A 57247-nucleotide genomic window follows, 5' to 3' on the forward strand; every position below is an offset into this window, starting at 1 on the left:
CCCCCACACCTCGGACAAATGAGCGGCGTTGAACAGCGCGCCCCTCTCAGCCCCCCCTCCCCCGCTCCGCGTTCACCGCTCCGGATCCTGCGCCGGCGGCTGCGGCGCCACCGGGGGCCGCTGCGGCCGCCCGCGCCGCGCCATCGCCGCCACCGCGCCGACCAGCCCCGCCACGCCGAGCACGATGAAGGTCACCGGGACGACGATCCGCCCGTCCACCGCGTCGTCGTTCAGCGAGGACACCAGGTAGACCACCGCGACCAGGGTGAACAGCGCCCCCGAGATCAGTGAGAACGGATCGAGCCGGTGCTTCCTCATCCCTGGACCACCTTCATGTCACCCACACCCAGGACCAGTTTCAAATCCAGCGTGCCCTTCGAGGCCTGACCGCCGACCGGGTGCAGCTCGAGCTCCCGGTCGTTGTCCCCGCCCGACAGGTGCTCGTCGTCCGGCAGCCGGACGTCGCCGACCAGATTGCTCACCCGCAGCCGGACGTCGACGTCCGGCGGCAGCAGCACGGTCAGGTGGCCCGCGCCGACCCGCACCGAGCTCTCCAGCGTCGCCCCGGCCGGGTCCAGACCGCGCAGGTCCAGCGCCGCGTCGCCGGCCCCGAGCGTGTACTGCGGCTGCAGCTCGGCCGCCGACACCGGCGCCCACTCCCGGTCCCCGAAGGACGTCCGCACCCGGGCGTCGGTGGAGCCGACCCCGGCCAGCGCCACCGTCAGCAGCAGTGCCGGGACCACCAGCCCCTTGGCCCGGCCGAACTTCGCGCCCACCAGCATGGTCAGCCCGAGCACCAGCAGCGCCGCCGCCAGGACCGCCGACACCCGCGCCCCGTCGCCGTGGTCCTGCCCGGCCGCCCACACCGCACCGCCCACCCCGACCGCCGCCACCAGGCCCAGCGGCCCGAGGACGGACCGCGGCCGCCGGTCGCGCACCGCGGGCGCCCCGGCCGAGGGCCGGTCCGCCGGTGCCTTGCGCAGCGGATCACCCTCCGGCAGGTCCGCCCGCTGCCACCAGGGCTGCGCCGCGGCGCCCGGCGGGCCGCCCTGGCCCGGGCCCTGCCCGTACGGATTGCGCTCCGGGTGCCGCGGGTCCCAGAGGTAGCCGCTCGGCCCCGGCGGCGGGGTGTCGGCGGGCACCGTCCCGGCCGCCCGGGCCCGGGCGTGCTCCTCCCGGGCGGCCCGCCAGTGCTCCTGCATCGCGCCGCGGCGCCCGGCCCACTGCGCCCTGAACTCCTCGGACCCCGGGCCGGCGCCGAACCGCTCCCGCCACCCCGCCGCGCCGAGCTGCCCGTCCGGGTCGTCCGGCCGGTCGTCCGGTCCGTCCAGCGGCCGGTCGTACGGTCCGCCGGGCCGCTCCGCCCGGCCCCGGCCCTGCGCCCGGCGACGGCGCTCCGGGTCGTAGCGCACCGCGAGGAACACCAGACCGCCGAGCAGCATCAGCGGGAAGAGCTGGTCGCCGTCGCCCATCGAGGAGAAGAACACCCCGATGCCGATCACCGTCAGCAACACCGCACCGACCGACTGCCCGTCGACCCGCCCGGTCAGCACCCGCTGCAGCTCGGTGCGCCCGCTCCCGTCGGCGTCCGCCTCGCGCGGCACGATCAGCCAGGCCAGGCCGTACAGGAACAGCCCGAGTCCGCCGGTCAGGCAGAGCACCGCGATCACCACCCGGAACACCACCGGGTCGATGTCCAGATGCCGGCCGAGCCCGCCGCACACCCCGGCCACCACCCGGTGCCGGTCGCTGCGCGTCAACGGGGGCCGCGGCGCGCCCTCCGGCGGGGCGTCGGCCGCCCCCGTGCTCTGCTCGTCCGTCATGGCCACCATCCTGCTGGCTCCGCCTCCCCGGCCCAAGCCCGGACGGCCCGGGCCCGACCCTGAACTCCCCCTGATACGGCACTCAGGGCCCTACCCTGATGCGCCCGCACCCGCGTACATGTGACCATTCGTGGCGTGGCAGCACCCGGCACCGAACCCCAGCCCCCCGCGACCCCGTCCGCCGTTCCTGACGACCGGTCGACGGCGGGCGCCGACCCGGCCGCGGCCGGCGCCGCGGCGCCGCCCTACCGCCGGCTGTACCGCAGCCCGCACGGGCGGATGCTCGGCGGCGTGGCGCACGGCCTCGCGGTCCACCTCGGCCTGCCGGTCACCTGGGTCCGGGTCGCCTTCGTCCTGCTGTTCTTCGCGCAGGGCATCGGGGTGCTGCTGTACGCCGCGTTCTGGTTCGTGGTGCCGATCGGCATCGGCGAACCCGCCCCCGGCAGCGCGACCCGCTGGATCTACCGGGACGGCGGTTTCGTCCGGGTCGGCGCCGACGAGCCGGGCGGCAGCGCCGAGTTGACCAAGGGCCGCCGGACCGGCCCGGGGCGGCTGCGCGACCTGCTCCAGCGCACCTTCCACGGCGAGCCCGCCGCCGGCGGCCCCGGCGGGGCGGTGGCGGGCGCGCCGGCCGACAACGGCGCCACCGGCCGCGGCGGCGTCGGCCAGCTGTTCGCGCTGCTGCTGCTGGTGGTCGGCATCATGGCGCTGCTCAGCGCCCTGCACATCCAGACCGCCAAGCCGTACGTCTGGCCGCTGCTGATCGTCGGCGTCGGCGTGGCACTGGTCTGGCGGCAGGCCGACGACTCGCGCTGGCAGCGCTGGTTCGGGCTGGAGGAGGCCACCCGGCGGCGCGGCGCCTACACCCGGGTGGTCGGCGGCGTGCTGCTGGTGGTGGCCGGCATCATCGCCTTCCTGGTCCTGCAGGACAGCAGCTCCACCGTGGGGTCGGTGATCGAGGCCTCGCTCGCGGTGCTGGCCGGCGTCCTGGTGCTGGTCGGCCCGTACGCGCTGCGGCTGTGGCAGGACCTCGGCGCCGAGCGCACCGCCCGGATCCGGGCCCAGGAGCGGGCCGAGATCGCCGCGCACGTGCACGACTCCGTGCTGCACACCCTCACCCTGATCCAGCGCAACGCCGAGGACGCCAAGGAGGTGCTGCGGCTCGCCCGCGCCCAGGAACGCGAACTGCGGCTGTGGCTCTACCGTCCGGAGGCCGCCGCCGAGGACGCCCCCGACACCCTGGCCGAGCGGATCCGCCAGGTCGTCGCCGAGGTCGAGGACCGGCACGGGGTACCGGTCGAGCTGGTCTGCGTCGGCGACTGCGCGATGGATGAGAAGATCTCCGCGCAGATGCAGGCCGCGAGGGAAGCGATGGTCAACGCGGCCAAGTACGGTGGCGGGGGACCGGTCCAGGTGTACGCGGAAGTCGAGGGGCGGACGGTGTCCGTGTTCGTCCGCGACCACGGCCCCGGCTTCGACCCCGACACCGTGCCCGAGGACCGGATGGGCGTACGGGAGTCGATCATCGGCCGGATGCGGCGCAACGGGGGCACCGCCAAGGTGCGACCGGCGCCGGACGGCGGCACCGAGGTCGAGCTGGAGATGGAGAGAGCAGATGTCTGAGGCCGAGGCCGTGGCAGCCGGACCGGAGCGGACCGCCCGGGTGGTTCTGGTGGACGACCACCGGATGTTCCGCACCGGGGTGCGGGCCGAGATCGGGCGTACCGAGCTCACCGGCATCGACGTGGTCGGCGAGGCCGACGACGTGGAGTCGGCCGTCCAGGTCGTCGCCGAGACCCGGCCGGACGTGGTCCTGCTCGACGTCCACCTGCCGGGCGGCGGCGGGGTCGAGGTGCTGCGGCGCTCGGCGCCGCTGATGGGGGACGCGGGCGGGGTGCGGTTCCTGGCGCTGTCGGTCTCCGACGCCGCCGACGACGTGATCGGCGTGATCCGCGGCGGCGCCCGCGGGTACGTCACCAAGACCATCACCGGCACCGACCTGGTCAACGCGATCTTCCGGATCGCCGACGGCGACGCGGTCTTCTCGCCCCGGCTGGCCGGCTTCGTCCTCGACGCCTTCGCCGCCACCGACACCCCGCCGGTCGACGAGGACCTCGACCGCCTCACCCAGCGCGAGCGCGAGGTGCTGCGGCTGATCGCCCGCGGCTACGCGTACAAGGAGATCGCCAAGCAGCTCTTCATCTCGGTGAAGACGGTGGAGAGCCACGTCTCGGCGGTCCTGCGCAAGCTCCAGCTCAGCAACCGCCACGAGCTGACCCGCTGGGCGGCGGCCCGCCGGCTGGTCTGAGGGCGGCCCGGGTCCCGACGTCCCGCCCCGGGGTGTCGGTGGCTGGTCATACACTCGGAGGGCCATGAGTAGCCTCTTTGACGACCTCCCGCTCCCCGGCTTCGAGGACCCAGCCGTCGGGTCGAGCCGCCCCGCCGCCGACGAGCCGCCGTACGACGGCCCGCCGTTCGAGGAGCCCCCGTACGAGGAGGCTCCGCACGACTACTCCCCGTACGAGGAGGCCATCCCCGACGGGCTGTTCCAGAGCGATCACGCCGCCGACGCCGAGCGGGACGCGTACTACCGCAACGGCGCCGCCCGTACCGTGATCGACCCGGCGCAGCTGTTGGAGGGGATGAACGACCCGCAGCGCGAGGCGGTGGTGCACCACGGTTCGCCGCTGCTGCTGGTGGCCGGCGCGGGGTCGGGCAAGACCCGGGTGCTGACGCACCGGATCGCGTACCTGCTGGGCGCCCGGCACGTGCAGCCGGGCGAGATCCTGGCGATCACCTTCACCAACAAGGCCGCCGGCGAGATGCGCGAGCGGGTCGAGCAGCTGGTCGGGCCGCGGGCCCGGGCGATGTGGGTGTCGACCTTCCACAGCGCGTGCGTGCGGATCCTGCGCCGGGAGTCCAAGGTGCTGGGCTTCACGTCCAGCTTCTCGATCTACGACTCGGCGGACTCGCAGCGCCTGATGGGCCTGGTCTGCCGCGATCTGGACCTGGACCCGAAGCAGTACCCGCCGAAGTCCTTCACCGCGAAGATCAGCAACCTCAAGAACGAGCTGATCGACGAGGAGACCTACGCCGACCAGGCCGCCAACCCGACGGAGAAGAAGCTCGCCGAGGCGTACTTCCTCTACCAGCGGCGCCTGCGCGAGGCCAACGCGCTGGACTTCGACGACATCATCATGACCACGGTCAACCTGCTGCAGGCCTTCCCGGACGTCGCCGAGCACTACCGCCGCCGCTTCCGGCACATCCTGGTCGACGAGTACCAGGACACCAACCACGCCCAGTACACCCTGGTGCGCGAGCTGAGCGGCGGCGCCGCCGCGCACGCGCCGAAGATGACCGTCGACGGCGAGTACGTGAACCCGGCGGACGCCCGGCTGGCGCAGATCGCCCCGGCCGAGCTGTGCGTGGTCGGTGACGCGGACCAGTCGATCTACGCCTTCCGCGGCGCGACCATCCGCAACATCCTCCAGTTCGAGGAGGACTACCCGAACGCGACCACGATCCTGCTGGAGCAGAACTACCGCTCCACCCAGACCATCCTCTCCGCCGCCAACTCGGTGATCGAGCGCAACACCAACCGCCGCAAGAAGAACCTGTGGACCGCCGGCGACCAGGGCGAGAAGGTGGTCGGCTACGTCGCCGACGACGAGCACGGCGAGGCCCAGTTCATCGCGGACGAGATCGACCGGCTGACCGACAAGGGCGACGCCCGCCCCGGCGACGTCGCGATCTTCTACCGGACCAACGCCCAGTCCCGCGTCTTCGAGGAGGTGTTCATCCGGGTCGGCCTGCCGTACAAGGTGGTCGGCGGGGTGCGCTTCTACGAGCGCAAGGAGGTCCGGGACGTCCTGGCGTACCTGCGGGTGCTGTCCAACCCCGAGGACACCGTGCCGCTGCGCCGGATCCTCAACGTGCCCAAGCGCGGCATCGGCGACCGCGCCGAGGCGATGATCGACGCGCTGGCCGCCCGGGAGCGGATCAGCTTCGCCCAGGCGCTGGTGCGGGTCGACGAGGCGTACGGGATGGCCGCGCGCTCGGCCAACGCGGTGAAGAAGTTCAACGCGCTGCTGGCCGGCCTGCGGCAGGTGGTCGAGTCCGGCGCGGGCCCGGCCGCGGTGCTGGAGGCGGTGCTGGAGGAGACCGGCTACCTCGCCGAGCTGCAGGCCTCCACCGACCCGCAGGACGAGACCCGGGTGGAGAACCTCCAGGAGCTCGCCGCGGTGGCCCTGGAGTACGAGAAGGACCCGGGCGAGCGCCCCGAGGCCGAGGAGGGCGACGGTACCCCGCCGGTCGGCTCGCTGGCCGACTTCCTGGAGCGGGTGGCGCTGGTAGCCGACTCCGACCAGATCCCGGACGACGAGGAGGGCGGCGGCGTCATCACCATGATGACCCTGCACACCGCCAAGGGCCTGGAGTTCCCGGTGGTCTTCCTGACCGGCATGGAGGACGGGATCTTCCCGCACATGCGGGCGCTCAACCAGGTCAAGGAGCTGGAGGAGGAGCGCCGGCTGGCGTACGTCGGCCTCACCCGGGCCCGCCAGCGGCTCTACCTGACCCGCTCGGTGCTGCGCAGCGCCTGGGGCCAGCCCTCGTACAACCCGGCCTCGCGCTTCCTGGAGGAGATCCCCGCCGGGCTGGTGGAGTGGAAGCGCACCGGCGCGGCCGCGGTGCCGCCGTCCCGGTCCTCGGGCGGCTCCTCGTACGGGTCCTCCTCGCGGCTGTCCTCGGGCAGTGGCGGCCGTGGCGGCGGTGGCGGCGGGACGGCCTCGCCGAAGGCGGGCTGGGGCAAGTCGGCCCGGCAGCTGGCCGAGCGCGACGTGCCGACCCTGGCGGTCGGCGACCGGGTCACCCACGACAGCTTCGGGCTGGGCACGGTCGTGGCGACCATGGGCGTCGGCGACAAGGCGCAGGCGACGGTCGACTTCGGGGCGAGCACCGGGCGCAAGCAGCTGCTGCTGCGCTACGCGCCGGTCGAGAAGCTCTGACGGGAGATCGACGGGTACGGCCCGGGTGTCCGCGCTGCTGCGGGGGCCCGGGCCGTACGCGTTCTGCGGTGCGGCCCGGGTCGGCCCGGGTCGGCTCAGCGCGGGTCGAGGCCGCGGGCCAGCAGCCAGGGCAGCGGGTCGACGGGGGCGCCGCCGTCCGGGCGGACCTCGAAGTGCAGGTGCGGGCCGGTGCTGTTGCCGCTGCTGCCGGAGTACGCGATCACGTCCCCGGCCCTGACCTGGCCCTTGCGGACCCGGAACGAGCGCAGGTGCCCGTACCAGGTGCTGGTGCCGTCCCGGTCGGTGACCACGGTGAGGTACCCGTAGGCGCTGCTCCACCGGGTGGTGACGGTGCCGTCGGTGGCGGCCCGTACCGGGGTGCCGGACGGGACCGGGAAGTCGATGCCGGTGTGCCGGACCGACCAGTGGGTGCCGGCCTGGCCGAACAGCGCGCTCAGGCCGCGCGCGGCGACCGGCAGCAGGTAGTGCGGGCGCTCCGGCGGCGTCGGCAGACCGGGCGGGTCGGGCAGGGCGCCGCGCGGCCCCGTGCGGTCGGCGCGGTCGGCCGCGGCGGCTGCCGGGCCCGGGGAGGGCGGCGCGGTGCGGGCGCCGTCGGGCCGGGCGTCCGCGGCGGACGGCGCCGACGGGTGGGTGTGGTCGTGCTGGACGGCGGCCGCGGCGGCGGTGAACACACCGAGCGTGGCCGCCGAGGGCAGGGCGACCGTCAGAACGGCCGTGCGGGTGCCGCGCCGGGCCAGCCGGCGTTGCTGGGCACGGGCGTCGGTACGGGAGTTGATGGTCACGCTGCCGCCTCGGGGAGCCCACTCGGGGAAAGGGGGAGAAACCAGCCGAGACTGTAGTCCCCTGTCCCGATACCGGACAAAGTGCGCATCTCAGGAGGCGTGTCGCTGCACCAGTCCGGCGCCTCCGTCCTCGGCCTCCAGTGCGTGCCGTACCGCCTCGACCGCCAACGGGTGGGCCGGCAAGCCGATATGACCGACCGACGGGATCAGCAGATTGTCCGCCTGCAGGTCGGGATGGTGCAGCCAGGCGCCGCGGCCCGGTCGGACCACCTCGTCCAACTCACCGCGCAGCGCCGTGAAGTGCGCCCGGCAGCTCGGCGCGGGCAGTGCCAGCTCGGTCAGCAGGTCACTGCCGGGCCGGAGCTGACGGGTGACCGGGAACGGGGTCGGCAGCAGCGCCGCCGTGGTTCCCTCGTGCGGCGTGCCGAGCGTGACCACCCGGGGTGCGAGCGTGTCCCCGCCCAGCCGCTGGACGTAGTACCGGCAGATCAGGCCGCCCAGGCTGTGCCCGACCAGGGTGACCGGCCGGCCCTGGTGGGCCTCGGCGGCCCACTCCACGTGGCGGGCCAGCAGCACCGCCGCGGCCCGGACGTCCCGGATCAGCGGCGAGTAGTTGAGCGCGTGCAGATGCGCCCAGCCGTGGCGCAGCAGCTCCCGGCGGAGCGGGCCGAACACCGCGCGGTTGTCGGCCAGGCCGTGCAGCAGCAGCACCGGGCCGCGCTGGGCCCGGTCGGCCGCCGGGCCTGGCGGGCAGTCGCGCGGCCGGGGCTCGGGCACCAGCCCGGCCGGGTAGCGAACCACGTGGTGCGCGAGGGCGGCGGCCTCGGCCCCGGCGCCCCGGACGGCGCGCCCGAACGGCAGGCGGGCGGCGGCCGCCGCGGTCGACGGGCCCCCGAACGCGGGGAGTCCGATCGAAGGGGGTCCGGTCGGCGCGGGACCGGACGGCGGGAGGTCGGAGGGGGGAGGATCGGTCGGAGCGGGGTGGGTCATACGGCTCTCCCCGGGCAGGGTGGCGCGGGGGCCCCGCGGCGGACGGCGCGGGGGTGACGGGTGGGCGGTGCTGTGATTTTCCCCTCCTCTCGACGGGCGAAACGGACGCCGGGCGCGGTTGGCGCTACCCTCCCCTCAGGTCTGTTAAGAGTGGTTAACACCACACCCGTCCCGGCCGGGCCGGTCGGGTGATGGACGATGAGGTCCAGGAGGCAGTCATGGGCGTGTCAGGCCCGATCCGTGTGGTGGTCGCCAAGCCGGGGCTGGACGGCCACGACCGGGGAGCCAAGGTGATCGCCCGGGCGCTGCGCGACGCCGGTATGGAGGTCATCTACACCGGCCTCCACCAGACGCCGGAGCAGATCGTCGACACCGCGATCCAGGAGGACGCCGACGGCATCGGCCTGTCGATCCTCTCCGGCGCCCACATGACGCTCTGCGCCAAGGTGCTGGAACTGCTCCGGGAGCGCGACGCCGAGGACATCAAGGTGTTCTGCGGCGGCATCGTGCCGCCCGAGGACATCGTCGAGCTGAAGGCGCTCGGCGTCGCCGACATCTTCACCCCGGGCACCCCGACCCAGGACGTGGTGGCCTGGGTCGAGGCCAACCTGCGCGCGGCGGGCTGACCCGCCGCGCACCCCCGCCGCCGTCCGCGGCGCGGTCACCCGTCGAGTTCCGCCAGCATCGCGGCCCGGAAGCGCAGCGTCCCGGCGAGCCGGGCGAAGGTCTCGGCCCAGGCGGTGTCGGGCGCGGCATCGGCCGCCAGTGCCTCCACGGCGGGGGCCGTCCCGGGGGACAGCGCCCGTTCCGTCATGCCCAGGACCCCGCTGTGGCTCCACGGGTACGCGCCGGAACGGGCGGCCCGCTCCAGGGCGGCGACCACGGCGGTCGACAGCGGCGGCGTCCACGGTGCGGCGCAGGCCCCCAGCAGCTGGAAGGCGTCGCCCAGGCCGTGGGTGCGGACGAAGGCGGCCGTCCAGGCGGCCCGCTCGGGGGCGGGGAGCACCGACAGCAACCGGGCCGGCGATCCCGCCGCCCGCCCGGGGCCGCCCGGACGCGGTACCGGACCGAGCAGGGCCCGGGCCCAGTCGGCGTCCTGCTGGCGGACGGCGGCCCTGGCCCAGGCCTCCCGCAGGTCGTCCGTCCAGTCCGTGCCGCCGTCGCCGACCGGCAGCCGCAGCAGCTGCTCCGGGCCGAGGCCGGTGTCGGCGGACCAGATCGACAGCGGCGCGGCCGCGACGATCTCGCCGAACCACCAGGCCCGCTCGCCCCGGCCGGTCGGTGACCTGAGGGGTATGCCGTCCCGCTGCATCCCGGCGTCGCACCCGGTGGGCGGACTGACGAGCAGTCGGCGCCCATCGAGGCGGACCGCAGCCCGCGCGCGCTCCGCCATCCGGGTGGCAAGTGCGGACCCGGGCAGGGTGGAGAGCAGCTCGGCTACGGTCGCCCGGACGTTCTTGCTGCGATCGGTCAGCGCGGCCTCCAGGAACTCCTCGTCCGCCGCCGAGAGCCCCTCCTGCAAGGCGTCCAGGAACAGCACCCGGTCCTCGGCGCGCTCGGTCGACCAGGTCGAGCCGAGCAGCTCCAGCGCCTCCCGGGGACGTTCCCGGCGCAGCCGGGAGAGGTGGGTGACCCGTTCCGCGAACAGGCCCTCCTGCCAGACCTGCGAGCCGGCGGGGGCACCGGCATCGCGGCCGGTCCGGCCGGCTTCGTCGGCCGGACCGGGCTCCGGTTCGGTCGTGCTCCCCGCCATCGCCGTGTCCGCGGCCGTGCGGTGGACGAACCGCCAGTCCTGGTTCCGCTCGGCGAGCCAGCGGCCCAGCGGACCGGCCAGCGCGACCGCCCCGGAGCGCAGCTCGCTCCGGGCCCGGGCGGCGTCCAGCAGCGGCGGGACCAGCGCCGGCGGCAGCCGGTAGCCGTGGGACTGCGCCGCCTCGATCCACTGCGGCAGCAGCTCGGCGAGGTTGGCCGGCGCGGCCCCGGCCGGACGCCCGCCGACCAGCACCGCCAGCCGGCGGGCGGCGGCCTCGGGCAGCTCGGGACGGGTGTCCGCCGGGGCGGCCGGCGGGAGTTCGGGCGCGGGCAGCGGCCGGCCGCCGGCCCGGCGGCGGACCACCGCGAGCGCCGCCAGGTCCAGCAGTGCCACCGCCGGGTCGTCGCGGTCCACCGCCCGCGCGGCGGCAAGCGCCGCGGGCGGTCCGGCCGGGTCGGGCAGCGGCCGGCGATCGGTGCCCAGCAGGGCCACGGTCTCCAGCGCGGCCCAGTCGTCGGCGGTCGGGCTGAGAGTGGGGATGGTCATGGCCGGCCTCCGGTCGGGATCGCGTGCGGATGCGGGGGAGCGCCCGGATGGGGCGGACGACCCGGGAACGAGGACGAGGACGAGGATCCGGCCGGGCGGGCACCGGGCAGTGGCCGCGCGGACCGGGGGCGCACGGCTCGCGGGCGCGCGGCCCGCGGCGGGACCGGGAGGACCGGGGGGACCGGGGGGACCGGGGGGACCGGCGGGGTCACTGGCCCACCCCGATCGGCCGGCCCTGCTGCGTCCAGGCCGTCACCGGGGCGAACCCGGCGTGCCCGTACTCACCGAACAGCGTGACCGGGTGGCCCGCCGAGACCGCCGCCAGCCGCCACAGCGCCGCCTCCGGAACCGAGCCGCGGCGCACCGCGACCGCTCCGCGCCCGTCCGTCAGCTGCCAGCCCTCGGGGCCGAGCACCGGCACCACCTCGCCCAGCACCACCGGCCAGGACTCCAGCCACGGGTCCGCCGCCACCGCCTCGCCGTACGCGGCCGTCGCCCCGGCCGGGGAGAGCCCGGCGGGAGGCCCGGCGGGCCCGGCCTCCGGGGCGCCGTACCGCGGGCCGAGCACCGCCCGAAGCGGCCGGGCACCCGGGTGGAAGGCCAGCTCGGCCTCCAGCACCTGCCCGGTGGGCAGAGCGAGTTCGGGTGCCTGGCCGGGGCGGCCGAAGGCGAGCAGCAGGGCGAGGCGGCCGGTCTTGGCGCCACGCAGCCACAGCCGGCGGGTGGTCAGCCGCTCGTCGGCGGTGTCCCGGCTGCCGAGCACCTGCCACCGGTCGCGGACCGTCGGACCGGCCAGCAGCTCGGCCGTGTCGGCGGTGAACCCGACCCGGGTCCGGACCGTGGCCGCCAGCTCGGCGGGCAGCTCCGCCACCCGGCCCCAGGCGCCGGCCAGCAGGTGCAGCAGCGCGTACTCGGCGAGCAGCCCCTGCTGCGGGGTGTGCGCCAGCTCCCGGGCCCGGGTGGCGAGCCCCGGTGCTTGCGCGTCGACCATCCGGGCCGCCACCTCCTCCCAGCCGGCCGCGGCGGCGGCATGGTCGGCCAGGCCCCGGCGGACCCCGTCCGCCAGCCGCAGCCGCAGCTCCTGGGCGCCCGCCGTGACCCTCGCCTCGCGTCGCTCGGCCCGCCGCCGGGCGGCGGCCGGATCGGCCTCGGCCTTGGCCTCCGCCTTGGCGCGGGCCTTCTCGGCCCGCTGCTCGGAGGCGTCCTGACGGCTCTTCACCCACTCGGTGACCCAGTCCGGCCGCTCGGCGCCCTCGGTGATCTCCGCCGCGCCGCCGCTCCACAGCAGCAGCAGCCCCAGCACGTGCTTGCACGGGAACTTCCGGCTCGGGCAACTGCACTTGTACGCGGGCCCGGCCAGCTCGACGGCCGCCCGGTACGGCGTGCTGCCGCTGCCCTTGCACAGCCCCCACAGCACGCCCTGCTCCCAGCCGGCCCCCGACCAGGGGCCCGGCCCGGACAGCTTGCCGGCGGCCTTCAGCGAGGCCGGGTCGGGTGCGAGGGAAAGGACGTGTTCGGTGCTCCAGCGTTCCTCCATGCCCACGACGCTAGGCGCGGGCACTGACAACGGACGCGGTGTCAGTCCTTGGCCGGGTACACCTTGAAGGAGGAGGTCTCCAGCGCGAACGCGAACGGTTCCGGCAGCTCGACGGCGCGCCCGAACTCGCCGTGCTCGACCACCCGGTAGTCCCCGCCGTCGGGCCGGGAGCGCAGCTCCCAGACGCCGAGGTTCGGGTCGATGATCAGGTACAGCGGCACCCCGCTGACGGCGTACCAGAGCCGCTTCTTCGCGTAGTCGCTGTCGCGGTCGGAGGAGACGATCTCGACGGTGACCGAGACCCGGCCGGCCGGGAAGGGGTTGGCGTTGTCGGCGGCGAGCTCGTGGCTGGTCACGCTGACGTCGGGCTTGGGCTCGAACCCCTGTACCGGTGACACCAGGGCCTGCGCGGTCATCGACCACCAGCCCCGCTGGATGAACTGGCTGGAGACGGCAACCTGGATGAAGTTGTGGAACGGCGCGGCGGACGGAAGCAACACGAGCCGTCCGTCGACGAGTTCGATCCGGAACCTGTCCAGCTCCGGCATGCGCTCGAGCAGGCGCACCACGTCGTGGTCGGTCCCGGGTGTGGTCGCGGACATCGCTCGCACCTCCTCCTCCCTGCAGGGTAGCGAGCCGGGGCCGGGTACCCGGTCGTTGTCAGTGGCCCGGTGCATGGTGGTTCCAACAGGCCGCGACGTGCCTGTCCGACCTCTGCGCCGATGGTCCCCGTACCCCTCTCTGAGCCGCCCCTGCCCTGCCACAGCTGTGCCCGGCGGCCCGTATGCCAGGAGCCGATGATGACCACCGAAACCCCCGCCACCGAACTGACTGCCGAGACGTCGGCCGAGGTCCTACGGCTGCACGCCGAGGACGCCTTCGCCGGCGAACTCGCCGCGCTCGCCGCCCAGGACGACCGGCCCCGCCCCGAGCGCTGGCGGCTGTCGCCCTGGGCCGTCGCCACCTACCTGCTGGGCGGCGAACTGCCCGACGGCACCGTGATCACGCCCAAGTACATCGGCCCGCGCCGGATCGTCGAGGTCGCCGTCACCACCCTGGCCACCGACCGGGCGCTGCTGCTGCTCGGTGTGCCCGGCACCGCCAAGACCTGGGTCTCCGAGCACCTGGCCGCCGCGATCAGCGGCGACTCCACCCTGCTCGTCCAGGGCACCGCGGGCACCCCCGAGGAGGCCGTCCGGTACGGGTGGAACTACGCGCAGCTGCTCGCCCACGGCCCCAGCCGGGACGCCCTGGTGCCGTCCCCGCTGATGCGGGCGATGGCCGACGGGAAGATCGCCCGGGTCGAGGAGCTCACCCGCATCCCGGCGGACGTCCAGGACAGCCTGATCACCATCCTGTCCGAGAAGACCCTGCCGATCCCGGAGCTGGGCGCCGAGACCCAGGCCGTCCGCGGCTTCAACCTGATCGCCACCGCCAACGACCGCGACCGCGGGGTCAACGAGCTGTCCAGCGCGCTGCGCCGCCGCTTCAACACCGTCGTGCTGCCGCTGCCGGCCACCCTGGACGAGGAGGTCGACATCGTCACCCGCCGGGTCGGCCAGCTCGGGCGCTCGCTCGACCTGCCGGAGCTGCCCGGCGGCGCCGACGAGATCCGACGCGTCGTCACCGTCTTCCGCGAGCTGCGGGCCGGGATCACCGCCGACGGCCGCACCAAGGTCAAGACGCCCAGCGGCACGCTCTCCACCGCCGAGGCGATCTCCGTCGTCACCAACGGCCTCGCGCTGGCCACCCATTTCGGTGACGGCGTGCTGCGCGCGGGCGACGTGGCCGGCGGCATCCTCGGCGCGGTGGTCCGGGACCCGGTCGCCGACCGGGCGGTCTGGCGGGAGTACGTCGAGGGCGTGGTCCGCGAGCGGGACGGCTGGAAGGACTTCTACCGCGCCGCCCGCGAGTACTCCAACTGACACCCCAGCACCCCGCAGGAGGGAGGCCCGACATGGCCCACGGACCGACGCCCGCCGCAGCCGCCGCACAGGCCGCAGTCGCCCCGGCCCCGGCCGCAGCCGCCGCGCCCGCCGCACCGCCCGGCGTCACGCTGCTCGGCATCCGGCACCACGGGCCCGGGTCGGCCCGCGCCGTGGCCGCCGCGCTGCGGCAGCTGCGGCCCGACGCGGTCCTGATCGAGGGCCCGCCCGAGGCCGACGCGCTCACCGCGCTGGCCGCCGAGAAGGACCTGGTGCCGCCGGTGGCGCTGCTGGCGCACGTGGTGGACGACCCGGCGCGGGCTGCGTTCTGGCCGTTCGCGGTCTTCTCGCCGGAGTGGGTCGCGCTGCGGTACGCGGTCGAGCAGCAGGTCCCGGTCCGCTTCATCGACCTGCCGGCCGCCCACAGCCTCGCCGCCGACCCGCCGTCACCGGACGGGCCGGACGGGTCGGGGGCGCCGGACGGGCCGGGAGTGCCGGGGGGCACGTCCGGGGCGGCGGAAGGGCCCGCCACGGACCCGATCGCCGCACTCGCCGCGGCCGCCGGCCACGACGACCCCGAGCGCTGGTGGGAGGACGTGGTCGAGCACCGGGCCCCCGGCGCCGACGCGCTCGCCCCGTTCGAGGCGGTCGCCGAGGCGATGGCGGTCCTGCGCGAGGACGCGCCGGCGCTCCGCCGCGACGAACTGCGCGAGGCGTACATGCGCCAGCAGCTGCGCGCCGCCCGCCGGGCCGGCCACCGCCGGATCGCGGTGGTCTGCGGCGCCTGGCACGTCCCCGCGCTGCAGGAACTGCCCACTGTGGCGCACGACAAGGCACTGCTGGCCGGCCTGCCGAAGAAGGTGCGCACCGAGATCACCTGGGTGCCCTGGACGCACCGCCGGCTCTCCCAGCACTCCGGGTACGGCGCGGGCGTCGACTCGCCCGGCTGGTACCACCACCTGTTCACCGCCGAGCGCGACACCGTGGCCCGCTGGCTGACCAGGGTCGCCGAGCTGCTGCGGGCCGAGGACCACCCGGTCTCCTCCGCGCACGTCATCGAGGCCGTCCGGCTGGCCGGGACGCTCGCGGCGATGCGGGGCCGCCCGCTGCCCGGGCTCACCGAGACGCTGGACGCCGTACGGGCCGTCATGTGCGACGGGTCGGACGTCGCGCTCGCCCTGGTGCACGACCGGCTGGTGGTCGGCGACGCGCTCGGCGAGGTACCCGACGCGGCCCCCGCCGTCCCGCTCCAGCGCGACCTCGCCCGGCTCCAGCGCGGCCTGCGGCTCAAGCCCGAGCCGGACGACCGCGAACTCGTGCTGGACCTGCGCAAGGAACTGGACGCCGCCCGCTCGACCCTGCTGCACCGGCTGCGGCTGCTCGGCATCGGCTGGGGCGTGCCCGGACGCTCCGCGGTCAACTCCACCGGCACCTTCCGGGAGACCTGGCGACTGCGCTGGGAGCCGGAGTTCGCGGTCCGGGTGGTCGAGGCCGCCCAGTGGGGCACCACCGTCGAGGGCGCGGCCGCCGGAAAGGCGGTCGGCGAGGCCGCCCGCGCCACCGAGCTGGCCGAGCTGACGGCGCTGGCCGAGCGCTGCCTGCTCGCCGACCTGCCGGCCGCGCTGCCCGCCGTGATGCGGCTGATCGCCGACCGCGCCGCCCTGGACACCGACATCGCCCAGCTGGCCGCCGCGCTGCCCGCGCTGGTCCGCACCCTGCGCTACGGCGACGTCCGCGGCACCGACGGCGCGGCCCTCGGCGAGGTCGCCCGCGGCCTCGCCGAGCGGATCTGCGTCGGCCTGCCGGCCGCCTGCACCGGCCTCGACGCGGACGGCGCCAACGCGATGCGCTCCCACCTGGACGCGGTGCACGCCGCCGTCGGCCTGCTGGCCGCCGAGGACACCGGGGAGGACCCGGTCGCCGACCGCTGGGCCGCCACCCTGCACGCGCTGGCCGCCCGCGAGCCGTCCGGCGGACCGGCCACCGGCGCGCCGGGCGTGCTGCGCGGCCGCGCGGTCCGGCTGCTGCTGGACGACGCCCGGCTCGGCACCGAGGAGGCGGGCCGCCGGCTCGGCCTGGTGCTCTCACCGGCCGGCACACCCGCGGACGCGGCCGGCTGGGTCGAGGGCTTCCTGTCCGGCGGCGGCGCCCTGCTGCTGCACGACACCCGGCTGCTCGCACTGCTGGACGACTGGCTGACCCGGGTCCGTCCGGAGGCGTTCACCGATCTGCTGCCGGTGCTCCGCCGTACCTTCTCCGCGCTGGAGGCGGGCGTACGGCGCACCGTCGGCGAGCGGGTCGCCGCCGGACGGCTCGGTGGCCCCGCCGCCCCGGCCGAGGTGGCCGCCGCGGACCTCGACCCCGACCGGGCCGACGCCGCGCTGCCCACCCTCGCCCTGCTGCTCGGTCTGCCCGCCGGGCGGCCGGTGATCCCGCGGCAGGCCGACCGCCGGGCGGGCTGAGCGGGCGCCGGGCCGGGCAGTGGAGGGGACCGCCCGGCCCGGCGCCATCCACCACGTCCACCGCACCCGCGCCCGCCACGTGCACCTCACCCGGCACACCCATCACCTGGCACACCCACCACCCGGCACACCCACCACCCGGCACACCCATCACCTGGCACACCCATCACCTGGCACACCCATCACCTGGCACACCCATCACCTGGCACACCCACCACCCGGCACACCCACCACCCGGCACACCCACCACCCGGCACACCCACCACCCGGCACACCCACCACCCGGCACACCCACCACCCGGCACACCCACCACCCGGCACACCCACCCCCTGGCACACCCACCGCACCCACCGCACCAACCACATCCGCCGCACCCGGCCGTCAGCCGCCCGTACCGAAGGAGTGCCCGATGACCACAGCCCAGGCCGCCACCGCGCAGGCCGCCGCCGACCCCGACGGCGAGCGGCTGCGCCGCTGGCGGCTGGTCCTCGGCGGTGACGCCGACGGCACCGGCTGCACGCTGTCCGGCCGGGATGCCGCGATGGACGGCGCGCTCGCCGCGCTCTACCGGGGCTCCGGCGCCGAGCCGGGCGGCCAGGGCCGGACCGGCGGCCGCAGCGCAGGCCTGGGCGGTTCGGCCCCGCAGGTGGCGCGCTGGCTCGGCGACATCCGGGAGTACTTCCCGACCACGGTGGTCCAGCTGATGCAGCAGGACGCGATCACCCGCCTCGGCCTGGACCGGCTGCTGCTGGAGCCGGAGATGCTGGCGGCGGTCGAGCCGGACGTCCACCTGGTCGGCACCCTGCTCTCGCTGAAGCACGCGCTGCCGGAGACCACCCGGGAGAGCGCCCGTGCGGTGGTCGGCAAGGTGGTGGCCGAGCTGGAGCGGCGGCTGGCCGACCGCACCCGTTCCACCCTCGGCGGCGCGCTCGACCGCAGCGCCAGGGTCAACCGCCCGCGCCACCGCGACATCGACTGGGGCCGCACGATCCGGGCCAACCTGAAGAACTACCTCCCCGATCACCGCACGGTCGTCCCCGAGCGGCTGGTGGGCTACGCCCGCGCCCAGCGCGCGGTGAAGAAGGACGTGATCCTCTGCATCGACCAGTCCGGTTCGATGGCCGCCTCGGTGGTCCACTCGGCGGTGTTCGGTGCGGTGCTCGCCTCGATGCACAGCCTCGACACCCGGCTGGTCGTCTTCGACACCTCGGTGGTCGACCTGACCGAGCAGCTCACCGACCCGGTCGACGTCCTGTTCGCCACCCAGCTCGGCGGCGGCACCGACATCAACCGCGCCCTCGCGTACTGCCAGTCGAAGATCTCCCGGCCGTCCGAGACCATCGTGGTGCTGATCAGCGACCTGTACGAGGGCGGCATCCGGGACGAGATGCTCAAGCGGGTCGCCGCGATGAAGGCCTCGGGCGTGCAGTTCATCGCCCTGCTGGCGCTCTCCGACGAGGGCGCCCCGGCCTACGACCACGCGCACGCCGCCGCGCTGGCCGCGCTCGGCGCGCCGGCCTTCGCCTGCACCCCGGACGCCTTCCCGGACATCATGGCCGCCGCCATCGAGAAGCGGCCGCTGCCGGTGCCGGCCGACCGGTGAACCCGCCCGTCCGACCGATCGACCCGCCCGTCCGCCGGTGTCCGCGGGACACGGATTCACCCGAAGGTGTGAGCCTGGCCCGGTGCCCGCACCCCGGCGCCGCGGCCCGGGAGGGGGGTGGGCGGCAGGCCCGGGTCCGCCGGTTGTGACGGTTCTCACCAAAGCCGAGCCGGTCCCGGGCGAAACACGCCCGTCGTACGGGGATAACCTGCCACACGGACGTGACGCGCGTGTTGATTGACGGTGCGCCCGGCGCTGTGTGGGCCGCAAGGCCGCAAATCTGCGTACCTGCGCAGCCCCGACGACCCGCAGCGAAGATCCTGCCGTGGCACGCTCGTAGAGACACAATCCGCGACCACGAACAAGGACAAACACGTGGACCTGTTCGAGTACCAGGCGAGGGACCTCTTCGCCAAGCACGGTGTACCCGTGCTTGACGGCGATGTCATCGAGACCGCCGCAGACGCTGCCGCCATCGCGGAGCGCTTCGGCGGCCGCGCCGTCGTCAAGGCTCAGGTGAAGGTCGGTGGCCGAGGCAAGGCAGGTGGCGTCAAGCTCGCCGCCGACCCGGCCGACGCCGTCGCCAAGGCCGAGGCGATCCTCGGGATGGACATCAAGGGTCACACCGTCCACAAGGTGATGCTGGCCCAGACCGCGGACATCAAGGACGAGTACTACGTCTCGTTCCTGCTGGACCGCACCAACCGCACCTTCCTGGCGATGGCCAGCGTCGAGGGCGGCGTGGAGATCGAGGTCGTCGCCGAGGAGAACCCCGACGCGCTGGCCAAGATCCCGGTCGACGCCAACGAGGGCTGCACCCCGGAGAAGGCCGCCGAGATCGTCGCCGCCGCGAAGTTCCCCGCGGACGTGGCCGACCAGGTCGCCGACGTTCTGCAGCAGCTGTGGAAGGTCTTCATCGCCGAGGACGCGCTCCTCGTCGAGGTCAACCCGCTGATCAAGTCCGGCGACGGCAAGATCATCGCGCTCGACGGCAAGGTCTCGCTGGACGAGAACGCCGAGTTCCGTCAGCCGGGCCACGAGGCGCTCGAGGACAAGGCCGCCGCGAACCCGCTGGAGGCCGCGGCCAAGGCCAAGGGCCTCAACTACGTCAAGCTCGACGGCGAGGTCGGCATCATCGGCAACGGCGCGGGTCTCGTCATGAGCACCCTCGACGTGGTCGCCTACGCCGGTGAGAACCACGGCGGCGTCAAGCCCGCCAACTTCCTCGACATCGGCGGCGGCGCGTCCGCCGAGGTGATGGCGAACGGCCTGGAGATCATCCTGGGCGACACCGACGTCAAGTCGGTCTTCGTCAACGTCTTCGGCGGCATCACCGCGTGCGACGCGGTCGCCAACGGCATCGTGCAGGCGCTGGCCCTCCTCGAGGAGAAGGGCGAGGCCGTCACCAAGCCCCTCGTCGTCCGCCTGGACGGCAACAACGCCGAGCTGGGTCGCAAGATCCTGACCGACGCCAACCACCCGCTGGTGCAGCAGGTGGACACCATGGACGGTGCGGCCGACCGCGCCGCCGAGCTGGCCAACAAGTAAGGGAGAGGACTGAATCATGGCTATCTTCCTTACCAAGGACAGCAAGGTCATCGTCCAGGGCATGACCGGCTCCGAGGGCATGAAGCACACCCGCCGCATGCTCGCCTCCGGCACCCAGATCGTCGGCGGTGTGAACCCGCGCAAGGCCGGCACCACCGTTGACGTCGACGGCACCGAGGTGCCCGTCTTCGGCACCGTCGCCGAGGCCATGGAGAAGACCGGTGCCGACGTCACCGTCATCTTCGTGCCGCCGAAGTTCACCAAGGACGCCGTCGTCGAGGCGATCGACGCGGAGATCGGCCTCGCGGTCGTCATCACCGAGGGTGTCCCGGTCCACGACTCGGCCGCCTTCTGGGCGTACGCCGGTTCGAAGGGCAACAAGACCCGGATCATCGGCCCGAACTGCCCCGGCCTGATCTCGCCGGAGCAGTCGAACGCCGGCATCATCCCGGCCGACATCACCAAGTCCGGCCCGATCGGCCTGGTCTCGAAGTCCGGCACGCTGACCTACCAGCTCATGTACGAGCTGCGTGACCTCGGCTTCTCCTCGGCCGTGGGCATCGGCGGCGACCCGGTCATCGGCACCACCCACATCGACGCCCTCGCGGCGTTCGAGGCGGACCCGGAGACCAAGATCATCGTCATGATCGGCGAGATCGGCGGCGACGCCGAGGAGCGTGCGGCGGCCTACATCGCCGAGCACGTCACCAAGCCGGTCGTCGGCTACGTCGCGGGCTTCACCGCCCCCGAGGGCAAGACCATGGGCCACGCCGGCGCCATCGTCTCCGGCTCCTCGGGCACCGCGCAGGCGAAGAAGGAGGCCCTCGAGGCCGCCGGTGTCAAGGTCGGCAAGACGCCGTCCGAGACCGCTCGCCTGGCCCGTGAGCTGATCGGCTGATCAGCCCGGTAACCACCCGAGGGCGCCGCGGACGGATTCCCGTCCGCGGCGCCCTCGGCGTTTCCGCGGCTCCCGGCGGCCGGCTCCCGGCGGCCGGACAGCCCGGTCCCCGGCCCGGAGGGCCTCAGCGCAACCGGTCGGCCAGCGGTGGTACCCCGGCCGGCGCACCGGTCGGGCAGGGGCGGAACGCCGGGCAGCCCACCGGCACCGGCAGCGCCTCCACCGCGGCCGCCGTCGCCGCGGCCTCCGCCGAGGGCGACGAGGACATCATCGCGGCCTGGACCAGGACCACCGACTGCGTGCCCGCCGCCTCGCACCAGTGGCTGCGCACCCCCGCGTCGGCGCCCGGCAGCAGCGGCCCGGCGCTGCCGTTGTCCGCCGTCGTGCACAGCGGTGGCGGCGTGACCGCGGGCGAGCGGAACAGCTCGGCCGGCCCGTTCCCCAGCAAGGTCGCCACCACCGCGGCGCCGACCGCCACGGTCAGCAGCGCGGCACCGCCGGTGACCGCGCCGGTCCGCAGCCGGCTCTCCACCGTCAGCAGCCGCGGGGACGGCCGCCACGGCGTCGCACAGCCGTGCACGGCCGCCCGGTGCATCAGCTCGCCCAGCCGGTCGCCGAACCCGGGATCGGACGGATCCGGGCCCACCAGGTCGGGCACCTGCCCGGCCAGCGCCGCCCGGGCGGCGCGGATCCGCCCGGCGGCCGCCGCCGAACTCGCCTCCACCTCGACCGCCACCGCATCCGCGGGCAGACCCAGCGCGTCGTGCAGCACCACCGCCCGCCGGCGCGGCCGGGACAGCCGGCGGAGCGCCTTGAGCAGTGCCCGGTCCCGGGGGGTGAGCCGGTCCTCCGGCCCGACCCCGGCCGGGCCGACCCGGATCCGCCGGTGCGGCAGGGTGAACAGGTGCGCCCGCCGCGGGCCGCCCCGGCGCCACGGGGACAGCGCCGCGTCGAAGGCCCGCGCCCGGACCCAGCCCTCCGGGTCCGGCAGCGCCGTGACCTGCGGCCACTGCCGGGAGGCGGTGCCCAGGGCGAGATGCGCGCAGTGCACGGCGCGGTGCCGGCACCCGGTCAGCAGGAAGGTCTGCTGCACCAGCCGGTCGTGGACGGCGAGGCAGAAGTCGTCGAACTCGGGCGGAACGGCGTCCCCGCCCACCCCGCTCCCGCTCCCGCTCTCGGACCCGGCACCGGTCTCGGCCTCGCTGTCGGCGTCACGGCCCGGGCCGGGCGGTGCCCCGGCCGGGCCGGCGGCCTGCTCCGCGGCCCGTTCCACCGGTCGTTCTGCGGGTCGGCCGTCGGCCTGGTCGGCGAGCGCGGTGGCCTCCGCCGCGGACCGTACGCCCAGTTTGCGCAGTGCCCGGTGCAGCCGGGTCCGCGCCATGGCGGGCGACAGTCCCAGGTCGGCGGCGATGGCGGCCAGCTCCTCGCCGTCCGCCAGCCGGGCCAGCAACTGCGCCTCGCGGGGCGTCAGCAGCCGGAGCAGCCGGGCGGGGTCCCGCCGGGGTGGCGACGGCGTCTTGGCGGCGGCGGGCTTCCCGGAGGCGGCGGACCTCCGGTTGCGCTTCCGGGTGGTCGAAGGAGCGGTCACCGTGATCCCTCGCCCCGGCTGCTGAGCGAATGTAGGCACATGTACCGATAATCCGGGACACGGCGAAGGTTTGCCCGTTGACACGACGCAACGGGCCCCCTTGGGAGCATGAAGCCCATGACGCAGCTGATGGGCCGTCCGATCCTGGGCCTGCCGAGCGGACTGGGCACCCGCTCGACCTTCGCCGACCTGCTGACGGGGGTACGGACGGCCCTCCTGACGCTCTCCGTACCCGCTGTGCCGGTCCTGGGGCTGTGGGTGCTGGCGCCGTACTCGGACGACACCGCGGCCGGCGCGGCCCGGCTGGCCTGCGCGCTCTGGCTGCTCGGCCACGCCGCGCCGCTGGCCCGCGGGGGCGAGGCCGGGCCGGTCACCGTGACCCCGCTGCTGCTGACCGCGGTCACCCTGACGGCGCTCTACCGGGCGGGGGTCCGCCTGGGCCGGCGCGGGCGCCCGAACTGGCGCTCCCCGTTCGCCGTGGGCGCCGGCTACCTGACGGTGGCGGCGCTGGCGGTGGCCCAGTGCTCGGCCCAGGAGGCGGCACTGCGGGCCCGGCCGCTCGCGGACCTGGCCGCGGTCACGGTGCTGCTGGCCGGCGGGCTCGGGTGCGGGGTCTGGGCCGGCGCGGGACGCCTCCGGCCGGCGCTCGCCGCACTGGTCGCGCCGGCCCCGTTCACCAGGCTGCCCCGATGGTGGGCGGACGGCGGGGCGGAGGAACCGTCGGAAGGCGGGGGACCCGCATGGGAGCCGCCGCCCGGAGCGGTGTCCACGGCAGTACGGGCAGCGGCCCTCTGGCTGCTGGCGGTGGCGGCCGGCGGCGGCCTGCTGCTGACGGCGGGCGTGCTGGCGGGCGGGCCCGGCCGCTCGGCGCACACCCTCGGCGGGGGCGTGGCGGGCTGCCTCGGCCTGCTGCTCGCCTGCGCGCTGCTGCTGCCGAACGCCGTTCTGTGGGCCGCCGCCTATCTGCTCGGAACGGGCTTCGCGGTCGGTACCGGAACGGCGGTCGCGCCGATCGGGACCACGGTGGGCGCGGTACCGGAGTTCCCGCTGCTCGCCCTGGTGCCGGGGCCCGGCGGGGCGGGCTGGTGGCCGCTGCTGTGCACGGTGCCGCTGCTCGCGGCCGTGGGTCCCGCGGTGCTGCTCGGCCGGGCGGCGGCGGGGGAGCGGCCGGGGACGGACGGCCCGCGCTGGTCGGTACGGGCCACCACGGCGGCGGCGCTCGGCGCGGCGCTCACGGCGGGGCTGCTGGCGGTGCTCGCCGGCTGGGCGGCCGGCGGCTCGCTCGGAGCCGTCCGGATGTCGGAACTGGGTCCGCCACCCTGGCGGACCGGGGCGGCGGCCGCCGTCTGGCTGGCCGTCACCGCGCCGCCCGGCGCCCTGCTGGCCCGCTGGTGGGGCACCCGCGCGGACGCCCCCGCCTGGTGGCGCTGGCTGACCCGGATGGCAGTACGGCACACGGCCCGCCCGCGCGCAGCCCTCCACCACACCCTCACCCGCGCCGCCGACCTCCCCCTCCCCTTCCCCCGCACCCGCCGGAACCGCTAGCCGCTGACCACCCCACCGGCCCACCGGCCCGGCACCCCCCGAGGGGCGCGAGGAACTGCGCGGCTCGGGAGGGTACGGCGCTGCGCCTGGTCGCGGCCGTTGCCACCACCCCACCAGGGGCGCGGGGAACTGCGCGGTTCGGGAGGGTACGGCGCTGCGCCTGGTCGCGGCCGTTGCCACCGCCCCACCAGGGGCGCGGGGAACTGCGCGGGACGGGAGGGCACGGCGCCGGGCTTGGTCACGGCCGTTGCCACCACCCCACCAGGGGCGCGGGGAACTGCGCGGCTCGGAGGTACGGCGCCGCACCTTCCGCCTCGCGCAGTTCCCCGCGCCCCCGAGAGCGTGCCCCTCGCCCGGCTGCCCCCCGCCCGGATGCCCCCGGCGGGTCACCCGCCCCCGCCTCAGAGCGACTCGGGGTCCTTGAGCGTGACCAGCCAGCGCGGTGCGGGGTCGCTGACCTGGCAGCTGTGCCGGGCCTCGATGGTCGGGGCGTCCTGCACGCAGACGACGTAGTCGTTGTAGTACGTCAGCGTGCCGAACCACCCCATGGTGACCAGCACCGAGGCCGCGCCGATGAACAGCCCCGCCACCGCCGCCGGGGTCTGCGCCCCGGACGCGGCGGCCTGCGCGCCACCGGCTCCCTGCCCGCCGCCGAGCCCCGGCGCCGGAGCAGCCCCCTGCGCCGTGCGGGCACCGCGCAGCGAGCTGACCGCCCAGTACACCGCGAGGGCGCCGAGCAGCAGGGAGACCGGGAGGTAGCCGAGGAGCAGGCAGAGCAGCGCGCCGATGCCGGAGCTCAGCGCGTACCGGGCCTTCCGCTGGACCGGGTCGGTCGGGTCGAACTTGGGTGCGGGCGGCGGCGGGTTCCAGCCGCCGCCGCGGTGGCCGGGGCTCCACGGGTGCGGCGGCGGGACCTGGGGCTGCTCGCCCTGGCCCTGGTCCTCGCTGTCCGGGGCCGGCGGGCGCTGCCCGGCCGGCGGGATCCGGGGCTGCCACGGCTGATCGGGGGCGTCCGCAGGCGGCGGCGCGAACGGGTTGCGCTCGCCGGTGCTGTCTCCGCTCATGGTGTCAGCCATTCCTTCTCGTCGGTGCGGCGCTCGGGCCGCCTGCGGCCTCCCGTCGGGCGGCCTGCCGGTCAATGATCTCGCAGGCGGTCGTCGGCCGTGCGGCGCCCCACCAGGTTCGGCCGGGGCGGCCGTGCGGCGCCCCACCAGGTTCGGCCGGGGCGGCCGTGCGGCGCCCCACCCGGTCCGGGCGGGGCGGGCGGGCGAGATCCCCGTCTCAACTACGCGCGTAGCGTTGCCGGGTGGTTACGGGAGCCCTCTCACCAGCCGTTATCGTGGTGACGGTCGGCAGCCCAGCAGGGTTCCCGGGCCCGCCGTCCGGCGCGGTACCCGCGGCCCCGGCATTCCGGCTCGACCTGGCGCCGCCCGTAGTGGCCCCACCGACGGTGGACGTACCAGCGGGCACGACGACGTACGGAGAATCGCGCAGTGGCCGCTGCTTCCGCCCAAGTCTTTCCGCCCCGCACCCCGGGCCCGGCCCGGCTGGTGGTCCTGGTCTCGGGCTCCGGCACCAATCTGCAGGCGCTGATCGACGCCGCGGCCGACCCGGCGTACGGCGCCGAGATCCTGGCCGTGGGCGCGGACCGCGACGCCATCGCCGGCCTGGAGCGGGCGGAGCGCGCCGCGATCCCCTCCTTCGTGCACCGGGTCAAGGACTTCGCCGACCGCGGCGCCTGGGACCGCGCGCTGACCGGGGCGGTCGCCGCCCACGAGCCGGACCTGGTGGTGACGGCCGGCTTCATGAAGATCCTCGGCCCGGAGTTCATCGCCGCCTTCGCCGGACGGATCGTCAACACCCACCCCGCCCTGCTGCCCTCCTTCCCCGGCGCGCACGGCGTCCCGGACGCCCTCGCGTACGGCGTGAAGGTGACCGGCTGCACCGTCCACCTGGTCGACGCCGGGGTGGACACCGGACCGATCATCGCGCAGGGCGTGGTGGAGGTCCTCGACGCCGACCACCGGGACGGCGGCGAAGCGCTGCACGAGCGCATCAAGACTGTCGAGCGCCAGTTGCTCGTCGACGTCGTGGGCCGACTGGCCCGCGAAGGTCACCGCATCGAAGACCGAAAGGTATGGATTCCGGCATGAGCGCCGCCTCCAGCACTACTCCCGTCTCCGAGAACGTACGCCCGATCCGGCGTGCCCTGATCAGCGTGTACGACAAGACCGGGCTGGAGGAGCTGGCCCAGGGCCTGCACGCCGCCGGCGTCGCCATCGTCTCCACCGGCTCGACGGCCGGCCGGATCGCCGCGGCCGGCGTGCCGGTCACCGAGGTCTCCGAGCTGACCGGCTTCCCGGAGTGCCTGGACGGGCGCGTGAAGACGCTGCACCCCCGCGTGCACGCCGGCGTCCTCGCCGACCTGCGCCTGGAGTCGCACCGCGCGCAGCTGGCCGAGCTCGGCGTCGAGCCGTTCGACCTGGTCGTGGTGAACCTCTACCCGTTCAAGGCCACCGTCGCCTCCGGCGCCACCCCGGACGAGTGCGTCGAGCAGATCGACATCGGCGGCCCGTCGATGGTCCGCGCGGCCGCCAAGAACCACCCCTCGGTCGCCGTGGTGGTCGACCCGGCCCGCTACGCCGACGTCCTGGACGCCGTCGAGGGCGGCGGCTTCGACCTGGCCACCCGCAAGCGGCTGGCCGGTGCCGCCTTCGCCCACACCGCCGCCTACGACGTCGCCGTCGCCTCCTGGTTCGAGGCCGGCTACGCGCCGAGCGACGAGCGCTTCCCCGAGTTCCTCGGCGCCACCTGGGAGCGCCAGAACGTGCTGCGCTACGGCGAGAACCCGCACCAGGGCGCCGCGCTGTACAGCGACGGCACCGGCGGCCTCGCGGGCGCCGAGCAGCTGCACGGCAAGGAGATGTCCTACAACAACTACGTGGACACCGACGCCGCCCGCCGCGCCGCCTACGACCACGCCGAGCCGGCCGTCGCCATCATCAAGCACGCCAACCCGTGCGGGATCGGCATCGGCGCGGACGTCGCCGAGGCGCACCGCAAGGCGCACGCCTGCGACCCGCTGTCCGCCTTCGGCGGGGTGATCGCGGTCAACCGCCCGGTCACCGTGGAGCTGGCCGAGCAGATCGCCGAGATCTTCACCGAGGTCGTGGTCGCCCCGGCGTACGAGGACGGCGCCGTCGAGGTGCTGGCCCGCAAGAAGAACATCCGGGTGCTGCGCGCCCCCGACGCCCCCGCCAACCGCACCGAGGTCCGCCCGGTCTCCGGCGGGGTGCTGCTCCAGGAGGCCGACCGGATCCACGCCGAGGGCGACGACCCGAAGACCTGGACGCTGGCCACCGGTGACGCGCTGTCCGAGGCGGAGCTGGCCGAGCTGGCCTTCGCCTGGCGGGCCTGCCGGGCCGTCAAGTCCAACGCGATCCTGCTGGCCAAGGACGGCGCCTCGGTCGGCGTCGGCATGGGCCAGGTCAACCGGGTCGACTCCGCCAAGCTCGCGGTCGCCCGGGCCGGCGAGCGGGCGCAGGGCTCGTACGCCGCCTCCGACGCGTTCTTCCCGTTCCCGGACGGTCTGCAGGTGCTGCTCGACGGCGGCGTCAAGGCCGTGGTGCAGCCGGGCGGTTCGGTCCGTGACGAGGAGGTCGTGGCGGCCGCCGCCGCGGCCGGGGTGACGATGTACCTGACCGGCACCCGGCACTTCTTCCACTGACCCGGGGACACCGGCCCGGGCCGGTGTGGCCCGGGAGACGCCGAAGGGCCCGTACCCCGCGCGGGGTACGGGCCCTTCGGGCTGTCCGGATCAGCCGGCCCGGGACTACTGGGCCTTGACGACCACGGTGCTCATGATCTTGTCCGCGAAGGTCTGCTTCTTCGCGTCCCACAGCGGCCACAGCAGGCCGATGCAGCAGACGCTGTCCAGGATGTGCAGCGCCTCACGGCCGAAGGCCGCGCCGAAGCTGAGCTTCTGACCGTCCGACTCGCGCACCATGCGGATGCTGACGGCCTTCTGGCCGAGCGACTGGCCGGTCGCCTTCATGGCCGCGATGCCCGCCCAGACCAGCACGTTCGCCAGCAGGATGCCGGCGTAGTACCCGCCCATGCCGGTGGTCTCGGTGTGCGGGTAGCCGCTCGCCGAGTAGGTGGTGGTGACCGACGGCTTGAGCGCGACGAAGACCACGATCCACGGGATCAGGCCGACCACGATGTGGTCGATCAGGTACGCCACCACGCGGCTGCCCCAGCCCGCGTAGAAGTTCTGCACCATGCCCGCGTTGGAGTACGGACCGGTCGGGTACGCGTAGCCCTGCTGCGGCGGGATGCCGTAGCCCTGCTGCTGGGGCGGCGGCGCCTGCTGCGGGTAGCCGTAGCCGGGGGCCGGCGGCGGCGCCTGCTGCGGGTAGCCGTAGCCCGGCGGCGGCGGGGGCTGCTGGCCGTACGGGTTGTTCGGGTCGGGCGGGTAGCTCATCTCTGCCTCCGGGCAGGAAAGGGACAGCGGGACGGGACAGGAGGATTCCTGTGACGGACGGGCAGTTGAGGTGCCGACCGGGTGGGACATTAGCGGAAGATACTGACACCGCGCGGGTCAATAGCGGGTCAGCAACCGTCAGGAACGCGTCGGCTCAGGGCCGGGAGATGCCCAACCGGTGCAACTGCCAGGCCCAGGAGAGTGCGGCGGCGGCGGCGATCAGCGCGTTCCGCCGGCCGTTCGGCAGCTCCCACCACCAGCGCCCGGCGCCCAGCGGGGCGAACAGCAGGCCGACCGCGGCCACCACGGTGACCGGGTTGGCGGCCACCGAGGCCAGCAGGTCGCCGTGGCCGGCCTCGATGAACACCGTGGTGCTGCCGCAGCCCGGGCACGGGATGCCGGTGAACCGGCGCAACGGGCAGAGCACACCGGGGTCGTGGGCGTCGTGCAGCTGCGCCACCGCCACGGCGGCCACCAGCCCGCCCGCGCCGCGGGCGAGCACGCGCAGCCAGGCACCCTTGAGGGTGCCGGCGGTGGCGGCCCAGCGGGTGGCCAGGGCGGAGGCGGACAGCGCGGTCACGGCAGGTTCTTGGTCAGGGTGTCGTAGAAGACCAGGCCGGCGATGCCGATCAGGATCGCGAGGGTGCTGAGCGCGATGCCGCCGATCGCCTGGGTGCGGCCGACGCCGGTCTTCTGCGCCCGGTTCAGCCCGGCGATGCCGAGGCCGAGCCCGATCGGGCCGAGCATGGCGCCGTAGAAGCAGATGACGATGCCGGCGAAGCCGAGCGCCATGGCGGCCGTCGCCATGCTGTTCGGTTCGGCGACCGGCTGCGGCGGGAAGTAGGGCTGCGGCTGCGGCTGGTAGGGCTGCTGCTGGGGGTACCCGTAGGCGGGCTGCTGGACGGGTGGCGGTACGGGCTGCTGGTACGGCGAGGGCGGCGGCGTGCCGTACGGCTGCTGCTGCGGCGGACCGTAACCGCCGTACGGATCCGGCGATTGGTACGGATTGCTCACTGTCGTCTTCCCCCGAGATCGTCCCCAGATCGTCCCGCACCGGCCCGGTCGGCCCGTCACCGGGTCGTGGGCGGCAGGATGGCCCGGCCTTATCGTCCGGTGTCGCGCCCCGTGCTGTCCAGCCGCGTCCGCAGGGCGCACACAACTGTGGCGCAACCGCAATCAGAGGCACACGTTCCGTATCGGCGCCGCGGGCGGCCACCCGCGCACGGACTCCGGCGCCGATCCAGGACAATGGGGCCATGACTGCCCAGATTCTCGACGGCAAGGCCACCGCTGCCGCGATCAAGTCCGAACTCGCCGTCCGCGTGGCGGCCCTCAAGGAGCGGGGCATCGTCCCCGGCCTCGGCACCGTCCTGGTCGGCGACGACCCGGGCAGCCGCTGGTACGTGAACGGCAAGCACAAGGACTGCGCCGAGGTCGGCATCGCCTCGATCCAGCGCGAGCTGCCCGCCACCGCCACCCAGCAGGAGGTGGAGGACGTGGTCCGCGAGCTGAACGCCGACCCGACCTGCACCGGCTACATCGTCCAGCTGCCGCTGCCCAAGGGCCTGGACCCCAACCCGGTCCTGGAGCTGATGGACCCGGACAAGGACGCCGACGGCCTGCACCCCACCTCGCTCGGCCGGCTCGCGCTCGGCATCGAGGGCCCGCTGCCCTGCACCCCGTACGGCATCGTCGAGCTGCTGCGCCGGCACAAGGTCGAGATCGACGGCGCGGACGTGGTGGTGCTGGGCCGCGGCGTCACGGTCGGCCGCTCGATCGGCCTGCTGCTGACCCGCAAGAGCGAGAACGCCACCGTCACCCTCTGCCACACCGGCACCCGGGACCTGGCCTCGCACCTGCGCCGGGCGGACATCGTGGTGGCCGCGGCCGGCGTCGGCCACCTGGTCAAGGCGCAGGACGTGAAGCCGGGCGCGGCCGTGCTCGACGTCGGCGTCAGCCGGGACGGCGAGGGCAAGATCGTGGGCGACGTGGAGCCGGCCGTGGCCGAGGTGGCCGGCTGGATCTCGCCGAACCCGGGCGGTGTCGGCCCGATGACCCGCGCGATGCTGCTGAACAACATCGTCGAGGCGGCCGAGCGCCGCGCCGGCCACTGATCCGCCGTGGCGGCTGAGGTGACGCGCCGCACCCGGCGCCGTCCGGCGCGGACCACCGGGACGCTGCCGCCGGAGGGCGCCGGCTCGGCGCTCGACGGTGGCCATCCGCTGCCGGTCCGGCAGTGGCCGATAACGCTGGTGCTGGCCGTGGCCGCGGTCGGCCTGGCCATCACCTTCGCCGGTGGTTTCAAGATCGGCGTGTTGACGATCGGCTCCTCGCTGCTGCTCGGCGCCGTGCTGCGGCTGGTCCTGCCCGAGGTCGGACTGCTGGCCGTCCGCAGCCGGTTCACCGACGTCTCGGTGCTGAGCGTGCTCGGCGCGGTGATCGTGCTGCTCACCCTGGTGGCCCAGCCCGATCCCTGGCTGGAGCTCCCGGTGCTCGACAACATCGGCAACCTGATCGGCCGCCAGCGGCACTGACCGCGGCACCGACGGCGGCCGTCGGGGGTCCGGTCCGGCTCCGGACCGGGCCCCCGACGCCGTTCCCCGGGCCGGGCCGCCGGCTCGCCGGGCCGTGTGACGCATCAGCCACGCCCGTACGCACCCGGGTCGGGCCCGTTGCGATAGCCTGAGCCAGTTCTCTCGATGTCGAGAGATCATCCTCGGCTCCAGCGCCGACGTGCCTGGGGCACGTCGGCGATTTGCTGGAGTAGGCAGAAATGACTCGCACCCCCGTCAATGTCACCGTCACCGGAGCGGCCGGCCAGATCGGCTACGCCCTGCTCTTCCGCATCGCCTCGGGCCACCTGCTCGGCGCCGATGTGCCGGTGAACCTCCGCCTCCTGGAGATCCCCCAGGGTCTGAAGGCCGCCGAGGGCGTCGCCATGGAGCTCGACGACTGCGCCTTCCCGCTGCTGCGTGACATCACCATCACCGACCAGGCCGCCACCGCCTTCGACGGCGCCAACGTGGCCCTGCTGGTCGGCGCCCGCCCGCGCACCGCCGGCATGGAGCGCGGCGACCTGCTCTCCGCCAACGGCGGCATCTTCGGCCCGCAGGGCAAGGCCATCAACGACCACGCCGCGGACGACATCAAGGTCCTGGTGGTCGGCAACCCGGCCAACACCAACGCCCTGATCGCCCAGCGCAACGCCCCCGACGTGCCGGCCGAGCGGTTCACCGCGATGACCCGCCTCGACCACAACCGCGCCGTCGCGCAGCTCGCCAAGAAGGCCGGCGTGACCGTCGAGGACATCAAGAAGGTCACCATCTGGGGCAACCACTCCGCCACCCAGTACCCGGACCTCTTCCAGGCCGAGATCGCCGGCAAGAGCGGCTTCGAGGCCACCGGCTCGGACCTCGCCTGGGTCGAGAACGACTTCATCCCGACCGTCGCCAAGCGCGGTGCGGCGATCATCGAGGTCCGCGGCGCCTCCTCGGCCGCCTCGGCCGCCAACGCCGCCATCGACCACGTCCACACCTGGGTCAACGGCACCCCGGCCGGCGACTGGACCTCGATGGGCATCGTCTCCGACGGCTCGTACGGCGTGCCCCAGGGCCTGATCTCCTCGTTCCCGGTCACCACCAAGGACGGCAAGTTCGAGATCGTCCAGGGCCTGGAGATCTCCGACTTCTCCCGCGCCCGGATCGACGCCTCGGTCCGCGAGCTGGCCGAGGAGCGCGACGCCGTGCAGGAGCTGGGCCTGATCTGATCCGGCGGCCCGGCCCGCGGCCGGGCACCGTCGGCCCGAAGGCCGGAGGCCGGACACCCCCCGGGGGGTGTCCGGCCTCCGCCGTCCGCAGCCCGTCACGGCCTCAGCGCCGCACCAGCAGCGCCACCGAGATGCCGGAGACGCGCTCCACCGTGGTCAGCCGGTAGCGCTCCTGCAGGGCCTGGGCGGCCGCGGGGACGACCGTGCTGAACGGGTCGCCGCCGTCGTCCTTGGAGACCAGCCAGACCCGGGGCTCGTCACCGAGGCAGGCGGCCGGGTCGGGGCACAGGCCCGGCCACAGGTCGGCGCGGTCCTTGCCGCTCTTGCCCGCCAGGACGTCCCGGGGCCTGATGTCGTGCGGCAGGTAGTACTCGACGCCGGTGTCCACGCCCCACCACAGTTCCTTCTGCTGCTGGCCGTAGGCGGCGCCGTCCCCCGGCTGGTAGTGCGCGGCGACGATCCCGGCCGCCGCCCGGTAGTCGAGCGGGACGAACCAGGTGACCGGGTCCGGGTAGACGTAGTCGGCGTGCGAGAGGTCCTGGTGCATCGCCACCTGGCCGGGCAGCGCCAGCAGCCCGAGCGTGACCAGGGCCGCGACGATGCCGCGGATCCTGACCAGCGCGATCCCGGCCCCCGCCACCACGGCCCACGCCGGCAGCACGAAGAACAGGTACTTCGGCATGAAGTACGAGACCTTGGCCTGCTGGGAGATCTCCCAGATCGCCAGCACCGGCAGTACCGCCGAGGCCAGACCGAGCACGGCGGGGATCTTCCGGCCGGTTCCCCAGGCCAGCGCACCGGCCAGGATCAGCGCGCCGGTGAGCAGGCTGCTGCCGAACAGCTGGAACCAGATGGTGCCCAGGGAGTCGAGGTTCGGGTGGGCGATCCAGCCGATCTGACGGCCCGCCTGCTGCTCGCCCAGCCGCACCAGCGGGTACGCGGACGCCACGCCGACCCCGGCGGCGACCGCGAAACCGACCGGCAGCCGCCAGTTGCGGCGGTCCTTCCACCAGTACAGGAGGACGCCGAGGCCGTGCGGGACCAGGAAGACCAGCGACACCAGGTGCAGGTAGGCGGCGGCCGAGACCGCCACCGCGTAGCAGAGCCAGCGCAGCACACCCGGCCGCTCGACCGCGCGCAGCAGCAGCAGCAGGGCCACCGCGGCCACCATGACCACGAACGCGTAGGAGCGGGCCTCCTGGCCGTACCGCGCCACGGTCGGGATCAGCGCGAAGACCAGGCCCGCGGTCAGCCCGGCACGCGGCCCGAACATCCGGCGCCCGGCCAGCGCCACGCAGCCGGCCGCCACGGCCATCGCCAGGACGGTCGGCAGCCGGAGCATGGCGGGGGAGTCGCCGAACACCTTCACCCAGAAGTGCAGGGTGAGGTAGTAGGCGCCGTGCACGGCGTCGACGTTCTGCAGCATCGCCAGGATCGCCGCGGTCGGCCGGCGCACCACCGACAGCGTGGCCAGTTCGTCGTGCCACAGCACGGGCCCGCTGATCCGGTAGAGGCCCAGGGCCAGGGTGGCGAGGGCCGGCAGCAGCCAGACGGTGCGGACGACGGCCCACAGCCCGCGCGGCGGGGCGGGGCGGCCGCCGTGCCGGCCGTGCGGGCGTTCGCCGGATTCATCCGGGGAGCCGGGGTCGGTGGAGTGGGACGACTGCGTCGGAGCGGTCCGGGCCATTGATCCTGCCGGTATCGGTGGCGAGCGCTGCTGGCGGGAACTCCGGGGCAGGGCTCGACGGAAGGGGGAAGAGTAGAACCTTGCGGCACATTGTGCCGGTTCGACCGTGCGGCTGCTAAGCCCCCTCACGGTCCTAGGATGGCCGACTGTGAGCGAAACCCTGCAGGACGCGGCGCTCGTCCTGGTCTTCATCATGCTGGGCGGCCTCTTCAACGTCGCCGAGATCTCGCTGATCTCGCTGCGCGAGGGCCAGATCCGGGCGCTGGAGTCGGCCGGCACCCGCCGCGCCTCCCGGGCCGCGCACCTGGCCGCCGACCCGAACCGCTTCCTGGCCGCCGTCCAGGTCGGGGTGACCTGCATGGGCTTCCTCTCCGCCGCCTTCGGCGCGGACACCCTGGCGGGCAAGCTGGCCCCCGTCTTCGTGGGCCTGGGCCTGTCCGAAGGGGTGGCCGACGCCGTCGCCCTGGTCGGACTCACCCTGGTGATCAGCTACGCCTCCCTGGTGCTCGGCGAGTTGACGCCCAAGCGGATCGGCCTGCAGCGGGCCGACTCGATCGCCCTGCTGGCCGCGCCGGTGGTCGACGTGATGTCGGTGGTGCTGCGCCCGGTGATCTGGCTGCTCGGCCACTCCACCAACCTGATGGTCCGGCTGCTGGGCGGCGACCCGTCGGCCGGCCGCGGTTCGATGAGCTCGGAGGAGCTGCGCGGCCTGGTCGCCGCCAACACCGAACTCGGCAGCGACGAACGGGCCCTGATCGCGGACGTGTTCGCGGCCGGCGAGCGCCAGCTTCGCGAGGTGATGGTGCCGCGCACCGAGGTCACCTTCCTGGACGCCGAGCGGCTGGTCTCCGAGGTCCGCCCGGAGACCGACTCCGCCCCGCACTCCCGCTACCCGGTCGCCGAGGGCTCGTACGACGCGGTGACCGGGTTCGTGCACGTCCGCGACCTGTACGGCGCGCGCGGCACGCCGGCCGCCCGGGTCCGCGACCTGGCCCGGCCGGTGAAGCTGCTGCCGTCCACCAAGCGGGTGCTGGAGGCGATGAGCGAGATGCGCCGGGAGGGTCACCACCTGGCGATCGTGGTCGACGAGTACGGCGGCACGGCCGGCATCGTCACCCTGGAGGACCTGGTCGAGGAGCTGATCGGCGAGATCCGGGACGAGTACGACGCCCAGGACACCACCGCCACCCGCCGGCTCGCCGGCGGCGGCGTGGAGCTGGACGGCCTGCTCAACCTCTCCGACTTCACCGAGGAGACCGGCGTGACCCTGCCCGAGGGCCCGTACGAGACGGTGGCCGGCTTCGTGGTCCGCGAACTCGGCCGGCTCCCCGAGCCGGGGGACCAGGTGCCGGTGGAGGGCGGGGCGCTGCTGACCGTCGCCAAGCTGGACGGCCGCCGGATCGAACGCATCAGGGTGAGTGCCGTCACACTGTCGATTCCTCCAGGGGCGGAAGTTTCCTGAGCGGTCGGTGAAGCTGGAACAATGGCCCGCATGGTCAATGCAGCCGCCACCGGTCCGGTGAAGGACCGTCCTCGGGTCCTCTCCGGAATCCAGCCCACCTCGGGCTCCTTCCACCTCGGCAACTACCTCGGCGCCGTGCGCCAGTGGGTGGACCTGCAGGAGGAGAACGACGCCTTCTACATGGTGGTCGACCTGCACGCGATCACCGTGGAGCAGGATCCGGACACGCTGCGCCAGAACACCCGGATCTCCGCCGCCCAGCTGCTCGGCGCGGGCCTCGACCCGGAGCGCTGCACCCTGTTCGTCCAGTCGCACGTGCCCGAGCACGCGCAGCTCGGCTGGGTGATGAACTGCCTCACCGGCTTCGGCGAGGCCGCCCGGATGACCCAGTTCAAGGACAAGTCCGCCAAGCAGGGCAGCGACCGCACCTCGGTCGGCCTGTTCACCTACCCGATCCTGCAGATCGCCGACATCCTGCTCTACCAGGCCGACGCGGTGCCGGTCGGTGAGGACCAGCGCCAGCACCTGGAGCTCACCCGGGACCTCGCCGAGCGCTTCAACAGCCGCTACGCGCCGACCTTCACGCTGCCCAAGCCGTACATCCTCAAGGAGACGGCCAAGATCCTGGACCTCCAGGACCCGACGGCCAAGATGAGCAAGTCGGCCTCCTCCGCCAAGGGCCTGGTCAACCTGCTGGACGACCCCAAGGTCAGCGCCAAGAAGTTCAAGAGCGCGGTGACCGACACCGGCACGGTGGTCTCCTACGACGAGGAGAACAAGGCCGGCGTCTCCAACCTGCTGCGCATCCACTCCGCGCTCAGCGGGCAGTCGGTTGACCAGCTGGTCGAGCACTTCGAGGGCAAGATGTACGGCGCCCTCAAGACCGAGCTGGCCGAGCTGTTCACCGACTGGGTGACGCCGTTCCAGGCCCGCACCCAGGCGTACCTGGACGACCCGGCCGAGCTGGACCGGGTGCTGGGCCTCGGCGGCGAGAAGGCGCGCGCCGTCGCCTCCGAGACGCTGGCCACGGTCTACGACCGCATCGGCTTCCTGGCGCCGAAGCGCTGATGCCGGTGGAGCGCACCCCCGGCGGTGACGGCCTCGGCGAGGCCGTCACCATCGGCGTGTCCATCACCGTTCCCGAGCCCTACGGCGCGCAGATCCAGGACGCCAGGGCCGGGCACGGCGACCCGCTGGCCCGCTCGATACCGACGCACGTCACCCTGCTGCCGCCGACCCCGGTCGACCCGGCCGCGCTGCCGGCCGTCGAGGCGCACCTGCGGGCCGCGGCCACCGGCCACCGGCCGTTCCGGATGCTGCTGCAGGGCAGCGGGACCTTCCGCCCGGTCTCCCCGGTGGTCTTCGTCCGGGTCGAGGAGGGCGCGCAGGAGTGCCGCGCGCTGGAGGCGGACGTGCGCTCCGGGCCGCTCGCCCGCGAGCTGGCCTTCCCGTACCACCCGCACGTGACGGTCGCGCACGGCCTGCCCGACCCGGTCCTGGACCGGGCCTTCGAGCAGGCGCGGGGCTTCCGGGCGGTCTTCGAGGTGGCCGGCTTCAGCCTCTCCCGGTTCGGACCGGACGAGGTGTGGCGCCCCTGGCGGACCTTCGGCTTCGGCGGCTGACCCCGCACCCCGCGACGCAGATGCGCAACTGCCCCCGGGGACCGTCCGACGGTCCCCGGGGGCAGTCGCGTACGGTCAGCCCTGCTGCGGGTCCTGCCCCAGCAGCGCGTCCACCACCCGGGCCGAGGCCTGCCCGTCGTCCAGGTCGCAGTACGCCTCGCGGAACGCCTGGTACCGGTCCCGGTGGCCGGCGACCGCCGCGTCGACGTCGCGCAGCGCCGCGACCAGCTCCTCGGAGGTGGCCAGCAGCGGCCCGGGTGCCTGCGCCTCGAAGTCGAAGCTGAAGCCCCGCAGATTGTCCCGGTAGTGCTCCAGGTCGTAGGTGAAGAACAGCATCGGCCGGCCGGTGCTCGCGAAGTCGAACATCGACGACGAGTAGTCCGTCACCAGCACGTCGGCGATCAGCAGCAGCTCCGCCATGTCGGGGTAGCTGCCGACGTCCCAGACGTAGCCGTCACCGGCGCCCGGCACCTGGCCGCAGGTCACCTCGTGGCCGCGGACCAGCAGCACCTGGTCCTCGGCGAGCGCCGCGCGGGCCGCCGCCACGTCGATCCGCAGGTCCAGCTGGTACCCGTCCTGCGGCCGGCGGCGGTCCTCCCGGAAGGTCGGCGCGTACAGCACCACCTTCTTGCCCTCCGGCAGGCCCAGGCGCTCGCGCACCCGCTCGGCGGTCTTCTCCCGGTCCGAGGCGAAGAGCAGGTCGTTGCGCGGGTAGCCGGTCTCCAGCACCTCGCCCTCGAACTTGAACGCCCGCCGCAGCACCGGCGTCGCCCAGCGGCTGGCGGACACCAGCATGCTCCAGTGCGGTACCTCGGCCTCCAGGTGCTCCAGGTACTCGGAGTCGGTGAACCAGACCTTCTCGAAGTCGTGGCCGACCCGCTTGAGCGGGGTGCCGTGCCAGGTCTGCAGCACCACCTGGCCCGGCCGCCGGGTGAAGAACGGCGGCAGGTGGGTGCTGGTCACCACGTACTTGGCGGTCGCCAGCGCCTCGTACCACTCCGCCGACAGCCGGCGCAGCGGCTCGACGCTGCTCGGCGCCTCGGTCTGCAGGTCGTCGGTGGTCCACAGGTGACGCAGCGCGCCGCCGCGGCGCACCAGCTCCTCGTGCACGGCCCGCGGCGAACCGGCGTACCGGCTGCCCAGCGCCGCGTGGTAGACCACGGTGTCCGACAGCGGCCGCTGCTGCATCGACGGGAACGCCTCGCGCAGCTGGCGCTGGCGGAAACCGCTGCGCTCCTCCGGATCCAGTATGTCGTGGGACTCCAGCGACAGGGTGTCGTACAGCCGGCGCTCCAGCGCGATCCGCTTGCCGCGGGCCTGCACCTCCAGCGGCAGCCCGCCGTGGCAGGACGGCGCGAGCAGCGCCGGCGGCCACAGGCTGTCCGCGGGCGCGCCGACCGGCCGGAAGAACACCTCCCAGGTGCCCTTGCGCAGCGGCACCCGGCCGGCGAAGCTCGCCGTCGGCACGGCCGGCAGCGCGGCCTTGAACCGGCCGTCCGCGATCTCCACCGGGTAGCGGTGCTCCTCCTCGCGCCACAGGTGCCGGACCACCAGCTCGTACCGGTGCACCCCGGGCAGCGGGAAGCTGCCGCCGAGCAGGAAGCCCTCGCCGCCGTCGGCCGCGGTGATCTCCTCGACCACCGGCTGCAGCACCTGGTCGGCGAACTGCAGGTACCCGCTGGGGGAGGGCTTGGAGTACAGCGCCCGGGTGTGGTCGCCGATCGGCAGGTCCAGGTGCTCGGGGACGGTGCGCTCGTCGACCACCACCGGCAGCGTGCTGCCGTCGGCCAGCAGCAGCTCCACGTCCCAGCGGTCGCGCAGCCGCTCCTCGGAGGCCGGGTCCAGGGCCGCCCAGGACTCGCGCACCTCGGTCAGCCCCGCGATCGCGAAGGAGGAGCTGAACGGGACCTGACGGCCGGTCGGCACGCCGAGCTCCAGGGGCAGGACCAGCGCGCGGTCCGACTCGACGTGCTTGAGCCGCAGCCGGGCCCCGGCCAGGTCCGCACCGGACCCGACCATCCCGGACAGCGCGACGGTGCCGCGCTCGCCGGTCACCTTGACGACCCGCGCGCGCACCCGCTCCACCCGCAGGTTGAGGTGGCCGTCCTTGAGCCACGGGACGATCCGCACGTCCTGCTCGACCCAGTGCACCGGCGGGTACTCACCGGTGTCGCTCCAGCCGCCGGACACCCGGCCCTTGTACACGCCGCCCTTGCCGACGCCGGCCACCAGCACCCGCCAGGAGCCGTCCTTCCACTGCCCGCGGTGCTTCAGCCGCTCCGGGTCGATCGAGGCGGTGAACCCGGCCCAGTCGCAGCTGTACAGCGAGTGCGGGGAGCTGGCGGTCGCCTCCGGGCTGTACATCGCCTTGGTCGGCACCGCCACCACCCGGCGGCCGCTGCTCTCGCGCAGCACCAGGCCCTTGACCATGTCGTGCCGGTTGGTGGCGCCCAGGTGCTCGGGGAACGCGTGCCCGGTCAGGTGCAGCCGGCCCTCGCTCCACTCGGCGTCGTACAGCCGGCTGCGCATCACCAGCGCGTTGTCCAGCCGCAGCACGTCCGCCGGGACGCTCTTGCGCCCGCCGCGCAGGAACGGGTAGTCGGCGTACGGGCGCAGCAGCCCGCGGGCGGGCGCGGCGCCGTTGCTGTCCTTCTCGAACCGCAGCTGCTCGACCAGCTCGGCCATCCGGTTCTGCACCGTCAGGTGGTACTTCAGCCGCAGCGGCGCCCGCAGCTTGCGGACCTGCTCCGGGCCGATCGCGCGCAGCAGCCGGGCCACCGACTCCTGGTACGCGTCCCGGTACGCCTGGTCGCCCTCCAGCACGGACCAGAAGAACATCGGGATCTCCTCGACGAGGTTGTTCTCGTCGTAGGAGCGCAGGTAGCGGCGGAACTTCGGGTCCTGCTGCTCCTGCAGCCAGGCCCGCACCAGCTCCATCGACTTGACCCGGTCGATGACGCCCTTGGGGTTGAACTTCATCTGCGTGATCGACATCTCGCCGACCTCGCGCTCCCGCCAGTGGTAGATCGGCTCGGAGAGCACGTCCACGCTCTTGGCGAGGTAGTGGTGCGGCACGCTGACCGGGGCGTCCTCGTACAGGATGCCCTCGGGGTAGAGGATGCCGGCGGCGTCGAAGAAGGACCGCCGGTACACCTTGTTCCACGCCGTGCGGTCGGTGACCAGGGTGGGGATGTCGGTGATGTGGGTGGTGAGCCGGGTCTCCTTGAAGGGCTTGCGGTGACCGCCCGACGGATAGAAGCCGATCGCCCGGAAACGCAGCACGTTGCCGGTGGCGAAGTCGGAGCCGGTCTGGTCCAGGGTGCCGATCATCAGCTCGTAGGCGCTCGGCGGCAGGGTGTCGTCACTGTCCACGAAGGCCAGGAACTCGGTGCCGTCGGCGATGTTCCGGTACCCGGTGTTGCGGGCGGCGCCGAGACCCTTGTTCACCTGCTTCACCAGCCGGAACCGGGAGTCCTTGGCCGCGTAGGCCTCGGCGATGGCGGCACTGGAGTCCTTGGAACCGTCGTCGACCATGACGCATTCGAAATCGCCGAAGGTCTGGGCGGCGATCGAGTCCAGGCACTCTTCCAGGTAGCGCTCGACGTTGTAGATCGGGACGACGACGGAGAGGCGGGGGGCCATCGGCTGCGCAGAGCCTTTCATCAGGTGGTGCGACCGCTCTGCCCGATTTCGGGTGAACCGGGCACTTACCGCCAGCGATCCTACCTTCCGGATCCCACGGGCGGTCCGCGCGCCCGGCCCGAAGGCGCACCGCCGCGACCGCGCCGCCCCCGCGGCGCACCGCCCGGACGTGCGCCGCCGGGCCCCGCCGGGCTAGGGTGCGGCTGGCCCGCCCCCGGCCCCGGCCGTCCCACCGCACCCCGGCGGGGCCCGGCGCCGTCCTGGAATGAGTGATCCCATGCCCCGCTTCAGCGTGATCGTCCCGGTCTACCAGGTGGAGGACTACCTGGCCGAGTGCCTCGACTCGGTGCTGGCGCAGTCCTGCCCGGACTTCGAGCTGATCGCCGTCGACGACCGCTCCCCGGACGGCTGCGGCGACCTCCTGGACCGCGCGGCCGCGAAGGACCCCCGGATCACCGTCCTGCACCTGCCCGAGAACGTCGGCCTCGGCCGGGCCCGCAACGCCGGCCTCGCCGTCGCCACCGGCGACTACGTCCTCTTCCTGGACAGCGACGACACCCTCACCCCCGGACTGCTCCAGCACATCGACGACCGCCTGCGGGCCGGCGCCGACCCGGACATCCTGGTCTACGACTACGCCCGCACCTACTGGGACGGCCGGGTGGTGCGCAGCAGCTCCGCCGCCGTCTTCACCCGCCCCGGCCCCGACGTCTTCACCCTGGACGAGCGCCCTGACCTGCTCGACCTGCTGATGGTGGTCTGGAACAAGGCCTACCGCCGGGACTTCGTCGAGCAGCAGGGCCTGACCTTCCCGGCCGGGTACTACGAGGACACCCCCTGGACCTTCCCGGCCTTGCTCGCCGCCGGGCGGATCACCCTGCTCGACGAGGTCGGCCTGCACTACCGCCAGCGCCGCGAGGGCGGCAACATCCTGGCCACCGCGAGCCGCAAGCACTTCGACATCTTCGGCCAGTACCGCCTGGTCTTCGCCTTCCTCGACGGCCGGCCCGACCTGGCCCACTGGCGGCCGGTGATCTACGCCCGGATGCTCGACCACCTCACCACCATCGTCACCAAGCCCGGCCGGATCCCGCCCGGCGACCGCCGCGAGTTCTTCCGCCGCGCCGCCGAGCACTGCGCCCCGCTGCGCCCGGCCGGCTACCGCCCGCCCGCGGGCGCCGCCGGCCTGCGCACCGAACTGCTCAGCCACGGCCGCTACCTCGCCTTCCAGGGCCTGCGCGGGCTCGCCAAGGCCCGCCGCAGCGTCGCCCGGCGGCCCCGCCCCGCCGCCGCGCCCGCCCACTGAGCGGGTGACACCCCGGGCCGGCCCCGGGGTGTCACCGCCGGCCACCCGGCGTGCCCGCGCTATACAGGGACGTCCGTGACAGTCCCGGCCGGGCGGGGAGCACACCCTTGGAATTCCTGACCAAGCTGCCGGTGATCGGCCCGACCGCCGCCCGGCTGCTGCGGACCCGGGCCTGGCGCACCTTCGCCCACGTCACGGAGGTGAAGGGCAACCGGCTCGCCGGGGCGATCACCTACTTCGGCTTCCTCGCCCTGTTCCCGCTGCTCACGGTCGCCCTGGCGATCGCCGTCGCGGTGCTCAGCGACGCCCAGGTCCAGGACCTCCAGGACGACATCGCCAAGCAGGTGCCCGGCCTGTCGGACTCGCTCGGCCTGTCCACCCTGGTGGCCAACGCGGCCACCGTCGGCGTGATCAGCGGCCTGGTGCTGCTGTACTCCGGGCTCGGCTGGGTCGACACCATGCGCGGCGCCATCCGCGACGTCTGGCGGCTCGCCGACGAGCCCGGCAACGCCCTGCTGCTGAAGGCCAAGGACTGCCTGGTCCTGGTCGGCCTCGGCGTGGTCTGCCTGTTCTCGCTGGGCGCCTCCGCGGGCGCCACCGCACTGGCCCGCCGGATCGCCGACCGGCTGGGCCTGGCGGGCAGCTCGGGCCACGCCGTCCTGACCGTGCTGGGGCTGCTCATCGCCGTCGCCGCGGACCTGCTGCTGTTCGCCTACCTGCTCGGCCCGTTCCCCCGGATCACCGGCCAGTCCCGCCGCGCCCTGCTGCAGGGCGCGCTGCTCGGCGCGGTCGGCTTCGAACTGCTCAAACTGCTGCTCTCCTCCTACCTGGGCTCGGTGGCCGGCAAGAGCCTCTACGGCGCCTTCGGCGTCCCGGTCGCCCTGCTGCTGTGGATGAACTTCGTCTCCCGGCTGACCCTCTACTGCGCAGCCTGGACGGCCCTGGCGGACCCCGAGGCGGCCCGCGAGCGGGCCGGGCAGCGCGCGCAGGAGGCGCTGGACGCCGCCCGCCAGGACGGGCCAGGCGCCGCGACAGGCCCGGAATCCCGGGAAAAAGCCTGATCCACACCTCCTGCGCGGCCACCGCCCAGTGGTTATGATCCGGGTCACAGTCGAGCTGCTCCCCCCGCCGCGACCCGGTCCGGGCGAGCACACCCCGAAGGACGCCTGGAGACAGTCGTGACCAGTGCTGACATCACCACCGCCCCCCCGGCCGCCACCCGCACCCTGGACGACGTCCCGGGCTGGTTCTTCAAGGCGGACCAGGAGGTCTTCGGCTGGCTGCTCACCCAGCAGGCCCAGCGCGGCCGCACCGGCGACCTGCTGGAGCTCGGTGCGTACCTCGGCCGCAGCGCGATCCTGCTCGGCAGCCACCTGCAGACCGGCGAGACCTTCACCGTCTGCGACCTCTTCGACTCGGACGCACCGGACGAGGACAACTCCGCCGAGATGTCCATGTCCTACCGCAAGACGCTCACCCGGCAGGCCTTCGAGGACAACTACCTGTCCTTCCACGACCGCCTGCCCACCGTGGTCCAGGCCCCGACCTCGGTCCTCGCCGACGGCCGGATCCCCGACCAGAGCTGCCGCTTCATCCACATCGACGCCTCCCACCTGTACGAGCACGTGGCCGGCGACATCCAGGTCGCCCGGGCCGCGCTGGCCAAGGACGGCGTGGTCGCCCTCGACGACTACCGGGCCGAACACACCCCGGGCGTGGCGGCGGCGGTGTGGGAGGCGGTCTTCGCGCACGGCCTGCGGCCGGTCCTGCTCACCCCGGAGAAGTTCTACGGCACCTGGGGCGACGCCGAGCAGGTCCAGCGCGACCTGCTGGCCCGCGACTGGCGGGCCGAGGGCTACCGGATGGACGAGGAGACCATCGCCGGGGTCCGGGTCCACCGCCTCGCCTACGACACCGTGCCCGCCGCACCGCAGACGGCCCCGCGCCCGGCCCCGCCCCGCCGCTCCGCCACCCGGCGGCTCGCCCTCGACGTGCTGCCGCCGTTCGCCACCCGGGCCGCCCGCAGCGCCCTGCGCGCCGCCCGGGCCCGCAAGGGCCACTGACCGGCCGGGACACCACGGGAAGACCCCCGCCGGGCGCTCGCCCGGCGGGGGTCTCCTGCGTCTCCTGCGTGTCCTGCGTCTCCTGCGGGGTCAGCGGGGTCAGCGGGCGCTGATCGCGGTGGCGCCGGCCGGGACCATGATCCCGTCCAGCGGCTGGGCCGCGGCGGCGGCGAGGGCCGCGGCGCGCCGCCGGCGGACCGCCCGGGCCCGCAGGGCGACCAGGGCGCCGACCGTCATGCACAGCACGCCCGCGAGGGTGCCGGCCAGGCCCGCACCGCCCTTGTCGGCAGAGCCCGCCGGGACGGTCTGCGGGGTCTGCGCGGGCTGGGCGATCCGGACCGGGTCGGGCTGGGCCGGTGCCGGTGAGGCGGCGGGCCGGGCGGGCTCCGGGGTCGGGGCGGTGCCCGGGTCCACCAGCTTGCCGACCGGGGTCACCTTGCCCGCCGCGGCGAAGCCCCAGTCGAGCAGCTCCGCCGTCTCGTCGTAGACCCGCGAGCCGTTGTTCGGCCGCATCACGGTGACCAGCAGGGTCCGCCCGTCGCGCACCGCCGCGCCGGTGAAGGTCGCGCCCGCGTTGGTGGTGTAGCCGTTCTTGACCCCGATCAGCCCGGGGTAGCGCCCGAGCAGCCGGTCGGTGTTGGCGATCCCGAAGCTGCCGCGCTGGCCGCTGACCTTGTCGAAGGCGCCCGGGAACTGGGCCTCCTTGGTCGAGCAGTACGCCCGGAAGTCCGGGTTGCGCAGCCCCTCGCGGGCGAACAGCGTGAGGTCGTACGCGGAGGAGACCTGGCCGTCCTCGTCGTACCCCTCGGGGGTGACCACGTGGGTGTCCAGCGCCCCCAGCCGCTGGGCCAGCGACTGCATCTGGGACACGGTCTGCTGCACACCGCCGTTCATCGTGGCCAGCACCCGCACGGCGTCCGCGCCGGAACTCAGGAACACCCCCCGCCACAGGTCGTCGACCCGGTAGTCCAGGTCCTCCTTGATGCCCACCAGGCTGCTGCCCGCCCCCATCCCCATCAGCTCCTCCGGATCGACCCTGTGCATCGCCATCCGGTCCAGCTTGGGGAGCACCACATCGGCGAAGAGCATCTTCAGCGTGCTGGCGGGCGGCAACTGCTGGTGCGCGTTGTACGAGGCCAGCACCTCCCCGGTGCCGCCGTCGGCGATCAGCCAGGACTGGCCGGTCAGGTCGCCGGGGAGTGCGGGTGCGCCCTCCTTCGGCATGACCTGCACACCGGACCGGCCGAGCAGCTCACCACCGACCGGAGGACGTTCAGGTGGCGGCCCGTCCTGCGGGGCGGCCACGGCGACGGGAGCGAGGCACAGCAGGCCGAGGGCCAGGGCTGCGCCGCTGTACGCGATGTGACGGACGCTCTGCATTGCGTGACCGTACCCGGCGGGGGCGCCGGTGGCCCGCCGCGCCGCCGCGGTCCTTCGAACGGGTGCCGGCGGCTGATCCGTCCGGCCGACTGCTCATACTGGCAGTCGGACCGCGACCACCCCGCCAGCAAGGACCGCCATGAAGCTCAGCCGCCCCGTCTCCTGGTTCCTCGCCGCCTTCGGCGTCTGGTCCCTGATCATCTGGACCACCTTCGTCAAGAACCTCTGGAAGGACTCCGGCGGCCAGGCCTTCACCAACGGGGACCACTCCCAGCCCACCGCCTTCTTCTGGGTGCACCTGCTGCTCGCGGTCACCTCGCTTGTGCTGGGCGTCGGGATCGGCGTCATCGGGGTGCGCGGGGTGCGGGCGCTGAAGCGGGCCTGAACCCCGCCCGGGCACGCCGAAGGCGGCGCCCACCGTCTCCACGGTGGGCGCCGCCTTTTCGCGGTTCCGGGACTCCCGGATCAGAAGCGGCGGGTCACCAGGGCCCGCTTCACTTCCTGGATCGCCTTGGTGACCTCGATGCCGCGCGGGCAGGCCTCCGAGCAGTTGAAGGTGGTCCGGCAGCGCCAGACGCCCTCACGGTCGTTCAGGATCTCCAGGCGCTGCTCCGCGGCGTCGTCGCGCGAGTCGAAGATGAAGCGGTGCGCGTTGACGATCGCGGCCGGGCCGAAGTACTGGCCGTCGTTCCAGAACACCGGGCAGGACGACGTGCACGCGGCGCACAGGATGCACTTGGTGGTGTCGTCGAAGCGCTCGCGCTCCTCGGCGGACTGCAGGCGCTCGCGGGTCGGCTGGTTCCCCTCGGTGATGAGGAACGGCATGACGTCCTTGTACGCCTGGAAGAACGGGTCCATGTCGACGATCAGGTCCTTGAGGACCGCGAGGCCCTTGATGGCCTCGACCGTGATCGGCTTCTCCGGGTTGACGTCCTTGATCAGGGTCTTGCACGCCAGGCGGTTGCGGCCGTTGATCCGCATCGCGTCCGAGCCGCAGATGCCGTGCGCGCAGGAACGGCGGTAGGTGAGGGTGCCGTCCTGCTCCCACTTGACCTTGTTCAGCGCGTCCAGGACGCGCTCCTTCGGGTCCATCTCCAGCTGGTAGTCGACCCACACCGGGTCCGCGTGCTCCTCCGGGTTGAACCGGCGGATCCGCAGGGTCACGGTGATCAGCTCGGTGCCGCCCGCCTCGGCCGCGTCCAGAGCGGCCGAGTGCTTCTCCACAGTCGGAGTGCTCATCAGTACTTACGCTCCATCGGCTGGTAGCGGGTCGTGACGACCGGCTTGTAGTCGAGGCGGATCGAGGTGGTGCCGTCCGCGGCAACCTCCTGGTACGCCATGGTGTGCTGCATGAACTTCACGTCGTCGCGGGTCGGGAAGTCCTCGCGGTAGTGACCGCCGCGGGACTCCTCGCGGGCGAGCGCGGAGACGGCCAGCACCTCGGCCAGGTCGAGCAGGTTGCCGAGCTCCACGGCCTCCAGGAGGTCCGTGTTGTAGCGCATGCCCTTGTCCTGGATCGCGACGTTCTTGTAGCGCTCCTTGAGCGCCGCGATGTCGGTGACGGCCTGCTTGAGGGTGTCGCCGGTGCGGTACACCGAGGCGTTGGCGTCCATCGACTCCTGCAGCTCCTTGCGGATCTGCGCGACGGACTCGGTGCCGGTCGACTCGCGGAGGCCGTCGATCATGGCCTCGACCTTCTCGGCCGGGTTCGCGGGCAGCTCGACGAAGCCGGACTTGTCGGCGTACTCGGCGGCGGCGATGCCCGCGCGGCGGCCGAACACGTTGATGTCCAGCAGCGAGTTGGTGCCCAGGCGGTTGGCGCCGTGCACGGAGACGCAGGCGACCTCGCCGGCCGCGTACAGGCCCGGGATGATGTCCGTGTTGTTGGCCAGCACCTCGCCCTCGACGTTGGTCGGGATGCCGCCCATCGCGTAGTGCGCGGTGGGCTGGATCGGGATCGGGTCCGTGTAGGGCTCGATGCCGAGGTAGGTGCGGGCGAACTCGGTGATGTCCGGGAGCTTGGCGTCCAGCTGCTCCGGCGGGAGGTGCGTCAGGTCCAGGTAGACGTGGTCGCCGTCGGGGCCGCAGCCGCGGCCGGCCCGGATCTCCGAGTAGATCGCGCGGGAGCACACGTCACGGGACGCCAGGTCCTTCATGACGGGGGCGTAGCGCTCCATGAAGCGCTCGCCGTCCTTGTTGCGCAGGATGCCGCCCTCGCCGCGGGCGCCCTCGGTGAGCAGGATGCCCATCCGCCAGATGCCCGTCGGGTGGAACTGGAAGAACTCCATGTCCTCCAGCGGCAGGCCGCGGCGCAGCGCCACCGCCTGGCCGTCACCGGTGAGGGTGTGGGCGTTGGAGGTGACCTTGAACATCTTGCCGGTGCCGCCGGAGGCGAACACCACGGCCTTCGCCTGGAAGACGTGGATCTCGCCGGTGGCCAGCTCGTAGGCGACGACGCCCGCGGTCTTGCCGTCGTTGATCAGCAGGTCCAGGACGTAGAACTCGTTGAAGAACTCGACGCCGTGCTTGACGCAGTTCTGGAACAGCGTCTGGAGGATCATGTGACCGGTGCGGTCGGCCGCGTAGCAGGAGCGGCGGACGGGCGCCTCACCGTGGTTGCGGGAGTGCCCGCCGAAGCGGCGCTGGTCGATCCGGCCCTGCTCGGTCCGGGAGAAGGGCAGGCCCATCTTCTCCAGGTCGAGGACGGCGTCGATGGCCTCCTTGCACATGATCTCGGCGGCGTCCTGGTCGACCAGGTAGTCACCACCCTTGACCGTGTCGAAGGTGTGCCACTCCCAGTTGTCCTCCTCGACGTTGGCGAGGGCGGCGCACATGCCGCCCTGGGCCGCGCCGGTGTGGGACCGGGTGGGGTAGAGCTTGGTCAGCACGGCGGTACGGCTGCGCTGGGTCGACTCGATGGCCGCGCGCATGCCGGCGCCGCCCGCGCCGACGATGACGGTGTCGTACTGGTGAATCTGCATGGGGGTAGGTCGCCTCGTCCGGTTTCGTTACCGACTAGATGTTCGGGTCGAAGGTGAAGATCACCAGGGTGCCGAGGAGGACCGTGAAGACGGTCGTGACACCCAGGAGGCCCTTCAGCCACAGACGAGTGGCGTCCTTCTCCGCGTAGTCGTTGATGACCGTGCGCATGCCGTTGGAGCCGTGCAGCATCGCCAGCCACAGCATCAGCAGGTCCCAGAACTGCCAGAACGGCGAGGCCCACTTGCCGGCCACGAAGGCGAAGCTGATCTTCGAGACGCCGCCGTCGAGGACGATGTTGATCAGCAGGTGGCCGAGCACCAGCACCACCAGGACGACACCCGACAGGCGCATGAACAGCCAGGCGAGCATCTCGAAGTTGGTGCGGGTGCGGCGCGGGGTCCGCTTGGAGCGGGCCCGGGCCGGCTCGACCACCAGGGCGTCGGCGGGGTTGCCGGTGCCCAGGCCCTGGCCGGTGTGCGCCTGGAGGGAGGGGACCACCAGGTCGGCGGGAGTGTCGGTCGACATCGCGGATCAGCCCCCGAACCAGGTACGAAGCGTGTGCTGCAGGATCGGGTAGAACGCGCCGGCCATCAGGACGACCCAGACGCCGACGACGCTCCAGAGCATCTGGCGCTGGTACTTCGGGCCCTTGGACCAGAAGTCGACGGCGACGACCCGCAGGCCGTTCAGCGCGTGGAACAGGATGGCGGCGGTGAGGCCGTACTCCATCAGGTTCACGAGCGGCGTCTTGTACGTCGAGATGACGGAGTCGTACGCCTGGGGGGACACGCGCACCAGTGCGGTGTCGAGGACATGTGCGAACAGGAAGAAGAAGATGAGGACGCCGGTGACTCGGTGAGCCACCCAGCTCCACATGCCTTCCCGGCCGCGGTACAGCGTTCCAGCCGGCACGGAAAACCCTCCGGAAGCGGATTGGGGGCTCGGCCGGCTTCGGTGTCGGTCAGCCCGGCCGGGTACGGTCCACCGGCCGCCAGCATCCTATCGACGCCGTCTGGGCAACCGCCCCCGGGGGCCTCAGGTGTGATCAAACAGGCACTCCCGGGCTAACGGCGCCGGGAATTGTCACGCTGAGTAGCCGAATGGACGCGCTAAGGTGCCCGGGTCCGCGCCGCACCCGCCTCCCCGTCAGGACCACTCGTGCCCGACCGCACCGCCCGCCCGCTGCTGGGCGCCCTGCTGCTGCTCGCCACCGCCGGATGCACCACCGTCGCCCCCTCCGCCGACCGGGCGCCGGCCGGACGGGAGCTGGACGCGGCCGGGCTGCGGGCCGCCGCGCTGGCGGGGGCCGACCTCGGGCCCGGGTACACCGTGACCCTGATGGATCCCGGCCACGACACCGCCGCCGAAGGCCGGGAGAGCGCCGACGTGCCGGCCTGCCAGCCGGTGCTGGACGCCTTGGCCCCGGGCAAGGCGGCGTCCGGGCCCGCCGCCGAGACCGACCTGAGCGTGGTCCGGGACGGCCACCGGGACGCCGCGGTCTACACCGGGCTGCTGGCCTTCCCGGCGGGCCGGGCCGAGCGGCTGCAGACCGAGCTGGACCGGCTGCTGGCGCACTGCACGGCCTTCACCTCCGGGCTGGCCGCGGGGCCGTCCGGCGGGCCGGCCGGTGACCCGGCGCAGCCGGAGGGCCGGACCCGGCACCGGCTGGCCCGGGTCGACACGCCCACGCCGGAGGGAGCGGACGCGGCCACCGCGTTCACCCTGACGGATGAATCGGGGACCGTGGTGCTGGCCCAGCGGGCGCTGCTGGCCCGGGTCGGGACGGCGCTGGCGGTCTTCTCCACGGTCGGCGCGGGCCGCGAGCCGGCCGCCGAGCCCGACCCCGCCGTGGTCCGCGCCCAGCTGGCCAAGCTCCGCTCGGCCCAGCGGGGCTGAGCGGAGCGGGATTCCCGGTCGGCTGTCACCGAGGCCCTGTCACGGCAGGTAGGTGCAGTACTCCAGGGAGGACTTGGTGGCCCACCACAGGGTCTTCGCGGCGGTGTCCGGGCCGTACACGCCGTCCGCCGAGATCCGGGCGATGTGCTGGACGTTCATGACGGCCTTCTCCGTGGCCGGGCCGTAGGCGCCGTCGACCGCGATGCTCGGGTCGTAGCAGCGCTGCAGGGAGTACTGGAGCGCCTTGACCGCCTGGCCCTGGGCGCCGCGGCGCATCACGCAGGAGAGCGACCCGCCCGCCGTGGTGGGGACGGAGATGAAGGAGAACGTGCCGGAGCGCTTGACGGTCATGTCCTTGTACGACGTGCACGACCCGTCGGCCGCCGAGGCGGCCGGCGCGCCGATGAGCAGACCGGCGACCACCGCTGCGGCGACCCCGGTGGCGGCAAGGCGACGTTTCATCAAGAGCTCCCTCTGGCAGGCTGATCGGGCTGCAGGGGGCGGTCTGCCGTCCGCGGACCGGCCCTTCTGCGCCTGAGCATCCTAGGGGTGCTTGTTCGAACGCCTCGACCGTCGCGCGACGCGCCGGCCCGTATGTTCGTTGCCGCTCCCGACGGCCCTAGTGGGACGCCGGTGCGGAGTGGGTGGCGACCAGGTGTTCGAGGCGGGTGAGGGCGATCCGGCGCAGCTCGTCCGCGGCGGTCAGCCGCTCCTCGTCGGGCTCGTTGGCCAGCCGGGTGCGGATCGAGGTGAGCACGGTGTCGAGCATCTCCTCGGGCACCACGCCCTCCAGGCAGACCACGAAGACGTGGCCGAACCGGGCCTCGTACGCGGCGTGGGCGGCCCGCAGCGCGGTGTGCGCGGCCTGGCTGCCGGGGGCGCGCATGCCGAGCAGCGGCTGCGGCATCCAGCTCTCGTCGGCCAGTGCCTCGGCCAGGTCGGCCGGGCGCAGGTCGTAGGAGGCCTCGCTGGCGGCGGCGAGCAGGGACTCTATATCGGGGTACGGGCGGTGGGCGGTGAGCCGGAGCGCCCAGCGGTGGCTGCCGCAGCAGGCCAGCAGGGCCTCCTCCGCAGCACCGGCGTCGGCCTCGTTGAAGCGGTGAAGCCCGAGCAGGGACGGTGCCGTCCGCGCGTCGAGACGCTGCGGCGGGATGTCGCTGGCCAGCGGGTCCTCCTCGTGAGGGCGGGAAGGGCGGTGCCGGGCCGTGGGCGAGCGGCGGGCAGGCCGGGGCACCGGTGAACCGTGATGGCAGAGACGAAAGTAGGGCTGGCGGAGGGCAGGGAGTACCGGGGCGAAAGGGGTCGGGCCGACCGGTGGCGCGCCGGGCCGAGCAGCGGCACCACGGTAGTTGAGGGCTCATCAGTTGGGCAGAGGGCGCGCAGAATTCACTCGAACGAGCTATCAAGTTGTGACGTTGACACCTATGTGTCAGTGGACCGGGACCACCCGGGCACCGTGGCGCCCGGGCCGTCCCGGTGCCGGCTCACAGCTCGCGGTGCACCTTGTGGTTGGCCGCCTGGGCGCGCGGGCGGACCACCAGCAGGTCGATGTTGACGTGCGCGGGCCTGGTCACGGCCCAGGAGACGGTGTCGGCGACGTCCGCGGAGGAGAGCGGCTCGGCCACGCCCGCGTACACCGCGGCCGCCTTGGTCTCGTCGCCGCGGAACCGGGTCACCGCGAAGCCTTCGGACTTCACCATGCCGGGGGCGATCTCGATCACCCGGATGGGCTCGCCCACCAGTTCCAGCCGCAGCGTCGCGGCGATGGTGTGCGCGGCGTGCTTGGCCGCCACGTACCCGCCGCCGCCCTCGTACGCGGCCAGCGCGGCGGTGGAGCTCATCACCAGCACGGTGCCGTCGCCGGTGGCGCGCAGCGCGGGCAGCAGCGCCTGGGTGACGTTCAGCACGCCGATCACGTTGACCTCGTACATCGCCCGCCAGTCGGCCGGGTCGCCGTCCTCGACGCTCTCCGCGCCGATCGCCCCGCCGGCGTTGTTCACCAGCACGTGCACCGGGCCGACCTCGGCGGCGAAGGCGTCCACCGCGGCCCGGTCGGTGACGTCCAGCGGGTACGCCCGGGCGGTGCCGCCGGCCGCCGCGATCTCCTTGGCCAGTGCCTCGATCCGGTCGGCGCGCCGCGCGGTGACCACCACCTCGAAGCCGTCCTCGGCCAGCCGGCGGGCGGTCGCCGCGCCGATCCCGCTGCTGGCACCGGTGACCACGGCCACCTTGTGCTCGGTCATTGCCACTCCTTGAGATGTCCGGGGTGCCCTGTGCCCGCATCATCTCAAGGGCGCCCGCCCGGACGCCGGACGGCCCCGGCGCGCGGGTGCGCACCGGGGCCGTCCGAACCGGGTGGATCAGTGGCGGGGCAGCTTGAAGGACTTGAAGAAGTCCTTGCCGGGGGTGCCGACGCCGGTCGCGGTGTCGTAGCCGCAGGTGGCCTTCAGGCCGTAGTCGGAGGCCAGCTTGTACAGGCGCACCCGCAGCGAGCCGCTGACCACGCCGAGGTCGACCACGTTGCCGAACTTGGTGTGCACGGCGGAGTCGTTCACGTCGCGGAAGGCGTCGCTGTGGGCCCGGTCGTAGATGGCCGGGTTGGCGAAGCCGATCGCCCGGCCGCCGCGCACCTCGATGGCGTCGGCCAGCATGGCCGCGTACTCCGGGGCGGAGACCGAGGTGCCGCCGTAGCCGCCCTCGCTGTAGGTGCCGCCGGCGGTGAAGCCGACCAGGGTGGCGGCGACCAGGTCACCGCTCATCGCGACGTCCGGGGTGGCCCGCAGCGGGGTCGCGGACTTGGTGCCGTCGGCCGCGGTCTTCGCGATCGAGTCCGGCACCACGCCGTGCTGGTACCAGGGCTGCGCGAAGTCCTTGGAGACGCCGCCGCCACCGCCGAAGTAGAAGAAGCCGGGGTACGGGTCCCAGGACTTCTGGTCGGCGGAGAGCACCGAGCGCTGGTCGCCCATCGAGACCTCGTGGCCGTAGCGGCCGGCCTTGTTGTCCAGCTCCAGCGCGGTGCCGCCGACCGAGGTGACCCACGGCGAGGCGGACGGCCAGTCGGCCTGCGCCTGGTTGCTGTCGGCCTGGCAGTTCACGCCGGTGGCCGCGGCGCCCGGGGAGCTGTCCCCGCAGTCGCCGCTGGAGAAGGTGAAGCCGATGCCCTGGACCGCGCCGAGCTGGAACACCTGGTTGTCGGCGGCGACCACGGCGGGGTCGATGTCCCCGCTCTTGCCGTGCATGATCTCGCCCCAGGAGTTGGAGACCACGTCGGCCAGGTGCTCGTCGACGACCTTGGCCATCGCGGCGTTGAGGTCGTCGTCGTAGCAGGAGTTGGCACCCACGTAGGTGACCTGGGCGCCGGGCGCGAGGCCGTGCGCCATCTCGACGTCCAGCGCCTCCTCGCCGGCCCAGCCGTCCGGGCCGCCGCAGTCGTCCTGGTGCACCCACTTGTCCGGGGTGACGATCTCGCGGTACTGGCCGGCCGCGAACGGCTGGTCGCCGTGCGCGGTCGAGAAGTGGTTCGCGTCCTGCTCCATGGTCGGCAGGCCGTACGCGTCGATGATGGCGATCCGGGCGCCCTTGCCGGTGACCTTGGCGTCGGTCACGCCGTAGGCCTTGCGCACCTGGCTCGGGATGTACGAGCAGGGCGCGAAGGGCTCGTTCTTCTCGTAGCCGTCGGGCGCGCCCTTGGCGGTCTTCGAGCCGTAGCCGTCCTCGGAGCAGGTCGGCTCGGTCGGCAGGGTGGCGGCCGGCTTCTTGTCGGCGGTGACGCCGCGGGCGGCGAAGGCGGTGGCGGCCTGCGCGTCGGCCTTGGCCTCGGCGTCGCGGACGGATATCGCGTGCGAGACGTTGGTCTGCGTGCTCGTGGCTATCCCGCCCACCGCGAGCACCGAACCGGACACCTGGGCCGGCAGGGTGACGTCGGCGGCCGGCGCCCGGCGGCTGGAGCCGTCCGGCGCGCGGTAGGTGTGGAAGGCGGTGCCGAGGGCCTTGGCCAGCGCGCCCGTGGTGCCGGAGACCTGGAGGTAGTGCGGGGTGCTCTCGCCCACGGTCAGCCCGGCCGAGGTGAGCCACGAGGTGACCGCCGCGACCTGCTCGGGGGAGGCCCCGAAGCGGGCCTTGGTCTGCTCGGTGGTCAGGTACTGACCGTACGCGGGGGAGGACGGGTCCGAGAGCTGCCGGGCCAGGTCGGCGAGGCCCTTGGCGTCCCGGCCGGCCAGGTAGATGCGGGCGGTCGCGGGGGCGGAGTCGGCGACCGCACCCTGGTCGGCCTGCGCGGTGGCCCAGGCCGGGTGCGTCCCGGCGAGCTGCCGGGCGGCGGGCGCCGCGCCGCCGTCGGCCGGGGTGGCGGCGGTGGCCGGGGCGGCCACCGCGAGGGTTCCCAGGATCAGCGCGGCGGCGGGTGCCGCGGCGTAGGCCCGGGAGAGCCGGTTGCGTGCTGCTGGCACGTCGGGTCCCCACTTCTCGGATCGATGGACCGTCAGGTGACCCTTGTGAGGGCATGACGGACCGGGCCGACGACGGATGATCCGTCGCCGGCGCGGAAGTTGACTGTGCGCTAGCTGTTTATTCGGACTGTTGTGCGCAGCTCAAGAGCGCGTCCGAAAGCTTTGCCCGGACATGACCGCGGGGAGGGGAAGCCGTTGCCGAGCGGGGCGCCACACCAGCCGCCCCGGTCACACCGGTCACCGTGTCCGTCCGGCCGGGCGTTCGTTGCACAGGGCGGGGAACTGTCGGGGAAGGCGGCTGAAACGAGATGTCATACCCAGTAGCGCGTTCGGTATGCACCCATCCGGGGACGACTTCCGGGGAAGTCGGGCCAAAAACCCTCCACCGGCCTAGTCTTGTTGAGGTGAACGATCCTCAGCCCGCCCGCCGGGCCGCCCTCGCCACCGCCGACGACCGCGCCCCGGCCGGTCCGGGTCCGGACCTCCGCGCACGGGTACGGGTCTACGAGGCCGAGCTGATCGCGTTCCGGCGGGATCTGCACCGCCACCCGGAGCTCGGGCGGCAGGAGTTCCGTACCACCAGGCTGCTGCGGGAGCGACTGGTCAGAGCGGGCCTGGAGCCGCGGGTGCTGCCCGGCGGCACCGGCATGATCGTGGACATCGTCCCGGACGGCACCCCGTCGGGCACCCCCTTCCTCGCCTTCCGCGCCGACATCGACGCGCTGCCGATCGAGGACGCCAAGACCGAGGCGCCGTACCGCTCCACCCTGCCCGGCCGGGCCCACGCCTGCGGCCACGACGTGCACACCGCGGTGGTGCTGGGCACCGCGCTGGTGCTGGCGGGCGCGGCCAGGACCGGCGAGCTGAAGCAGCCGGTCCGGCTGCTCTTCCAGCCCGCCGAGGAGGTCATGCCGGGCGGCGCGCTGGACGTGATCAAGGCGGACGGGATGGCCGGGGTCGGCCGGATCTTCGCGGTGCACTGCGATCCGAAGGTGCAGGTCGGCCGGATCGGGCTGCGGGTCGGCGCGATCACCTCGGCCTGCGACCGGCTGCTGCTGGGGCTGAGCGGCCCCGGCGGCCACACCGCCCGGCCGCACCTGACCACCGACCTGGTCACCGCGGTGGCCCGGATGGCCGCGGAGCTGCCGGCCGCGCTGGCCCGCCGGATGGACCCGCGCTGGGGGGTCAGCCTGGTCTTCGGCCGGATCGCGGCCGGCTCCGCACCGAACGTGATCCCGCAGCAGGCCGAGCTGGAGGGCACCGTGCGCTGCCTGGAGCTGGCGGGCTGGCGGGAGGCGCCCGAGGTGCTGCACGAGCTGATCGGCCGGATCGCCGAGACGCACCGGGCCAAGTGGGAGCTGGACTACCACCGGGGCGTCCCGCCGGTGGTCAACGAGCAGGAGTCGATCGCCCAGCTGGACGCGGCGATGACGGCCCGGTTCGCCGGCCGCGGCCCGGTGGTGGAGGACACCGAGCAGAGCCTCGGCGGCGAGGACTTCTCCTGGTACCTGGAGCACGCACCGGGGGCGCTGGCCCGGCTCGGGGTGCGGGGCCCGCACGAGAAGGGCGTCCGGGACCTGCACCAGGGCGACTTCGACGTGGACGAGCGGGCGATCGGGGTCGGCGTGGAGCTGTTCGCCGCGCTGGCGCTGGGGCACGGCCGGGTCTGAGGAGACCGGCGGTTGTACCCGCCGGCCGGTCACCCGCTGTAGGGGCCCGGACCGGCGCTGTTCGAGTGGCCGAGGCCCGTGGTGAGGGCCTCGGCCCTTGGGCGGCGCGGCTTGTGACGGCCGGGGCCGGTTGGGCATAGGGTGGTTGTCCGGTATCACTCGGTAGTGACATTCGGTTGAACAACTGTGGCGCTATGTCCGGATTCATCCTGAAGTCGGACCACATTTTGATAACAACCCGAATGCCCTGGCAGGCCGTAACCCAACCGTGTTCTACGCGCGTTACGGTGGCGCTCGACCACGCCAAACGGGTGTGTGAGAAGGAGATAATCCCTTGCGCCGTTCACTCAAGCTCGCCGCGGTGATGCTCTCGGGTTCCCTGGGCATCGCTTCGCTCGCCGCCTGCGGCGCAAAGAGCACCGACAGCACTTCCGCTTCCGCCGGCGCCTCCGGCTCGTCCGGCATCAAGGTCGGTATGGCCTACGACATCGGCGGCCGTGGCGACCAGTCGTTCAACGACTCCGCCGCCCGTGGTCTCGACAAGGCCAAGGCCGAGCTCGGCGTCCAGGTCAACGAGGCCGAGGCCAAGACCGGTGAGGCCGAGTCCGACAAGGAGGCTCGCCTCAAGAGCCTGGTGACCGCGGGCTACAACCCGGTCATCGCGGTCGGCTTCGTCTACCAGGACGCGGTCAACAAGGTCGCCAAGGACAACCCGAACGTCAAGTTCGCGATCATCGACTCCGCCTCGGCCGACCAGCCGTCGAACGTCACCTCGCTGACCTTCTCGGAGCAGGAGGGCTCGTACCTCG

General features: G+C 73.8%; 48 protein-coding genes (1 of these 48 only partly in view). 25 read left to right on the plus strand and 23 right to left on the minus strand.

The window, feature by feature from the left end; translation table 11 throughout:
- Positions 1 to 72 precede the first annotated feature (72 nt).
- The gene (locus tag AC2TEW_RS14030; RefSeq protein WP_484623669.1) at positions 73 to 318 is read right to left on the minus strand and encodes a hypothetical protein; all 246 of its coding nucleotides are present in this window, start codon (positions 316 to 318) and stop codon (positions 73 to 75) included.
- A complete protein-coding gene (locus tag AC2TEW_RS14035; protein ID WP_484623670.1) occupies positions 315 to 1823 on the minus strand; it encodes a PspC domain-containing protein in 1509 nt (502 codons plus the stop codon). The genes AC2TEW_RS14030 and AC2TEW_RS14035 overlap by 4 nt, the downstream gene beginning before the upstream one ends.
- Before the next feature lie 135 nt (positions 1824 to 1958).
- Between AC2TEW_RS14035 and AC2TEW_RS14040 the strand changes: the two genes are divergently transcribed.
- The 3 genes from AC2TEW_RS14040 (at position 1959) to pcrA (ending at position 6832) form a co-directional block, all read left to right on the plus strand.
- Entirely contained in the window at positions 1959 to 3446 is a 1488-nt protein-coding gene (locus AC2TEW_RS14040; RefSeq protein ID WP_484623671.1) for an ATP-binding protein, read from the plus strand.
- Positions 3439 to 4131: a LuxR C-terminal-related transcriptional regulator gene (locus AC2TEW_RS14045; RefSeq protein ID WP_033821322.1), complete on the plus strand. Its 693-nt coding sequence runs from the start codon at positions 3439 to 3441 to the stop codon at positions 4129 to 4131. Before AC2TEW_RS14040 ends, AC2TEW_RS14045 begins: the two co-directional genes overlap by 8 nt.
- A gap of 64 nt (positions 4132 to 4195) precedes the next feature.
- Positions 4196 to 6832, plus strand: a complete 2637-nt coding sequence (gene pcrA / locus AC2TEW_RS14050) for a DNA helicase PcrA (RefSeq protein WP_484623672.1) — start codon at positions 4196 to 4198, stop codon at positions 6830 to 6832.
- Between the two features lie 95 nt (positions 6833 to 6927).
- Here pcrA and AC2TEW_RS14055 read toward each other — a convergent pair whose 3' ends face one another.
- Together AC2TEW_RS14055 and AC2TEW_RS14060 are read right to left on the minus strand one after the other, a co-directional pair.
- Positions 6928 to 7635 (minus strand): M23 family metallopeptidase, encoded by a 708-nt coding sequence (locus AC2TEW_RS14055; RefSeq protein WP_484623673.1) that lies wholly within the window; start codon positions 7633 to 7635, stop codon positions 6928 to 6930.
- Positions 7636 to 7725: 90 nt separating this feature from the next.
- Positions 7726 to 8625: an esterase/lipase family protein gene (locus AC2TEW_RS14060; RefSeq protein ID WP_484623674.1), complete on the minus strand. Its 900-nt coding sequence runs from the start codon at positions 8623 to 8625 to the stop codon at positions 7726 to 7728.
- Between the two features lie 218 nt (positions 8626 to 8843).
- Here AC2TEW_RS14060 and icmB point away from each other — a divergent pair, with 218 nt between their 5' ends.
- Positions 8844 to 9251, plus strand: coding sequence for a coenzyme B12-dependent isobutyryl CoA mutase small subunit (gene icmB / locus AC2TEW_RS14065; RefSeq protein WP_033822897.1), 408 nt, complete (start codon positions 8844 to 8846; stop codon positions 9249 to 9251).
- Positions 9252 to 9286: 35 nt separating this feature from the next.
- Here the strand turns inward: icmB and AC2TEW_RS14070 are convergent, their stop codons facing one another.
- The 3 genes from AC2TEW_RS14070 to AC2TEW_RS14080 all read right to left on the minus strand — a co-directional run bounded on the left by AC2TEW_RS14070 (position 9287) and on the right by AC2TEW_RS14080 (position 13063).
- Positions 9287 to 10924, minus strand: coding sequence for a DUF5691 domain-containing protein (locus AC2TEW_RS14070; protein ID WP_484623675.1), 1638 nt, complete (start codon positions 10922 to 10924; stop codon positions 9287 to 9289).
- A 208-nt stretch (positions 10925 to 11132) separates the two neighbouring features.
- Positions 11133 to 12461 (minus strand): SWIM zinc finger family protein, encoded by a 1329-nt coding sequence (locus tag AC2TEW_RS14075; RefSeq protein ID WP_484623676.1) that lies wholly within the window; start codon positions 12459 to 12461, stop codon positions 11133 to 11135.
- Between the two features lie 41 nt (positions 12462 to 12502).
- Positions 12503 to 13063: a Uma2 family endonuclease gene (locus tag AC2TEW_RS14080; RefSeq protein ID WP_484623677.1), complete on the minus strand. Its 561-nt coding sequence runs from the start codon at positions 13061 to 13063 to the stop codon at positions 12503 to 12505.
- 198 nt (positions 13064 to 13261) lie between these two features.
- Between AC2TEW_RS14080 and AC2TEW_RS14085 the strand changes: the two genes are divergently transcribed.
- The 5 genes from AC2TEW_RS14085 (at position 13262) to sucD (ending at position 20898) form a co-directional block, all read left to right on the plus strand.
- Entirely contained in the window at positions 13262 to 14386 is a 1125-nt protein-coding gene (locus AC2TEW_RS14085; RefSeq protein WP_484623678.1) for an ATP-binding protein, read from the plus strand.
- A 32-nt stretch (positions 14387 to 14418) separates the two neighbouring features.
- On the plus strand, positions 14419 to 16848 hold the full coding sequence (locus tag AC2TEW_RS14090; protein WP_484623679.1) for a DUF5682 family protein: 2430 nt from the start codon (positions 14419 to 14421) through the stop codon (positions 16846 to 16848).
- 410 nt (positions 16849 to 17258) lie between these two features.
- Entirely contained in the window at positions 17259 to 18452 is a 1194-nt protein-coding gene (locus AC2TEW_RS14095) for a VWA domain-containing protein (protein ID WP_359886184.1), read from the plus strand.
- Positions 18453 to 18827: 375 nt separating this feature from the next.
- Positions 18828 to 20000, plus strand: a complete 1173-nt coding sequence (gene sucC, locus AC2TEW_RS14100; RefSeq protein ID WP_371497499.1) for an ADP-forming succinate--CoA ligase subunit beta — start codon at positions 18828 to 18830, stop codon at positions 19998 to 20000.
- A 16-nt stretch (positions 20001 to 20016) separates the two neighbouring features.
- Positions 20017 to 20898: a succinate--CoA ligase subunit alpha gene (gene sucD, locus AC2TEW_RS14105; RefSeq protein ID WP_033821243.1), complete on the plus strand. Its 882-nt coding sequence runs from the start codon at positions 20017 to 20019 to the stop codon at positions 20896 to 20898.
- Positions 20899 to 21022: 124 nt separating this feature from the next.
- Here sucD and AC2TEW_RS14110 read toward each other — a convergent pair whose 3' ends face one another.
- Entirely contained in the window at positions 21023 to 22486 is a 1464-nt protein-coding gene (locus AC2TEW_RS14110; RefSeq protein WP_484623680.1) for a LuxR C-terminal-related transcriptional regulator, read from the minus strand.
- A gap of 117 nt (positions 22487 to 22603) precedes the next feature.
- On the opposite strand from AC2TEW_RS14110, the gene AC2TEW_RS14115 reads away from it, so the two are divergent.
- On the plus strand, positions 22604 to 24031 hold the full coding sequence (locus tag AC2TEW_RS14115; protein WP_484623681.1) for a cell division protein PerM: 1428 nt from the start codon (positions 22604 to 22606) through the stop codon (positions 24029 to 24031).
- A 401-nt stretch (positions 24032 to 24432) separates the two neighbouring features.
- Here AC2TEW_RS14115 and AC2TEW_RS14120 read toward each other — a convergent pair whose 3' ends face one another.
- Positions 24433 to 25095, minus strand: a complete 663-nt coding sequence (locus tag AC2TEW_RS14120; protein WP_484623682.1) for a hypothetical protein — start codon at positions 25093 to 25095, stop codon at positions 24433 to 24435.
- Between the two features lie 429 nt (positions 25096 to 25524).
- On the opposite strand from AC2TEW_RS14120, the gene purN reads away from it, so the two are divergent.
- Positions 25525 to 26184: a phosphoribosylglycinamide formyltransferase gene (purN, locus tag AC2TEW_RS14125; protein ID WP_484623683.1), complete on the plus strand. Its 660-nt coding sequence runs from the start codon at positions 25525 to 25527 to the stop codon at positions 26182 to 26184.
- Positions 26181 to 27758 carry a bifunctional phosphoribosylaminoimidazolecarboxamide formyltransferase/IMP cyclohydrolase gene (gene purH / locus AC2TEW_RS14130; protein WP_484623684.1) on the plus strand — a complete coding sequence of 526 codons (1578 nt, stop codon included), beginning with the start codon at positions 26181 to 26183 and terminating at the stop codon, positions 27756 to 27758. Before purN ends, purH begins: the two co-directional genes overlap by 4 nt.
- 105 nt (positions 27759 to 27863) lie before the next feature.
- Here purH and AC2TEW_RS14135 read toward each other — a convergent pair whose 3' ends face one another.
- The 3 genes from AC2TEW_RS14135 to AC2TEW_RS14145 all read right to left on the minus strand — a co-directional run bounded on the left by AC2TEW_RS14135 (position 27864) and on the right by AC2TEW_RS14145 (position 29528).
- Positions 27864 to 28514, minus strand: a complete 651-nt coding sequence (locus AC2TEW_RS14135; protein WP_484623685.1) for an RDD family protein — start codon at positions 28512 to 28514, stop codon at positions 27864 to 27866.
- Positions 28515 to 28668: 154 nt separating this feature from the next.
- On the minus strand, positions 28669 to 29094 hold the full coding sequence (locus AC2TEW_RS14140; protein WP_158515429.1) for a DUF2752 domain-containing protein: 426 nt from the start codon (positions 29092 to 29094) through the stop codon (positions 28669 to 28671).
- Positions 29091 to 29528: a DUF4190 domain-containing protein gene (locus AC2TEW_RS14145; RefSeq protein WP_484623686.1), complete on the minus strand. Its 438-nt coding sequence runs from the start codon at positions 29526 to 29528 to the stop codon at positions 29091 to 29093. Before AC2TEW_RS14145 ends, AC2TEW_RS14140 begins: the two co-directional genes overlap by 4 nt.
- A gap of 242 nt (positions 29529 to 29770) precedes the next feature.
- On the opposite strand from AC2TEW_RS14145, the gene AC2TEW_RS14150 reads away from it, so the two are divergent.
- From AC2TEW_RS14150 to AC2TEW_RS14160, 3 genes are all read left to right on the plus strand, one after another.
- Complete coding sequence (locus tag AC2TEW_RS14150; protein WP_033817972.1) at positions 29771 to 30628, plus strand: bifunctional methylenetetrahydrofolate dehydrogenase/methenyltetrahydrofolate cyclohydrolase; 858 nt, start codon at positions 29771 to 29773, stop codon at positions 30626 to 30628.
- Positions 30629 to 30646: 18 nt separating this feature from the next.
- A complete protein-coding gene (locus AC2TEW_RS14155; RefSeq protein ID WP_033817981.1) occupies positions 30647 to 31048 on the plus strand; it encodes a DUF3017 domain-containing protein in 402 nt (133 codons plus the stop codon).
- Positions 31049 to 31287: 239 nt separating this feature from the next.
- Positions 31288 to 32280, plus strand: coding sequence for a malate dehydrogenase (locus AC2TEW_RS14160; protein WP_484623687.1), 993 nt, complete (start codon positions 31288 to 31290; stop codon positions 32278 to 32280).
- 103 nt (positions 32281 to 32383) lie between these two features.
- Here the strand turns inward: AC2TEW_RS14160 and AC2TEW_RS14165 are convergent, their stop codons facing one another.
- Entirely contained in the window at positions 32384 to 33967 is a 1584-nt protein-coding gene (locus tag AC2TEW_RS14165; RefSeq protein WP_484623688.1) for a glycosyltransferase family 39 protein, read from the minus strand.
- 148 nt (positions 33968 to 34115) lie between these two features.
- Here AC2TEW_RS14165 and AC2TEW_RS14170 point away from each other — a divergent pair, with 148 nt between their 5' ends.
- From AC2TEW_RS14170 to AC2TEW_RS14180, 3 genes are read left to right on the plus strand one after another with little or no spacing between them, the layout of a single operon-like run.
- Positions 34116 to 35429: a hemolysin family protein gene (locus tag AC2TEW_RS14170; protein WP_033817974.1), complete on the plus strand. Its 1314-nt coding sequence runs from the start codon at positions 34116 to 34118 to the stop codon at positions 35427 to 35429.
- Between the two features lie 30 nt (positions 35430 to 35459).
- Positions 35460 to 36497: a tryptophan--tRNA ligase gene (trpS, locus tag AC2TEW_RS14175; protein WP_033817975.1), complete on the plus strand. Its 1038-nt coding sequence runs from the start codon at positions 35460 to 35462 to the stop codon at positions 36495 to 36497.
- Positions 36497 to 37051 (plus strand): 2'-5' RNA ligase family protein, encoded by a 555-nt coding sequence (locus tag AC2TEW_RS14180; protein WP_484623689.1) that lies wholly within the window; start codon positions 36497 to 36499, stop codon positions 37049 to 37051. The genes trpS and AC2TEW_RS14180 overlap by 1 nt, the downstream gene beginning before the upstream one ends.
- 75 nt (positions 37052 to 37126) lie before the next feature.
- Here AC2TEW_RS14180 and AC2TEW_RS14185 read toward each other — a convergent pair whose 3' ends face one another.
- On the minus strand, positions 37127 to 40693 hold the full coding sequence (locus AC2TEW_RS14185; protein WP_484623690.1) for a bifunctional glycosyltransferase/CDP-glycerol:glycerophosphate glycerophosphotransferase: 3567 nt from the start codon (positions 40691 to 40693) through the stop codon (positions 37127 to 37129).
- A 277-nt stretch (positions 40694 to 40970) separates the two neighbouring features.
- Here AC2TEW_RS14185 and AC2TEW_RS14190 point away from each other — a divergent pair, with 277 nt between their 5' ends.
- From AC2TEW_RS14190 to AC2TEW_RS14200, 3 genes are all read left to right on the plus strand, one after another.
- Entirely contained in the window at positions 40971 to 41999 is a 1029-nt protein-coding gene (locus tag AC2TEW_RS14190) for a glycosyltransferase family 2 protein (protein ID WP_484623691.1), read from the plus strand.
- A gap of 107 nt (positions 42000 to 42106) precedes the next feature.
- Positions 42107 to 43060 (plus strand): YihY/virulence factor BrkB family protein, encoded by a 954-nt coding sequence (locus AC2TEW_RS14195; protein WP_484623692.1) that lies wholly within the window; start codon positions 42107 to 42109, stop codon positions 43058 to 43060.
- A gap of 117 nt (positions 43061 to 43177) precedes the next feature.
- Positions 43178 to 44062, plus strand: a complete 885-nt coding sequence (locus AC2TEW_RS14200) for a class I SAM-dependent methyltransferase (RefSeq protein WP_484623693.1) — start codon at positions 43178 to 43180, stop codon at positions 44060 to 44062.
- A 99-nt stretch (positions 44063 to 44161) separates the two neighbouring features.
- On the opposite strand, the gene AC2TEW_RS14205 is transcribed toward AC2TEW_RS14200, so the two are convergent.
- Positions 44162 to 45442: a D-alanyl-D-alanine carboxypeptidase family protein gene (locus AC2TEW_RS14205; RefSeq protein WP_484623694.1), complete on the minus strand. Its 1281-nt coding sequence runs from the start codon at positions 45440 to 45442 to the stop codon at positions 44162 to 44164.
- A gap of 139 nt (positions 45443 to 45581) precedes the next feature.
- On the opposite strand from AC2TEW_RS14205, the gene AC2TEW_RS14210 reads away from it, so the two are divergent.
- Positions 45582 to 45827: an SCO4848 family membrane protein gene (locus tag AC2TEW_RS14210; RefSeq protein ID WP_484623695.1), complete on the plus strand. Its 246-nt coding sequence runs from the start codon at positions 45582 to 45584 to the stop codon at positions 45825 to 45827.
- An 80-nt stretch (positions 45828 to 45907) separates the two neighbouring features.
- On the opposite strand, the gene AC2TEW_RS14215 is transcribed toward AC2TEW_RS14210, so the two are convergent.
- The 4 genes from AC2TEW_RS14215 to sdhC are packed head-to-tail and all read right to left on the minus strand — an operon-like array spanning position 45908 to position 49336.
- Positions 45908 to 46681, minus strand: coding sequence for a succinate dehydrogenase iron-sulfur subunit (locus tag AC2TEW_RS14215; protein ID WP_033822826.1), 774 nt, complete (start codon positions 46679 to 46681; stop codon positions 45908 to 45910).
- The gene (gene sdhA / locus AC2TEW_RS14220) at positions 46681 to 48423 is read right to left on the minus strand and encodes a succinate dehydrogenase flavoprotein subunit (RefSeq protein WP_484623696.1); all 1743 of its coding nucleotides are present in this window, start codon (positions 48421 to 48423) and stop codon (positions 46681 to 46683) included. Before sdhA ends, AC2TEW_RS14215 begins: the two co-directional genes overlap by 1 nt.
- A gap of 34 nt (positions 48424 to 48457) precedes the next feature.
- Complete coding sequence (locus AC2TEW_RS14225; RefSeq protein WP_033822824.1) at positions 48458 to 48949, minus strand: succinate dehydrogenase hydrophobic membrane anchor subunit; 492 nt, start codon at positions 48947 to 48949, stop codon at positions 48458 to 48460.
- Between the two features lie 6 nt (positions 48950 to 48955).
- Positions 48956 to 49336, minus strand: coding sequence for a succinate dehydrogenase, cytochrome b556 subunit (gene sdhC, locus AC2TEW_RS14230; protein ID WP_033822823.1), 381 nt, complete (start codon positions 49334 to 49336; stop codon positions 48956 to 48958).
- Positions 49337 to 49582: 246 nt separating this feature from the next.
- On the opposite strand from sdhC, the gene AC2TEW_RS14235 reads away from it, so the two are divergent.
- The gene (locus tag AC2TEW_RS14235) at positions 49583 to 50320 is read left to right on the plus strand and encodes a hypothetical protein (protein ID WP_484623697.1); all 738 of its coding nucleotides are present in this window, start codon (positions 49583 to 49585) and stop codon (positions 50318 to 50320) included.
- A gap of 39 nt (positions 50321 to 50359) precedes the next feature.
- Here AC2TEW_RS14235 and AC2TEW_RS14240 read toward each other — a convergent pair whose 3' ends face one another.
- From AC2TEW_RS14240 to AC2TEW_RS14255, 4 genes are all read right to left on the minus strand, one after another.
- Complete coding sequence (locus AC2TEW_RS14240) at positions 50360 to 50782, minus strand: peptidoglycan-binding domain-containing protein (RefSeq protein ID WP_484623698.1); 423 nt, start codon at positions 50780 to 50782, stop codon at positions 50360 to 50362.
- Positions 50783 to 50939: 157 nt separating this feature from the next.
- Positions 50940 to 51485, minus strand: coding sequence for a 2-oxo-4-hydroxy-4-carboxy-5-ureidoimidazoline decarboxylase (locus AC2TEW_RS14245; RefSeq protein WP_484623718.1), 546 nt, complete (start codon positions 51483 to 51485; stop codon positions 50940 to 50942).
- Positions 51486 to 51804: 319 nt separating this feature from the next.
- The gene (locus AC2TEW_RS14250; protein WP_484623699.1) at positions 51805 to 52563 is read right to left on the minus strand and encodes an SDR family oxidoreductase; all 759 of its coding nucleotides are present in this window, start codon (positions 52561 to 52563) and stop codon (positions 51805 to 51807) included.
- A 117-nt stretch (positions 52564 to 52680) separates the two neighbouring features.
- Positions 52681 to 54768 carry a S53 family peptidase gene (locus tag AC2TEW_RS14255; RefSeq protein WP_484623700.1) on the minus strand — a complete coding sequence of 696 codons (2088 nt, stop codon included), beginning with the start codon at positions 54766 to 54768 and terminating at the stop codon, positions 52681 to 52683.
- Positions 54769 to 55172: 404 nt separating this feature from the next.
- On the opposite strand from AC2TEW_RS14255, the gene AC2TEW_RS14260 reads away from it, so the two are divergent.
- Positions 55173 to 56438, plus strand: coding sequence for an amidohydrolase (locus tag AC2TEW_RS14260; protein ID WP_484623701.1), 1266 nt, complete (start codon positions 55173 to 55175; stop codon positions 56436 to 56438).
- 334 nt (positions 56439 to 56772) lie between these two features.
- A protein-coding gene (locus AC2TEW_RS14265) for a BMP family lipoprotein (RefSeq protein WP_484623702.1) crosses the window boundary here: on the plus strand, positions 56773 to 57247 show its start. Its footprint extends 590 nt past the window's final position; 475 of the gene's 1065 nt are visible here — the first part of the coding sequence; the start codon lies at positions 56773 to 56775; the stop codon falls past the right edge of the window.

It is taken from the genome of Kitasatospora sp. NEAU-CNBT7 (assembly GCF_057220535.1).

Coding starts and splice junctions, on each gene's coding strand:
- AC2TEW_RS14135 (WP_484623685.1), bottom strand. CDS start 28,514: ATGAGCTACCCGCCCGACCCGAACAACCCGTACGGCCAGCAGCCCCCG.
- trpS (WP_033817975.1), top strand. CDS start 35,460: ATGGTCAATGCAGCCGCCACCGGTCCGGTGAAGGACCGTCCTCGGGTC.
- AC2TEW_RS14150 (WP_033817972.1), top strand. CDS start 29,771: ATGACTGCCCAGATTCTCGACGGCAAGGCCACCGCTGCCGCGATCAAG.
- AC2TEW_RS14060 (WP_484623674.1), bottom strand. CDS start 8,625: ATGACCCACCCCGCTCCGACCGATCCTCCCCCCTCCGACCTCCCGCCG.
- AC2TEW_RS14115 (WP_484623681.1), top strand. CDS start 22,604: ATGACGCAGCTGATGGGCCGTCCGATCCTGGGCCTGCCGAGCGGACTG.
- AC2TEW_RS14210 (WP_484623695.1), top strand. CDS start 45,582: ATGAAGCTCAGCCGCCCCGTCTCCTGGTTCCTCGCCGCCTTCGGCGTC.
- AC2TEW_RS14240 (WP_484623698.1), bottom strand. CDS start 50,782: ATGAAACGTCGCCTTGCCGCCACCGGGGTCGCCGCAGCGGTGGTCGCC.
- AC2TEW_RS14095 (WP_359886184.1), top strand. CDS start 17,259: ATGACCACAGCCCAGGCCGCCACCGCGCAGGCCGCCGCCGACCCCGAC.
- icmB (WP_033822897.1), top strand. CDS start 8,844: ATGGGCGTGTCAGGCCCGATCCGTGTGGTGGTCGCCAAGCCGGGGCTG.
- AC2TEW_RS14225 (WP_033822824.1), bottom strand. CDS start 48,949: ATGTCGACCGACACTCCCGCCGACCTGGTGGTCCCCTCCCTCCAGGCG.
- AC2TEW_RS14160 (WP_484623687.1), top strand. CDS start 31,288: ATGACTCGCACCCCCGTCAATGTCACCGTCACCGGAGCGGCCGGCCAG.
- AC2TEW_RS14085 (WP_484623678.1), top strand. CDS start 13,262: ATGACCACCGAAACCCCCGCCACCGAACTGACTGCCGAGACGTCGGCC.
- AC2TEW_RS14165 (WP_484623688.1), bottom strand. CDS start 33,967: ATGGCCCGGACCGCTCCGACGCAGTCGTCCCACTCCACCGACCCCGGC.
- AC2TEW_RS14250 (WP_484623699.1), bottom strand. CDS start 52,563: ATGACCGAGCACAAGGTGGCCGTGGTCACCGGTGCCAGCAGCGGGATC.
- sdhA (WP_484623696.1), bottom strand. CDS start 48,423: ATGCAGATTCACCAGTACGACACCGTCATCGTCGGCGCGGGCGGCGCC.
- AC2TEW_RS14215 (WP_033822826.1), bottom strand. CDS start 46,681: ATGAGCACTCCGACTGTGGAGAAGCACTCGGCCGCTCTGGACGCGGCC.
- AC2TEW_RS14120 (WP_484623682.1), bottom strand. CDS start 25,095: ATGAGCGGAGACAGCACCGGCGAGCGCAACCCGTTCGCGCCGCCGCCT.
- AC2TEW_RS14185 (WP_484623690.1), bottom strand. CDS start 40,693: ATGGCCCCCCGCCTCTCCGTCGTCGTCCCGATCTACAACGTCGAGCGC.
- AC2TEW_RS14045 (WP_033821322.1), top strand. CDS start 3,439: ATGTCTGAGGCCGAGGCCGTGGCAGCCGGACCGGAGCGGACCGCCCGG.
- AC2TEW_RS14070 (WP_484623675.1), bottom strand. CDS start 10,924: ATGACCATCCCCACTCTCAGCCCGACCGCCGACGACTGGGCCGCGCTG.
- sucD (WP_033821243.1), top strand. CDS start 20,017: ATGGCTATCTTCCTTACCAAGGACAGCAAGGTCATCGTCCAGGGCATG.
- AC2TEW_RS14090 (WP_484623679.1), top strand. CDS start 14,419: ATGGCCCACGGACCGACGCCCGCCGCAGCCGCCGCACAGGCCGCAGTC.
- AC2TEW_RS14080 (WP_484623677.1), bottom strand. CDS start 13,063: ATGTCCGCGACCACACCCGGGACCGACCACGACGTGGTGCGCCTGCTC.
- purH (WP_484623684.1), top strand. CDS start 26,181: ATGAGCGCCGCCTCCAGCACTACTCCCGTCTCCGAGAACGTACGCCCG.
- AC2TEW_RS14190 (WP_484623691.1), top strand. CDS start 40,971: ATGCCCCGCTTCAGCGTGATCGTCCCGGTCTACCAGGTGGAGGACTAC.
- AC2TEW_RS14075 (WP_484623676.1), bottom strand. CDS start 12,461: ATGGAGGAACGCTGGAGCACCGAACACGTCCTTTCCCTCGCACCCGAC.
- AC2TEW_RS14030 (WP_484623669.1), bottom strand. CDS start 318: ATGAGGAAGCACCGGCTCGATCCGTTCTCACTGATCTCGGGGGCGCTG.
- AC2TEW_RS14180 (WP_484623689.1), top strand. CDS start 36,497: ATGCCGGTGGAGCGCACCCCCGGCGGTGACGGCCTCGGCGAGGCCGTC.
- pcrA (WP_484623672.1), top strand. CDS start 4,196: ATGAGTAGCCTCTTTGACGACCTCCCGCTCCCCGGCTTCGAGGACCCA.
- AC2TEW_RS14205 (WP_484623694.1), bottom strand. CDS start 45,442: ATGCAGAGCGTCCGTCACATCGCGTACAGCGGCGCAGCCCTGGCCCTC.
- AC2TEW_RS14035 (WP_484623670.1), bottom strand. CDS start 1,823: ATGACGGACGAGCAGAGCACGGGGGCGGCCGACGCCCCGCCGGAGGGC.